This window comes from Paracoccus endophyticus, assembly GCF_003286075.1.
Classification (GTDB): Bacteria; Pseudomonadota; Alphaproteobacteria; order Rhodobacterales; family Rhodobacteraceae; genus Paracoccus; species Paracoccus endophyticus.
Window position 1 is genome coordinate 112,497 of record NZ_QLUV01000005.1, and the last position, 54,042, is coordinate 166,538.

Sequence of the window (54,042 nt, forward strand, 5' to 3'; positions counted from 1 at the left end):
CCAGAACTCGATCTGCACGGGCGTGATGCGGAACCCGCCCCAGAAGGGCGGGCGCGCGGGATGCAGCCCGTGGCGCAGGCCCTGGCGCGCCACCTCGGCCAGCAGGGTCGCGCGGCTGTCCAGCGGCTGGCTTTGCCGGCTGGACCATGCCCCGATCCGCGATTGCAGCGCCCGGCTGGCGTAATAGGCGTCCGCCTCGGGCCCCTCGGCCCGCATCACGGGACCGCGCACACGGATCTGCCGCCGCAGCGATTTCCAGTGCATGACGAAGGCCGCGGTGCCCGTGGCCGCGATCTGCTGCCCCTTGGCGCTGTCATAGTTCGTGTAGAAGACAAAGCCGTCGGCCTCGATGTCCTTGAGCAGCACCATGCGGACGTCGGGCAGGCCCGCCGCATCGACGGTCGCCAGTGCGATGGCGTTGGGATCGTTCGGCTCGGTCGTCTCGGCCTCGGCCAGCCAGGCACGGGCCAGCACGAACGGGTCGTCGCCCGCGAAGATCCCGTTTCGGTCAGTCATCTTGATGCCCCACTGGCTTTGGCCTAATCCTCACCAAAGGTTGAAGACGTGGGGAACATTGCATGTCAAGCGGGCGAGTGGACGGCGGGCTGATGGCCGGCAAACGCGGGCTCATCATGGGGCTGGCCAACGACAAGTCGCTTGCCTGGGGCATTGCCCGCACGCTGGCCGACCATGGCGCAGAGCTGGCCTTTTCCTATCAGGGCGACGCGCTGCGCAAGCGGGTCGAGCCGCTGGCACGCCAGCTGGGATCGGACATCGTCCTGCCCTGCGACGTGGCCGACATGACGTCGGTGGACGCGCTGTTCGCCGCCCTGCGCGACCGCTGGGGCCATCTGGACTTTCTGGTCCACGCCATCGGCTTTTCCGACAAGGAAGAACTGCGCGGCCGCTATGTGGACACGACGCGCGACAATTTCATGATGACCATGGACATCTCGGTCTATTCCTTCACGGCCGTCGCGCAGCGCGCCGCCGCCATGATGCCGGCGGGCGGCAGCCTGATGACGCTGACCTACTACGGCGCCGAACGGGTGATGCCGCATTACAACGTCATGGGCGTCGCCAAGGCCGCGCTCGAGGCGTCGGTCCGCTATCTGGCCGAGGATCTGGGCAAGGACGGCATCCGCGTGAACGCCATCAGCGCGGGGCCGATCAAGACCCTGGCGTCGTCGGGGATCGGGGATTTCCGGTACATCCTGAAATGGAACGAGCTCAACTCTCCGCTGCGGCGCAACGTCACGACCACCGAGGTGGGGAAATCGGCGCTGTATCTGCTGTCGGACCTGGGCAGCGGCGTCACGGGCGAGACGCATCACGTCGATGCCGGCTATCACATCGTCGGCATGAAGGCCGTCGATGCCCCCGACATCGAGGCCGTCACCAGCCGCAAGGCCGACTGAGGCCGCCCGCGCCGTTCCGCCCCGCGCCCTGCGCGCCCCCTCCGAAAGCCTTGCGATGGACGCGATCACCCTGCCGCAGCTGGCACTGTTCGTCACCACGCTGGGCCTGGCCATCCTGTCGCCCGGTCCCGCGATCATCGCCGCCAGCCAGTCGGCGGCGGCACGGGGGCGGCGCGCCTCGATGCCCTATGCGATGGGGCTGGCGTTCGGCGCCTCGCTGTGGTGCCTGTTCGCGCTGTTCGGCCTGACGGTGCTGTTTCGCTGGATGCCGTCGCTGTTCGTCGCGCTCAAGGTGCTGGGCGGCGTCTATCTGCTGTGGATCGCGGTCCAGATGTGGCGTCACGCGGCCGACCCGCTGGACATGGGGGCCGAGACGGTCACGGGTCCCGGCTTTGCGCGCGGGGTCGCGCTGAACCTGTCCAATCCTAAGCCCGCGCTGTTCTATTCGGCTGTCATCCTGTCGGTGTTTCCGTCGCTGCATGGCGTGGCCCCGGTGCTTGTCTATGCCGTGGCGCTGTCGGTCGAGCTGTGGTTTTACGCGGCCGTGACGACTCTGATGTCGACCGGACCCGTCCGGCGGCGCTATCACGGCGCCAAGACCTGGATCGACCGCATCGCCGGTGCCCTGATCGGCGCGCTGGGGCTGTCGCTGATCCTGCGCCACTGAAAGGAACGCTCATGGCCAAGACTCCGTCCGACCGCCTGCCCCATGAAAAGGGGTTCCACGTCAGCTGGGACCAGTTGCACCGCGACGCCCGCGCCCTCGCATGGCGGCTGGATGGGCACGGCCCGGACAATGGCGGCTGGAAGGCGGTGGTGGCGATCACCCGCGGCGGCATGGTGCCGGCGATGATCGTCGCGCGGGAACTGGACATCCGCACGATCGACACGATCAGCGTCCGCTCCTATCGCAAGGGCGAGCAGGGATCGCTGACCGTCCTGAAATCCCCCGACGCCGCGATGATGGGCGACGGAGAGGGAGTGCTGGTGGTCGACGACCTGGTCGATTCAGGGCGCACGCTGGAACTGGTGCGGTCCATGTTCCCGCGCGCCCATTTCGCCACCGTCTATGCCAAGCCCAAGGGCAAGCCCATGGTCCAGACCTATGTGACCGAGGTCAGCCAGGACACCTGGATCTTTTTCCCCTGGGACATGGCCCTGCAATACGTCGAGCCGTATCGCGGCACCGACTGACGGGGCGGGCCGGCGGAGTGACGGCCCCGCCGCTCAGCCGGTGGCCTTGTCGGTCTTGGCGGGCGGCGCGTCACCCGGGGTGGTCTGCGGGTTGCGGACGGCGGCCTCCTGCTCGGACTGCTGGCGCTTGTTGCGCTCGGCTTCCTCGGCGGTGACGTCCCGGGGCGGGGCATAGCCGTTGCGCTCGAATGGCTGGTTGGGCATCGCAATCTCCTGTGTCTCAGGCGCCGACGTCGTCGGGGCCGCGCGGCTGGGCGGGCGTGGTGCCGTTGGCCGGTATGCCGTCGCGTTCGGCCTCGCCGGTGTATTCGTTCTGCAGGATGGTGGCGTCCGTGTCGCCTTGCCCGCTCTTGTCATCGCTGATGGCGTGGCGCGGCTCGATGGGGTCGGGGTGCACGGTCATGGCGGTCTCCTGGTTCATGCAGGGGAAACCGGCGGGCGGGCTGCGGGTTCCCCCGGAACTCGCGCGACCGCTGCCGCGTTACCACCTATTCATGCGATTCGGGGAGGGATTCGCTTGGCCAAGGACATTCGCCGTTATGAGCTGGTCGAGGACACCAGCGACGAGGAAGCCGGCACGATGAAGGCGCAGATGCGCATCGAGGAAGCCCAGCGCATGCGCCGCGCCCGCGAAGAGCAGGCGACGCAGATGCAGGTCCGCCGCTGACCGCCGGGCCGTCCGGCACACCCTGCGCCGGGGCGCGGTCCCACGTCGCCCCGGCCCATCATCGTCCCGCCTCCTCCGCCGCTGGCTAGCCGTTCCCCCGCACGAAGCGCGCGGCGTCCTCGGCTGCGCGGATCATCGCCTTGGACTTGTGCACGCACTCCTGGTATTCCAGTTCGGGCACGCTGTCGAACACGACGCCGCCGCCCGCCTGGACATACAGCGTGCCGTCCTTGACCACCCCGGTCCGCAGGGCGATGCACATGTCCATCTCGCCGTTCGCGGCGAAATAGCCGACCGCGCCGCCATAGATGCCGCGCTTCTCCGGCTCCAGCTCGTCGATGATCTGCATGGCGCGGACCTTGGGGGCGCCGCTGACGGTGCCGGCCGGCAGCCCCGCCAGCAGCGCCGACAGCGCGTCCTCGCCCTCGCGCAGCTCGCCCACCACGTTCGACACGATGTGCATGACGTGGCTGTAGCGTTCGATGATGAACTGCTCGGTCGGGCGCACCGTCCCGATGCGCGCGACGCGGCCCACGTCGTTGCGGCCCAGGTCCAGCAGCATCAGATGCTCGGCCAGTTCCTTTTCGTCCGACAGCAGGTCGGCCTCGTTGGCGCGGTCCTCCTCGGGCGTGGCGCCGCGCGGACGAGTGCCGGCGATGGGGCGGATCGTCACCTCGCCCTGGCGCAGGCGCACCAGGATTTCGGGGCTGGCGCCCACGATCTGGAACCCACCCATGTTCAGGAAGAACATGAAGGGCGACGGATTCGTCCGCCGCAGGCTGCGATACAGCGCAAAGGGCGGCAGCGGAAAGTCGATGGCCCAGCGCTGCGACGGCACCACCTGGAAGATGTCGCCGGCCCGGATATAGTCCTTGGCCCGCTCGACCGCCGCCAGATACTCGGCATGGGCAAAGTTCGACCGGGGCTGTCCCACCGCGCCGCCGCTTCCGTGACCCAGCGCGCGGGGTTCCGGCACGGCGCGGTCCAGGCTTCGCAGCGCGTCCATCACCCGCTCGGCCGCCTGGGCATAGGCCGCGCGGGCGGGCAGCGCGGGGTCGTGCCAGGCGGGCGCGCACAACGTCACCTCGCCCTTGACGCCGTCCAGGACCGCCACCACCGACGGCCGCAGCAGCATCGCGTCGGGCACGCCGATGGGATCGGGGTTCACGTCGGGCAGATGCTCGACCAGCCGGATCATGTCATAGCCCAGATAGCCGAACAGGCCCGCAGCGACAGGCGGCACGCCGTCGGGCATCTCGATGCGGCTTTCGGCGATCAGCGCCCGCAGGCTGTCCAGCGCGGGGCGCGGATCGTCCTCGAACAGCTCGGCATAGCGGGCCTGGCGATTGATCCGGGCGCGACCGTCGCGGCAGTCCCAGATCAGGTCGGGCTTCATGCCGACGATGGAATAGCGGCCCCGCACCTCGCCTCCGGTGACGCTTTCCAGCACGAAGGACAACGGTTCGGCCTCGGCCAGCTTCAGCATCAGGCTGACCGGCGTGTCCAGGTCGGCGGCCAGGCGCAGCGTGACAAGCTGGTTGCGGCCTGCGGCCCATCCCGCCTCGAACGCGGCAAAGTCGGGCGACAGGTCCATCACTGGATGCGCGCGTTCGCGGCGTTCAGCGCCGACTGGTTCAGCGTGACCCCGTGCGAGGCCTGCAACGCGCGCGCATAGGCGTCGAACAGATCCGATTGCAGCGAATCCGTCAGCCGGTTTCCGACGCCGCTGATGACCTGCTGCGCCTCGTCGCCGGTCAGGTCGGCGGGAATGATCCGGTCCAGCCTGACCAGAAAGACCCGGTTCTCGGCCTCGACGACATCGACCTCGCCAGGGGCCGTCAGGCGGAACGCCTGCGTCACCACGTCCTGCGGCACCCCGTCGATGGCGCCGTCGCGTTCAAGTCCCGCCGCAGCGGCCAGCGGGTCCGTCGCCGCGGTGGATGCCGCGGGCGTGGCGGGGGCGGGCGTGGCCGTTGCGGGCGTGGCCGGCGCGGGCGTGGCGGTCGCGGGCGCCGATGTCTCAGCAGCGGGCGCGGGCGCGGCGGATTCCAGCGCCATCTTGCGCTCTTCTCCGACCGCCATCAGCATCCGGCGTGTCTCGGCCTGCGTCCAGTCGGCCAGCACGCGGTCGCGGACCTGATCCAGCGGGATCAGCGCCGGGGGAACCAGGCTGTCCAGCCGCAGCGCGAAGACGCCGCCATCGTCCAACTGGTAAAGCTGGGGGAAATCGGACGGGGTCAGGGCCCGGGCGCGTTCGCGGAACGCCTGATAGGCGGCGATCCCTTCGGACGGGGTGTCGGCGGAATACTCGATCGTCCCCAGCTGCATGGGCGTCGATTTCGGCATGTCCTCCAGCGTGGCGCCGCCGGCCAGCAGGTCCTCGAACTCGGGGGCCTGCTCCTCGATCAGCCGGCGGGCGCGGTCGACCGCGGCCTCGGCCCGCAGGTCGGGGGCGGCCTGCTCATAGCTGATGTCCACGGGGTCGAGGATCGCGTTCATCGAAAACAGCGCCGGACCCAGATCGGTCATGAAGGGGCCGACGATCCCGGGCTGGTCCAGCGCGAACACCGCCGCGCCCGCCGCGCCCAGATCGGCCTCGGCCACCTCGCCCAGGTCGATGTCGGTCAGCTGCAACCCGCGCTGGTTCGTCTCCTGCTCGAACGTGGACTGCCCCGCGTCGATGCGGGCCCTGGCGGCCTGCGCCGACGCCTCGTCCCCGAACACGAGCCGTTCGACCATGCGCCGCTCGGGCTGGCGGAATTCGTCGATGCGCTGCTGGTACAGGTCGCGCAACGCCGCTTCGTCCAGCGTCACGCTGTCTTCCAGCATCTCGGGGGTCAGCCAGACATAGGTGATCTTGCGCGTCTCGGGCGCGGTAAAGCGGTCGGCGTTCGCCTGATGCCAGGCGACCAGCGTGGGCTCGTCGGGGGTGGCGACCGGGCCGGGCAGGTCCTCGGCGGTCAGCTCGTCCCACGCCACGTCGCGGCGCTCGAGCAGCCAGGCGGCGGTGCGGTCGCGCATCGTCTCGGGCCCGGTGACGCCCGACACGACGGCGCGTTGCAGGATCAGCCGCGCCTCGTCCATGCGGACGTCGTCCTCGAACTCGGCTTCGCTCAGCCCCTCTCGGCGCAGCAGGTCGGTATAGCGGGCGCGGTCGAACTGGCCCGAGGGCGTCTGGAACCCGGGCGCCGCGGCGATCTGGCGGGCAACGGCCTCGTCGCCCACGGACAGGCCCAGCTGGCGGGCCTCGTCCTCCAGCGCGGCGGCGGCGAACAGGCGCGCCTGCACCGATTGCGGCACGCCCAGCGCACGCGCGGTTTCGGCCGTCACGGGCTGTCCGGTCTGGGCCGAGAACGCCTGCATCTCGGACTGCACGGCGCGCAGATAGTCGTCGGTTCCGACCGGGGTGTCGCCGACCGCCCCGATCGCGGCCGTCGAGCTGCCCGAAAAGCTGGTCACGCCAAAGCCGCCCAGGCCCAGCAGCAGCATCCCCATCAGCAGCCACACCACGGTCGATTTGCCCTTGGTCCGCAAGCTGCCCATGTCCGTCCCCTTGCCACGGCCGCGCGCGGCCCTTTTTCGTCGCGCCGTGTTTAGGGCGCGGCCTGCGGGGCGGCAAGGCCAAGCGCAGGCCGCCTCAGGCGCGAAAGGCCGCCAGCCGGCCGGCAAGCGCGCCGATGCCGTCGCGGTCGACATTGGCGAAGGCGATGCGGACGTGGCGTACGCCCTGGGGATCGTCCGGCGGCATGAACATCGTGCCGGGCAGCAGCAGGACGCCGGCCTCGGCCACCAGGCGGCGCGCCAGGTCGGGCGAGCCGATGTCGAACGGATGGCGCACCCACGCGAAATACGCCCCGCAGCCCTGCACCTGCCAGCCGGGCAACGCCGCCATGGCCTGGTCCATCGCCTGCCGGCGGGCGAGGATCTCGGCCCGCTCCCCGGCCAGCCAGTCGCCCAGGTGCTGCATCCCCCAGACCGCGCCGATCTGGCCCAGCTGGCTGGTCGAGATGGCGACGGTGTCCAGGAACTTCTCGACCTCGATCATCCGGGCCTCGCTGGCGATCAGCGCGCCGACGCGGTGCCCGGTCAGCCGATAGGCCTTGGAAAAGCTGTACAGCTGGATCAGCGTGTCGCCCCAGTCAGGATCGGCGAACAGGTCGTGCGGCGCGCCCTCGCGGCTGTCGAAATCGCGGTACGTCTCGTCCAGCACCAGTGCCAGACCGTGCGCCCGCGCCAGTTCGGCAAATCCGCGCACGACCTCGGGCGGGTACTCGGCGCCCGAGGGGTTGTTGGGGCTGACCAGCACGATCGCCCGCGTGCGCCCGGTGATCAGTGCCGCCGCGTCGGCCGGATCGGGGATCATGCCGGGACCGCAGGTCAGGGGCACGGCCTGCACGCCCTGCATGTCCAGCCACATCTTGTGATTGAAATACCACGGCACGGGCACGATCACCTCGTCCCCTGCCCGCGCCAGCGTCGCCAGCGCCGCGCAGAACGCCTGGTTGCAGCCCTGCGTGATGGCCACGTTGGCAGGCTCGACCCGCCCGCCATAGGCGCGCGACCAGTCCGCAGCGACCTGCGCGCGCAGGTCGGGGTTGCCCAGCACCGGGCCGTAAAGATGCGCATCCGCCCGGTCCAGCGCGGCCTGGGCGATGGCGCGGCGCAACGGCTCCGGCGGGGGATCGACCGGCGCGGCCTGGCTGACGTTGATCAGCGGCCGATCCGGCGGGAACGTCACGCCCTCAAGCCAGCGGCGCGCCTCCATCACCGGGGGGCGGAAGGTGGCGGCCAGTGCGGGGTTCAGGGGCAGCATGGGCGGGGCATCCGTGTCAGGGGCGAAGGTCGGACAGGTCGGGCCGCGCGGTCGAGGTCGCCGCGGGCGGCGGCAGGGCGGGTGCTGCCGCCGGCCCCCCACCCGCAGGCCGCGCCGCGACACCGGGCAGCGGCGAGGGCAGGCGCAGATCGGGCGCCGGCCGCGCGGCGCGTAGTGGTGCCGTGGTCGCGGGCGGGGCTGCGGGCGCGGCGGCCGCACGCGCGACCTGCGCCACGTCCCGGGGGGCGCGCGGAGTTGCGTCGGCTGGGTCCGCGTCGGTGCCCTGGGTCGCTGCGGCACGGGCGGTCACGTCTGCGGCGGGCACGACGGGCGTGCTGTCGGCGGCCCCGTCCAGCGCATCCGGCAGGGACGGTGCCGCGGATCCAAGCCGGGGTAAAAGGTCCGGCGCGGGTGCCGCCGCCCTGCCGGGCAGCGCGACTGCGACCGCCGCCGACGCGGGTGGCGTCGCGGCAACGTCCGGCGTCTGGGCACCCGGCGCGGGTGCGGCGGGCATGGCGGGCGGCGCGCCGGCTTCGGGGCGGCCCGGCCCGGCGGATTCCCGGACCGGCTGGGGCTCGGGCGCGGCGGGGGATGTGGCCGGCGTCCCCGCCTGCGGCCGGGCGTCCGCCGCCAGCGGGGCGGGCGCGCGAGGGTCGTCGTCGGCGGCGCGACGGAACTCGGACCCGACCGGCTCGGGCAGCCGCTCGGCCGCCGAGGCCGGTGACGCGGCCCCGGCGCCGGCCGTTTCCGGCTCGGCCGGCAGCGGGCCGGGCACGGACGCGGGTGCAGCGTCGGTCGCCAGGGCGGCCGGGGCGCTCTCGGCCAAGGGCGCCGGGCCGGCCGCGGGGTCCGGGCGCGCCGCGTCGGTGGGGGCTGCTGTCATGGAGGTGGTGCCCGAGGGCTGCGGAGCGGGCAGACCCTGATTGGGGACCTCGGCCATGGCAGGCGTTGCGCCGGTGTCGCCAGCCGTCACCGGGGCCGGCGAGAGGTCCGCGTTCACCGCGCCGGCGTTGCCGCGGGGCAGGTCATCGCCTGCCGTCCGGTCCGTCCCACTCAGGCCCGCTGTCAGGCCTGCCCCAACTTCAACGTCCGCCGTGCCTGCGGGCCGCTTCGCCAGAGCCGCGTCGCCCGCTCCGCCGAAAGAGACACTCGCCCCGTTCCTTTCGTGCGCCGCGCCCGCGTCCAGACTCGCCTCCCCTCCGTCGGCACCCCCATCCGGCCCTGGCATGCCCGCACCGTCCGTTGCGCGCGTGTTCCGCGGCACGCCGTCCGCGGACGCACCACCCGCCTCGGGCTGGCCTGCATCCGCCCCAGGCGGCGAACGGTCGCGGCCGGCGTTCGGCAGGGCCAGCGACAGGGCGGCCAGCGTCGCGCCGCACAACAGCGTTCCGTGAACCAGGCCGGTCCAGAATCCCATCGCTCGCGCCCCCGTCCGGCCGGGCGCCCGGCCCGTTCCCATCCGCGCCGGGGTTGACCCCCGGCGCCGCTTCGGCCCATCTATAGCCGACCGCAACCGGCGGTTCACCCCCCCTTGCAAGGCCCTGCCGATGACCTTTGCGCCGTTGTCGCCCTGTCTGGTTCCCGCATCCGGCACCCCGGACGGGCCATCGATCCTGATGATCGACAACTATGACAGCTTCACCTGGAACCTTGTCCACTATCTGGGCGAGGCCGGGGCGCGGGTCGAGGTCGCGCGCAACGACGCCCTGTCGGTCGAGCAGGCGCTGGCGCGTCGGGCGGCGGGGGTGCTGATCTCTCCGGGCCCATGCGCGCCGGCGCAGGCGGGCATCATCGTGCCGCTGATCCGCGCCGCGGCCGACGCGGGCCTGCCGGTCATGGGCGTCTGCCTTGGCCACCAGGCCATCGGCGAGGCGTTCGGCGGCGCCGTCGTGCCCGCGGTCCGCATCGTGCACGGCAAGGTCGATGACATCAGCCACGACGGCACCGGGCTGTTCGCGGGCCTGCCCTCGCCGCTGCGGGCCACGCGCTATCATTCGCTGACCGTTGATCCGGCAAGCCTGCCCGACACCCTGCGCGTCACGGCGACCGCCGCGGACGGCACGATCATGGGCCTGGCGCATCGGACCCTGCCGGTCGAGGGCGTGCAGTTCCACCCCGAAAGCATCCGGTCCGAACACGGGCACGCCATGATCCGCAATTTCCTGGCGCGCTGTTCCAACCGCATGGGGGCCGCGGCATGACCGCCACGCCCACCGACATCCGCCCGCTGATCGGACTGGCCGCGACACGGCCCCTGACCCCGGCCGAGGCCGAGGCCGCCTTCGGCGCGCTGTTCGACGGCGCCGCGACCCCCGCGCAGATCGGCGGGCTGCTGATGGCGATGCGGGTGCGGGGCGAGACGGTGGACGAGATCGCCGCCGCCGTCCGCGCCATGCGCGCCCGGATGAACCGCATCACCGCGCCGGCGGGCGCCATCGACATCGTGGGCACCGGGGGGGACGGCAAGGGCACGCTGAACATCTCGACCGCGACCGCCTTTGTCGTGGCGGGCGCAGGCGTGCCCGTGGCCAAGCACGGCAACCGCAACCTGTCGTCGAAATCCGGGTCCGCCGATGCGCTGTCGCATCTGGGCATCGACGTGCAGGGCGGCGTGGCCCGCGCGCAGGCCGCGCTGGACGCGATCGGGCTGTGCTTCATGATGGCGACCGTGCATCACCCCGCGATGCGCCATGTCGGCCCTGCCCGGGCCGAGCTGGGCACGCGCACCATCTTCAACCTGCTGGGGCCGCTGACCAATCCGGCCGATGTCCGCATCCAGCTGACCGGCGCGTTCTCGGCCGACTGGCTGTGCCCGATGGCCGAGACGTTGCAGGCGCTGGGCTCGCAGACCGCGTGGCTGGTCCACGGCGGCGACGGCACGGACGAGCTGTCGATCGCCGCGCCGTCGCGGGTGGTGCAGCTGCGCGATGGCGTCATCACCAGCTTCGAGATCGCCCCCGAGGATGCGGGCCTGCCCGTCCACCCGTTCGAGGCCATCGTGGGCGGCGAGCCGGCGCAGAACGCCACCGCGCTGCGGGCGCTGCTGGACGGATCGACCGGGGCCTATCGTGACGCGGTGCTGCTGAACGCGGCCGCGGCGCTGCTGATCGCGGGCCGCGCGCAGGACCTGCGCGAGGGGGCCGAGATGGCCCGCGCCTCGATCGATTCGGGGGCGGCGCGTGTCCGGCTGGACCGGCTGGCGGCGCTGTGCGCGGCCCCGGCATAGGCGGTGGGGCACAGGGCGACCTGCCGTTGACGGCCGTCGGCCCTCTCCCGGACCCGGTGCCCCCGGCGGCCTGGTCGCACCTGCCGTTCTTTGCCGAGGACTGGCCTGCGATCCGTGACCGGCTGGCACACGGCGACTGGCTGCCCGGCCCCGGCCGCGTCTTCGCCGCGCTGGAGGCGCTGACCCCTGCCACCACCCGCGTCGTCATCCTGGGACAGGACCCCTATCCGACGCCCGGCCACGCGAACGGCCTGGCGTTTTCCGTCAACCCGGGCGTCCGACCGCCGCGGTCGCTGGCCAACATCCTGGCCGAGCTTGCGGCCGACACCGGCGAGCGTCCGGCCTCGGGCGATTTGTCCCCCTGGGCGGCGCAGGGCGTGCTGCTGATGAACACTGCCCTGTCGGTGGCGCCGGGTGCGGCCGGGGCGCACGCCCGCTGGGGCTGGGACCGGCTGGCGCGGCAGGCCATTGCCGCCGCGCAGGCCTGCCGCCCGGTCGCCTTCGTCCTGTGGGGGGCGCAGGCACAGGCGGTGGCCCGCGGCCTGCCCCGCGACGCCGATCTGGTGATCGCCAGCCCGCACCCCTCGCCTCTGTCGGCGCGGCGCGGGTTCTTCGGCTCGCGGCCGTTTTCGCGCGTCAACGCCTGGCTGGCGGCGCGCGGCGAGGCGCCGGTGCGGTGGGGCTGATCCCGGTTGCACGGCGCGCCGCCGCGGGCCACAACCGGACCCATGGACATCCTGGACCGCATCAAGACCTACAAGCTGGCCGAGATCGCCAGCGCACGCGCCGCCCGCCCGCTGGCTGAGGTCGAGGCCGCAGCCCGCGCAGCCCCCCCGGTGCGCGGCTTTGCCGCCGCCCTGACCCGCGCCGCGGCGACCGGCCCCGCCCTGATCGCCGAGATCAAAAAGGCCAGCCCCTCCAGGGGCCTGATTCGTCCGGACTTCGATCCCCCGGCCCTGGCCCGCGCCTATCAGGCGGGGGGCGCGGCCTGCCTGTCGGTGCTGACCGACGGCCCCAGCTTTCAGGGGGCGCCGGACTACCTGACGGCCGCGCGCGCCGCCTGCGACCTGCCGGTGCTGCGCAAGGATTTTCTTCACGATCCCTATCAGGTGGCCGAGGCCCGGGCGTGGGGCGCCGATTGCGTCCTGATCATCATGGCGTCGGTCGATGACGCGCTTGCGGCCGAACTGGCGGACGCCGCACGCCACTGGGGCATGGACGCGCTGGTCGAGGTGCACGACGCCGCCGAGCTGGACCGCGCGTTGCGCATGGACGCGCCCTTGATCGGGATCAACAACCGCAATCTCAGGACCTTCGCGCTCGATCTTGAGACGACGCTTGATCTTGCGCCGCGCGTGACAGACCGCGACGTGGTCTGCGAAAGCGGTCTGTTCACCCACGACGATCTGGCGCGGATGATGGCGGCGGGGGTCCGGCGTTTCCTGATCGGGGAAAGCCTGATGCGGCAGCCCGATGTTGCGGCCGCGACCCGCGCCATCCTGGACGGTGGAAGGGACGCGCCATGTCGCTGACGCATTTCGACGCGGCCGGACAGGCGCACATGGTCGATGTGTCGGGCAAGCCCGAGACCGCGCGCGAAGCGGTGGCCGAGGCGCAGGTGGTGATGTCGTCCGCAACGCTGGCGCTGGCCCAGGGCGGCGCGACCAAGGGCGACGTCCTGGGCGTGGCGCGCCTAGCGGGCATCATGGGCGCCAAGCGCACTGCCGAGCTGATCCCGCTGTGCCATCCGCTGCCGCTGGACCGCGTGGCCGTGGACCTTGTGCCCGACCCCGCCCTGCCCGGCATCCGCATCACCGCGACGGCCCGCACCACCGGACGCACCGGGGTCGAGATGGAGGCGCTGACCGCCGCGACCGTCGCCGCGCTGACCGTCTATGACATGCTCAAGGCCGCGCAAAAGGACATGCGGATCGAAGGCGTCCGGCTGCTCAGCAAGACCGGCGGCAAGTCGGGCGCGTTCCGGGCCGATCCGGCCGGACCCGCGCCATGATCGGGGTGGACGAGGCGCTGGCGCTGGTGCTGGACCTCGCCCCCGCGCCGCAGGCCGAGGTCGTGCCGTTGGATGCCGCCGCCGGGCGCTGGCTTGTGCAGGATGCACGCTCGCGGATGACGCAGCCGCCGTTCGATGCCGCCGCGATGGACGGCTATGCCGTGCGCGCGGGCGACGGCGCGGGGCCGTTGACCCTGGTGGGCCAGTCGGCGGCGGGCGCGGGCTGGCCCGGCGTGCTGGCACCCGGTCAGGCGGTCCGCATCTTTACCGGCGCCTCGGTCCCACAGGGCGCCGACCGCGTCGTCATGCAGGAACACGTCCGCCGCGATGGCGACAGGATCATCCTGGAAACGACCGTCGAAAAGCCGCATATCCGGCCGCGCGGGAATGATTTTTCCGAAAACGACCGGGTTGCGGCGGGCCGTCGACTCGATGCGGCCGACATCGGCCTGCTGGCAGCGATGAACCTGCCGGCCGTGACGGTCGCCCGCGCGCCGCGGGTCGCGGTCCTGGCCGGCGGGGACGAGCTGGTGCGCCCCGGCGACACGCCCGCAGCCGGGCAGATCATCAGTTCGAACGACCTAGCCGTGGCCGCGCTGGCCCGGGCGGTGGGCGGGGCGACCACGATCCTGCCGCTGGCCCGCGACACTGAGGACAGCCTGCGCACGGCCTTTGCGGCGGCGGCCGGCCATGACGTGATCGTGACCATCGGCGGGGCCTCGGTCGGGGACCATGACCTTGTGAGCCGGGTGGCCGCCGCGATGGGGATCGAACGGGCCTTTCACCGCATCGCCATGCGTCCCGGCAAGCCGTTGATGGCCGGCCGGCTGGGATCGTCGGCGATGCTGGGCCTGCCGGGAAACCCGGTGTCGGCAATGGTCTGCGCCATCCTGTTCCTGCAGCCGCTGCTGCGGGCGATGCAGGGCGACCCGAACCCCGCCCCGCGGCTGCGCCACGCACGGCTGGGCTGCCCCCTGCCGCCCGAGGGCGACCGCCAGCATTACCTGCGGGCCACCCGGACCGAGGACGAGAGGGGCACCGTGATCACCCCGTTCGCCGATCAGGATTCGGCACGCCTGCGGCTGATGGCCGAAGCGGATTCGCTGCTGGTGCGCCCGGCGGGCGATCCTGCGCGCGAAGCCGGCGCGCCGGTCCGCTTCATCCCCTTGCGACATTAACCATTTATCAATCCGAATCAGCTTAGTCATTGACCTGCAAGGACGATTGCGCTAGAACAATCGCAGAACACAGCCGCCTTGCGGGGGAACGACCGGAATGCTGACGAAAAAACAGATCCAGTTGCTGGAATTCATCCAGGTGCGCATGGCCCGCGACGGGGTTCCGCCCTCGTTCGACGAAATGAAGCTGGCGCTCGATCTGCGCTCGAAATCGGGAATACATCGCTTGGTCACCGCTCTTGAGGAACGCGGCTTCATCCGCCGCCTGCCCCACCGTGCGCGGGCGCTGGAAATCGTGCGCCTGCCGGACGCCCTGATGCGCGGCCATGCGGCCCCGGCCGAGGGGACGGGCGGCTTCACGCCCCGCGTGATCACCAACGACCGTCCTGCCCCGGCCGCGCGGCCCCGCGGGGCGATGGCCGTCAGCGACAGCCCGGCGGTCGAGCTGCCCGTGATGGGGCGCATCGCGGCCGGTGTCCCGATCGAGGCGATCTCCGAGGTCTCGCACCACATCGCCGTGCCGGGGTCCATGCTGACCGGCCGCGACCATCATTACGCGCTGGAGGTGCGGGGCGATTCGATGATCGAGGCCGGGATCAACGACGGCGACGTGGTGGTGATCCGGGAACAGGATCACGCCGACAACGGCGATATCGTCGTGGCGCTGGTGGACGGGTCCGAGGCGACGCTGAAACGCTATCGCCGCCGCGCCGGCATGATCGCGCTTGAGGCGGCGAACCCTGCCTATGAAACCCGCGTGCTGCCCGAGGAGAAGGTTCGCGTCCAGGGCCGGCTGGTGGGGCTGATCCGCAGCTACTGACGCGCCCTTGCGACGTGGCCGGAGGGTCGCACCTCAAGCCACGGACGTCCTGACGTCGGACCGGCCCACCCTGTCCGGTCCGGGTTCCGGCCTGCGTCTCCGAACATCTTTGACCAGGGGCCGTGCCGGGGGGAAAGCATTGCCCTTTCGCCGGTGCCCACACCCGACCCGTCCCTGTGCCGGACAGGACCCTGGTTATTGCGGCCCGTCAGCGGACCGGCGGCGACCCGCGTTCGGCGCTGATGCCCATCAGGTCGAAGAAATCGGGCGGCGCGCGGCCCAGCAGTTCTTCGGCCAGGTCGCGGCCCATGTGGCGGCGATCGGCCACCGGCCCTTCGCGGTCGCCCCGGATGGACATCGACCCGTCGGGCAACAGGATCTCGCCCCGCAGCCGCAGTCGGTCGCCCGTCACCTCGGCCAGCCCGGCGATCGGGGTCTCGCACGACCCGTCCAGCCGCTCCAGAAAGGCCCGCTCCGCCTCGACCCGGAGGGTCGTGGTCAGGTCCGAGATCGCGGCCAGCAGGGACGCGGCGATGGAATCCGCTGCGCGCCGCTCGACCCCGATCGCGCCCTGCGCCACGGCGGGCAGCATCTCGTCGGTGTCGATCACGCCGCGCACGACATCCAGCATGCCCAGGCGCGTCAGCCCGGCCAGCGCAAGGAAGGTGGCCTCGGCCACCCCGTCCTCCAGCTTCTTCATCCGGGTCTGCACGTTGCCGCGGAACTCGACCAGTTGCAGATCCGGGCGGCGGTGCATCAGCTGCGCCCGGCGGCGCAGGCTGGACGAGCCGACCACGGTTCCGGCGGGCAGGTCGGCGATGGACGCCCAGCGCCCGCTGACGAACGCGTCGCGCACGTCCTGGCGCGGCAGATAGCAGTCGATCACCAGCCCGTCGGGTTGCAGAACGGGCATGTCCTTCATCGAATGGACGGCGATGTCGATGCGCCGGTCCAGCAAGGCGTCCTCGATCTCGCGGGTGAACAGGCCCTTGCCGCCGATCTCCTTCAGGGGACGGTCCAGCACGCGGTCGCCGGTGGTCTTGATGACGACGATCTCGAACGCGTCCTGCGGCAGCGCGTGGGCGGCCATCAGGCGGTCGCGGGTCTCGTGCGCCTGCGCCAGCGCCAGGGCCGAGCCACGGGTGCCGATGCGAAGCGGGCGGGAGGGGGTGGGAAGCGCGTCCATGCGCCCCGGTTAGCGCCGGGCGGGCGCGATGACAACCGTTCGGGTGCGGGCGCCCATGCGCGGGCTTGCGCCACGCCCGCTTGCAGCCGACGGGCAGCCTTGCCACAAGGGCGCATGACCCAGACAGCCATTGCCCCCCGACCGAAAAAGACCATCCTGCGCGCGCTGGCGGGCGAGACGCTGCCCGTGCCGCCCGTCTGGATGATGCGGCAGGCTGGTCGCTATCTGCCGGAATACCGTGCGACCCGCGCCCGGGCGGGCGACTTTCTGTCGCTGTGCTACAACCCCGACCTTGCGGCCGAGGTGACCCTGCAGCCGATCCGGCGCTATGGCTTCGACGCGGCGATCCTGTTTGCCGACATCCTGCTGGTGCCGCAGGCACTGGGGGCCGACCTGTGGTTCGTCACCGGCGAGGGGCCGCGGCTGTCCACCCTTACCGACGCCGCGGGCGTGCAGGCCCTGCGGCCCGCCGCCGCGATCCACGACACGCTGGCCCCGATCTACGAGACGGTGCGCATCCTGCGGCGCGAGTTGCCGGCCGACACGACGCTGATCGGCTTTGCGGGCGCTCCTTGGACGGTGGCGACCTACATGGTCGCGGGCCGCGGCACGCGCGACCAGGCGCCGGCCCATGCCATGATGGCCGCCGACCGTCAGGCGTTTGCGGCCCTGATCGACCGGATCGCCGACGCGACGGTGGAATACCTGTCGGCGCAGATCACGGCCGGGGCCGAGGTCGTCAAGCTGTTCGACAGCTGGGCCGGCAGCCTGCGCGGGCAGGACTTCGACGCGTTCGCGGTCGCCCCCACGGCCCGGATCGTCTCGGCCCTGAACGACCGCCATCCCGGCGTTCCGATCATCGCCTTCCCGCGCGAGGCGGGACCGCGCTATGTCGGGTTCGCCGCCGCCACCGGCGCCGACGCCGTGGCGCTGGACAACGGCGTCAGTGCCGAATGGGCCGCGCAGAACGTGCAGCGCCCCGGCCCCGGCGGCTGCGTCCAGGGCAACCTGGACCCCCGCCACATGGTGACGGGCGGCACGGCCCTGGTGGACGAGACCCGCCGCATTATCCGCGCCTTCGCGGGCGGGCCGCATATCTTCAACCTCGGCCATGGGATCACGCCCGACGCGGACCCCGACAACGTGGCGCTGATGGTCGAGACGGTGCGCAGCGGCGCGGCCTGACGCCGCGCCCGGATCAGACCCACTTGGCCAGCGGCGGCAGGCTCATCAGCACGGCGTCGGCATTGTGGCCGGTTTCCAGCCCGAAGCGGGTTCCCCGGTCATAGACAAGGTTGTATTCCGCATAAAGCCCGCGATGGATCAGCTGCGCCTCGCGGTCGGGATCAGACCAGGGCTGACCCATCCGCCGCTCGGCCAACGGCAGGAACGCGGGCAGGAAGGCCGCGCCGACATCGCGGGTAAAGGCGAAGTCCGCGTCCCAGTCGCCGCTGTTCAGGTCGTCATAGAAGATGCCGCCCACGCCGCGCGCACGCCCACGGTGGGGAATGAAGAAATACTCGTCCGCCCAGGCCTTGAAGCGGTCGTAGTAATCGGCCCCGTGCGGCGCGCAGGCCGCCCGCAGCGTGGCGTGGAAATGCGCGGTGTCCTCGGCATAGTCGATGCAGGGGTTCAGGTCCGACCCGCCCCCGAACCACCAGGCGCCCGGCGTCCAGAACATCCGCGTGTTCATGTGGACGGCGGGCGCATGCGGGTTCTGCATATGCGCGACCAGGCTGATGCCCGAGGCCCAGAACCGCGGATCGTCGCCAAGGCCGGGCACGCCGCGCGCGGTCATCGCGGCCTGCGCGCGCGGGGCCAGCGTGCCATGCACCTCGGACCAGTTGACCCCCACTTTCTCGAACACCCTGCCGCCGCGCATCACCGACATGATGCCGCCGCCCCCGCCCTGCTCGCGGGCCGTCGGTGTCACCTCGAACCGGCCCGGACGAGCGCTGCCCGGGCCCCGATCCTCCAGCGCCTCGAACGCCGCGGTGATCTCGTCGCGCAGGGCGCGGAACCAGTGGGCGGCGGCCTGGCGCTGCTCGGTCATCTCCATCGCGGGCTCTTTCGTGATTTGCGGGGCGCAGGGCGCGGCGCTAGGCTTGAGCGTCCCTGATTAAAGGCTGCCCCGATGACCCGCAACCTTGCCCTGACCGCGCTGGCCTGCGTGACCCTGGCCGCCTGCGGCACCCCCCAGCAGCAATGCATCGCACAGAACACCCGTGAATACCGCGTGGTCACGAACCTGCTGGATGAGGTGCAGGGAAATCTTGCCCGCGGCTATGCGTGGGAAGAGCGCGCGGTGACGCGCACCGTCTGGCGCGACTGCTCGACCGTGTGGCGCGACAAGGACGGAAACCGGCGCATCGTGGATCGGCCATGCCTGCGCGACGTGACCGATGTCGAACGCTACCGCGTGCCGATCGACCCGGCGTCCGAGATGCGCAAGCGCGACAACCTGCTGGCCCGGCAGACGGCGCTGCTGCCCGGCGCCGAGGCGGCCGTGCGCGCCTGCCGCGCGGCGCACCCGGACTAGCTCAGCGCCGTTTCGGGCGGCCCGCCCCGGTGGCCGTGATCACCTTGAACCGCCCGTCGCCCGCGATTTCCTGAACCTGCGCGAAATGCTCGGCCAGCACCGGCTCGTACGGCAGGTGCCGGTTGGCCACCATCCACAGCCGCCCTGCCCCGGTCAAAAGCCCCGCCGCCGCGCGGATGAAGCGCGCGCCCAGATGCGGGTCGGGGTTGCGGGTGTCGTGAAACGGCGGATTCATCACGACGCCGTTCACGGGGTCCGGCAGGCGAAAGCTTGTGGCGTCGGCCCAGTGAAACACCGCGCGCGGATCGGTCACGTTGCGGCGGGCGCACTCCAGTGCCGCGGCATCGGCCTCGACCAGGTGCAGCGTCTCGAGGCCGGGGCGCGCCAGCACCTGCGCGGCAAGCCAGCCCCAGCCCGCGCCCAGATCGACGACACGGGTGGGCATCCGGTCCGGCAGCGCCGCGGCCAGGGCCTGCGACGCAGGGTCGGGGCCGTCGGCCGAAAACACGCCGGGCGCCGTCACGAAGCCGCCCTCGACGGTTCGTTCGGCGCCGACCCAGTCCGCGGGCACCCACGCGCCCGCGGGCATCGCAAGATGCAGGATCTTGCCATGGGCGCGGGACTGGACGTCGTCCACAGGGGCGAGCGTCCGCAGCTCGCGCAGCATCGAATCGATGCCGTCGGTCTTTTGACCATCGACCCACAGGCTGGCCCCCGGCGCCAGCCGCGAGGCCGCAAGGGCGACGCGCGCGCGCGCCTCGGCCCGCGCACGGGGCAGGAACACGATCGCGGCCGCGACCTCGCCCTCCGGCAGCGCGGCGGGGGACGAGGCCACGCGAAAGCCGCGGGCGGCCAGCGCATCGTGATCGGGACGAAAGCCCTGAAGGATGATGGTGCGGTCGGGGGCGAATCCCGACAGATCCTCGGTGGCGCGGGGGCCGATCAGCAGCAGCGTGCCCGCCGGCGGGGCGATCAGGTCCAGCCGCGATCCGGCCATGTCATTCCTTTTCCATCGTGCATTGCAGCGGATGCTGCTGGCGGCGCGCCAGTTCCATGACCTGCGCCACCTTGGTTTCCGCCACCTCGTGCGAGAAGACGCCGACGACGGCAAGCCCCTTGCGATGCACGGTCAGCATGATCTCGATCGCCTGGGAATGGGTCATGCCGAACAGCCGTTCCAGGATGTGGACGACGAACTCCATGGGCGTGAAGTCGTCGTTCAGCAGCAGCACCTTGTACATCGGTGGCCGCTGCGTCTTCGGCTTGACCTTGGTGGCAAGGTCGGCGTCCCCGCCAGGACCCTGCGGCTTTCCAGGGTCGGTCATGCGGGGCTGCGTCGGGCGCGGCTGGTTCACGGTCGGATCCTGATCGGCGGTCGGGACGAGGGGCTTGGACGTTCGCAATATAGACACTCGGCGCGCCGAGGAAAGGGCGAGCAGGCCGGCTTCACTGACCCTGCGCATTGCAACCGCCCCGCAAAATGCCCGTTTCGGCAGGAAAGGACCCGTGCTATCCTCGGTCCATCAATGAAGGGCGTGCCATGATGAACGCGCCCTCGCAGGCAAAGAGACCGGGACAGTGCAACATATTCTCATGACCCTCGTTGCGGGGGTGATCGCCGTGCTGGGGGCGCTTGCGCCACCATCGGCCACCGCCGCGCCATTCGCCGCCTTCGTGATGGATGCGCGAACCGGCAAGGAAATCTATTCCCAGAACGCCGACGCGCGGCTGCATCCGGCGTCGCTGACCAAGATGATGACGCTGTACATGGCGTTCACGGCGGTCGAGCGCGGGCAGGTGCGGCTGGATTCGCGCTTTACCGTGTCGTCGCACGCGGCCTCGCAGCCACCCTCGCGCCTCGGCCTGCGGCCGGGGCAGAAGATCGAGCTGCGCTATCTGATCCGCGCCGCCGCGGTCAAGTCGGCCAACGACGCGGCGACCGTGATCGGCGAGGGGCTGGCCGGGTCCGAATCGCAGTTCGGCGCGCAGATGACCGCCATGGCGCGCGCCCTGGGGATGCGCAACAGCGCCTTCCGCAACGCCAACGGCCTGACCGCGTCGGGGCATTATTCCTCGGCCCGCGACATGACGATCCTGGGCCGGCGGCTGTTTTATGATTTCCCGCAGTACTACTCGATCTTCTCGCGCCGTTCGGCCGATGCCGGGATCGCGACCGTGTCCAGCACGAACAAGCGCTTTCTGGACAGCTACAAGGGCGCGGACGGCATCAAGACCGGCTATACGCGGGCGGCGGGGTTCAACCTGACCGCCTCGGCGCAGCGCGGCCCCAAGCGGATCATCGCGACCGTTCTGGGGGGGCAGTCCACCGCGCAGCGCAACGCGGTCATGGCGCAACTGCTGGACGCCGGGTTCGGAAGCGCGCCGACACGGGTGCGGGAAATAAGGCCCGAGGCGCCGGCCTACCTGGTCGAGAAGAAGCGCTCGGTCAAGGTCGCCCGGGCCGACGCGCCCCCTGTGGCGCCTGTCAAGCTGAAGACCGTGGCGGTCCGCAAGGCAACGCCCGGATCGGCCGTGCCGGCCCTGCCCCCGGTCCCGCGCGGCGATCGCCTGGCCGCCGCGGTGGCCGAGGCGCAGGCCGCGCCGCAACCCGTCCCCGAAGCTGCGGCCGCTCGGGACAAGCCTGCCCCGCGGATGACCGCCAGCGCCCGCCCGGCCCCCCGGCCGGGACGCACCAGCGCGCGCACGCAGCAGGCGGTGGCCGTCGCCGTGGCGGCCGCCCCGCCCGTCGCCGCCGAGCGTCCGAGCCGCGCCCCGCGGGGCAACGCGCCCCAGGTCGCGTCCAGGACGCCCGGATCGACGATCCCCACCACGGCCGAAGTCAGGACCCGCTCGACCCGGCTGGCCGAATCCGCCGCGCCGCGTCCCAAGTCGGACACGGTGATCCTGGCCGCGATGGACGAAGAGGGCGACCGGTCCGAGCCGGAGGCGACCGAGATCGTCTCGCGCCCCTCGACCAGGGGCAGCCGCCATTACGGCGTGTCGCTGGGCCACTACCCCTCCAAGCATGAGGCCGAGCAACTGCTGCTGCGCACCGCCCTGCAAGAGGCGTCCGTCCTGGACGACGCGCGGCGCAACGTGGGCAACACCAAGCGCGGCTTCGAGGCCCGGTTCACCGGGATGACACAGGCGTCGGCCCACCTGGTCTGCGGCAAGCTTGCGTCGAACGCGCAGGCCTGCACGGTGACGGGACCCTGACGTCGGGCGCCGCGCACAACCAGGGCGCTGTCCTCGCGGGCAGCGCCTTTTTTTCTTGCTGAGTGCGCCGAGGGGGGGGCGCGTTCAGGATAGCCAAGCCCACCCGAGCAGATGCGACCGGATCAGGCAGAGGCCGGGGACAAGCACGGCGCCGGCCGTCAGACTGGAAAGGGCGCGTGCAGCAAGGCCGGGTTCAGCACACCAGCCCTGGGCACTGTCCGCCCGGCCCCATCGGATGCCGCCCAGATGCCAACGCCGCGCGGCTGGCCCTCAGGAGCCGAAGCCGCCTGGCGGTCAGCGCTGATGGCCGAGCCGGGTGATTCTGACCGCCTCGCCCGGCCTCAGCGCGCAAGCCCACGGGATCGCGGCCGCCTTCACGCCCGCAGCTGGGATCGTCGCGGCTGAGCGACAGCCGGCGCCGCAGGCCGCAGGCGCTACTGCGGCCCGTCCGACCCGGGCTTGCCCGGGCGCGGGCGGTCGTCCCATTCGGTGCTGAGGATGCGTTCGGCGTCGCCCTTGGGGTCTTCGTACTGGCGGTTGCGCAGCGCCCACAGAAAAGCCAGCAGACCCAGCCCGCCCAGACCCAGCGACACGGGGATCAGGAAGACCAGAACCTCCATCACCGCACCCGCAGGGCATTCAGGGTCACGCTGACCGAGCTGAGCGACATCGCCAGCGCCGCCATCAGCGGTGTGGCCAGCCCCGCGACCGCGAAGGGCACGGCGACGATGTTGTAAAGGATCGACAGGGCAAAGTTCTCGCGGATGCGCCGGGCGGCGCTGCGCGCCACCCCGACGGCTTCGGCCACGGGGGCCAGGTCCACGCCCATCAGCACCATGTCCGAGGCGACCCGCGCCGCATCCAGCGCGCTTGCCGGCGAGATCGAGGCATGGGCCCCTGCCAGCGCCGCGGTGTCGTTCAACCCGTCGCCGACCATCAGCACGCGCGCGCCCTGCCCGGCCAGATCCGCCACGGCCGCGGCCTTGTCCTGCGGCGTCGCCTGGGCGCGCCATTCGGCGATGCCCAGCCGCCGGGCGATGTCGGCGACCGCGGCCGGGCCGTCGCCCGACAGCAGCATCACGCGCAGGCCCCGCGCCTTCAGCCCGGCGACGCAGGCGGCCGCGCCCGGCCGCAGGCGGTCGGTGAAATCGACCCGCAGCGCCGCGCCGTCCAGCCCCAGCCAGGTCGCCCCGCCCGGCGCTGCGGCCACGTCATCCGCCGCCGCCCCCGTCCAGTCCCCGCGGCCCAGACGCACGGGCCGGCCCTGCCAAGTGCCCTCGACCCCAAAGCCGGGAACCTCGCGCAGGTCCGAGACATCGGCCGGCGCGGTTCCGTCCAGGGCCGCGGCCAGGGCGCGCGACAGCGGATGGCCCGACGCGCGGGCCAGCGTCAGGGCCACCGCGCGCGCCCGGGCGTCCAGCCCGTCCAGCGTCACCACCTGGGGCGTGCCCATGGTCAGGGTGCCGGTCTTGTCGAACACCACCGTATCGCAATCGGCCAGCCGTTCTAGCGCGGTGCCGTCCTTGATCAGCAGGCCGCGGCGGAACAGCCGGCCCGAGGCCGCCGTCACCACGGCCGGAACCGCCAGCCCCAGGGCGCAGGGGCAGGTGATGATCAGGACCGCCGCCGCCACATTCAGCGCCAGCCGCGCATCGCCGGTCGTCAGCAGCCACCCGGCCAGGCTGGCCAGCGCCAGCAGGTGCACCACCGGCGCATAGGCCCGGCTGGCCCGGTCGGCCACCGAGGTATAGCGGCCGCGCGCCGATTCTGCCGCCGCCACCAGCGCCGTCAGCCGCGCCAGCGCGCTGTCGCGCCCCGCCGCCGTGACCCGCAACGTCAGCGGGCCGGTCAGGTTGACCTCGCCCGCCGACAGCATCTCGCCCGGCCCGACCGCCACCGGCACCGATTCCCCGGTCAGCAGCGAACGGTCGATGTCCGAACTGCCGGTTTCGATCACGCCATCGGCGGGGACCCGCGCGCCGGGGCGGATCAGGATCAGGTCGGCCGGCGCCAGATCGACCACCGCGACCGGCGTTTCCACCCCGTCCACCAGGGCGATGGCGCGGGGCACCTCCAGCGCCGTCAGCTCCTCGGCAGCCGAGCGGGCGACGGCGCGGGTGCGGTAATCCAGATAGCGCCCGACAAGCAGGAAAAAGCACAGCATCACCACGCCGTCGAAATAGGCGTGGGGGCCGCTGTGGACCGTCTCGAACACCGAGATCGCGCTGGTCAGGATCAGGGCCAGCGAGATCGGCACGTCCATGCCCAGCCGGCGCGCCCGCAACGCCCGCCAGGCGCTGGCAAAGAACGGCTGTCCCGCAAAGGCGACGGTGGGCAGCGCAATGGCCCCGGAAATCCAGTGGAACATATCCCGCGTGGCCGCGTCGGCGCCCGACCAGACGGCCACCGACAGGATCATGATGTTCATCATGGCGAACCCGCTGACCCCGATCCGCATCAGGATGTCACGGCCCTGCCGGTCGGCCGTGGTGGCGGTCAGGGCCGCCGGGTCCAGTTCATGCGCGGGATAGCCGATGCGGTCCAGCAGCGGGATCAGGTCGTCGGCGGACAGACCCGGCGCCTCGATCGCGACGCGGCGCAGCGACAGGTTGACCCGCGCCGCGCGCACGCCCGGATGGGCGATCAGCGCCCGTTCGACATCCGTGATGCAGGCGGCGCAATGCGCGGTCGGCAGCGACAGGATCACGTCCCCGCGGTCGGCCCCCGCGCGCCCCGCGATGCGTTCCGCCAGAGGGGCCGCGTCGCAGGCCGGGCAGGCGCTGAAGCGGGTGTCGAAATCTGCGCCGATGTCCGCCATCACTTCACCCTGTCGCCTGCGTAATGGTCGATGCGCTGGCGAAACGTGGTGCCATCGCGTGCGGTCGCGGTCAGGCGGATGTTCCACTGTCCCGGCGCCAGCGTCAGGGGCGCACGGAACAGCCCGTCGTGATAGGTGAAGGTGGGCCTCACATCCTCGCGCCCGTGGGTCGGCCGGCCCACGGTGACGGCCAGCGTGGAAAGCGGGGCCGGGTTTCCGGCCCGGTCGCGGATCATCAGCGTCAGGTCCCGCCCGTCATACGCGGGGGTCACGGTCCAGCCCAGCGCCGCCTGGGCCGTGCGCTCGCGGTCGAAGACCTGCGAGGCGACGTAGCTGTTGCTGACCTCGACCCCGGGAAAGGTGCCGACCGCCTTGACGGCCAGCAGCAGGTTGACCCCGATCACCACCCCGAAGGCCGCCAGCGTGATCGCCAGCACGTGCCGGCCGGTCAGTTCGCGCGCCATCCTAGCGGCCCTTTCCATGGAACACCGTCTCGACGGACGCCCGGCGACCATCGCTCGCATCCTCGATCCAGATGGTCAACGGCGTCTGCGCCCCCAGGGCCAGCGGCGAGTCCGGCTCGGCGGTCAGATAGACCCGCTGCTGATAGGTCTCGTCGGCATCGACCGCGACCACAGGAGCACCCCCTTCCAGGGCGATCGCCAGCGCCGGCGGCGCGCCGCCCTCGGCGTCGGCCACGCCCACGGTGAACTGCTTGTCCTCGCCCTGCTTGTTGCGCAGCCGCAGCTCATAGGTGTTGCGGATCGCGCCATCCGCCATCGTCACGAACTGAGGGTTGCGGATGGGCGAGACGTTCAGATCATAGGGCGAGCGCATGAACAGCGCCACGACCAGCGCGACCCCGATCGCCGACCACAGGGTAAAGTACATCAGCGTGCGCGGGCGCAGGACGTGCTTCATCAGCGGCTTGGGCGCAGAGCCCGTGCGTTCGGCCGCCTCGTCTTTCAGCGCCATGTAGTCGATCAGCCCGCGCGGCTTGCCGATCTTGTCCATCACCTCGTCGCAGGCGTCGATGCACAGCGCGCAGGTGATGCATTCAAGCTGCTGCCCTTCGCGGATGTCGATGCCCATCGGGCAGACGTTCACGCAGGCCAGGCAGTCGATGCAATCGCCCTTGGGTCCGGGCGGCACGTCCGATTTCGTCGCCTCGCCCTTGTGGATCTTGCCGCGCGGCTCGCCCCGCCACTCGCGATAGGCGACGGTCAGCGTGTCCTCGTCCATCATCGCGGCCTGGATGCGCGGCCAGGGGCAGGCATAGATGCAGATCTGCTCGCGCGCGAAGCCGCCGAAGAAGAAGGTCGTTCCCGTCATGATGGCGATCGTGATGTAGGCGACGGGATGGGCGTCGCCCCGGACCAGGTCCATGAACAGCGTCGGCGCGTCCGCGAAATAGAACACCCACGCACCGCCGGTCAGCAGCGCGATCAGCAGCCAGGCCGCCCATTTCTCGGCCCGCAGCCGGACCTTTCGCGCGTCCCAGGGGGCGTCGTAAAGACGCACGCGCGCGTTGCGGTCGCCCTCGATCCACCGTTCGACCAGGATGAACAGGTCGGTCCAGACGGTCTGCGGGCAGGCATAGCCGCACCAGACCCGTCCCAGCGCCGAGGTGAACAGGAACAGCCCCAGCCCCGCCATGACCAGAAGGCCCGCGACGAAATAGAACTCGTGCGGCCAGATCTCGATCCAGAAGAAGAAGAAGCGCCGGTTGGCCAGATCGACCAGCACGGCCTGGTCGGGCATTCCAGGGCCACGGTCCCAGCGGATCCAGGGCGTGATGTAGTAGATGCCCAGGGTGACCGCCATGATCACCCATTTCAAACTGCGGAACGTGCCGCGGACCCGACGGGGAAAGATCGGCTCACGCGCCGCGTAAAGACGCGTCGGCTCCGGCTCGGTCGTGGACATGAATCGGTCTCCTGTGGCGCGGTCTCGCGCTAGCCTAGCACGGGGCGGGCATCGTTGACCTGCATCAACCCTGCAGTGCGCGCCCGGCCCGGCGAACCCCGATCATATAGGAAGGGGTGGATGTGATCGGCATGGTCACGTTGTCGCACCCCGTAGGGTGCGGCAAGGCCGCCGGCGCGGCCACAAGGACCACGGCACGGCTGGCGCGCCCATTCGGGCGGTGTTTGCGTCCCCATCCCGCAAGGGTCAGGACCGATGCGCCGCCCGCGCCCGACGCCTGCTGACCAGGCAAGCGCCGGACCCGCACTTGCGGACCCGGCAAGCGTCGGTCGGGGCGCCCTTATTCGCCGCCGCCCAGGCCGTGCACATAGGTGGCCACAGCACGGATGTCGGCCTCGCTCAGCCGCTCCGACCAGGCCGGCATCACCCCGAACGGGCCGTCGTGGATGATGCGCTGGATGACCGCCGCATCGGCCTGGCCGTCGCGGTTGTACAGCCAGACGGCGTCGGTCAGGTTCGGGGCGCCCTGCGCCCGGTCGCCGGTCCCGTCCTCCATGTGGCAGGCCGTGCATTGCTCGGCAAAGATCGTCTGACCTGCCTGCGCCGCCGCCGCGTCATGCGGCTGGTCCGACAGCGACAGGACATACTGCGTGACCTGTGCGATCTGCGTGTCGTCCAGCAGCCCGTCCAGCCCGAACTTCGGCATCTCGGAATAGCGGGTGTCGGGGTCGTCCGGGCTGCGGATTCCGTGCAGCAGGGTCAGGTGGATGTCCTCGATCGTGCCGCCCCACAGCCAGTCGTTGTCCAGCAGGTTGGGATAGCCGGGGTTCCCGGCCGCGCCCGACCCGTGGCACTGGGCGCAATAGGTGCGGAACACCGATGCACCCGCGTTGCCGGCATAGTTCATCAGCTCGGGGTCGTCGCGGATCGCCGCAAGCTCGACCGAGGTCAGCCGCGCCTGGATCGGCGCGTTCGCCTCGTCGAAGCGCTGGATTTCGGCAGCCACCTCGTTGCGGGTGGTGCGACCCAGAAGCCCCTCGGTCGCCCTGTTCACAAGGGGAATGGCCGGGTAGGCCACGACATAGCCCAGCGCCCAAATGATCGTGGCATAGAACGTCCACAGCCACCAGCGCGGCAGGGGGTTGTCGTATTCCTCGATCCCGTCCCAGCTGTGGCCGGTCGAGCCGACCTCGGCCTGCTGCTTGCCGGGGCGGCGGCGCGCGGTCTTGGTCGCGCGGTGCCCCGGACGCGCGGGCATCAGCGCCCCCGGCACGTTCTGAACGATCTGCTCGGCATTCTCGGCGTCGGCCGCGCGGCGCCCGACCGAGATGCGGTTCTCGGGGTTGGCCGGGGTGGTGTGCGGGTCGGTCGCGCTGACCGCCATGTTGTCGGCGACCTCGGCCTCGCGCGGGGTGGGCTCGCGCGGGGGCTGCCCGGGCGTGTTCGGGCCTGTGTCGTCAGAGGTGGGATCGGCCATCACTTGACCTCCTTTTCGCCCGGATCGGCATCGTCGCCGGCTGCGGGTTTCGTCTCGTTGCGAAAGATGCTTTCGGCGGCGTCCCGGTGCACCCGGCGCGAGCCGGGGCGGAAGACGAACAGCACGACGCCCAGGAACACCAGCACCAGCACCAGCAGCACCCAGCTGTCGGCCAGCTGGCGCAGGAAGGAGTAACGGTCCATCCCACCCCCCTCAGCGCGTCGGATCGGGCTGGAAGGTCGTGAAATCGACCATCGTGCCCAGGACCTGCAGATAGGCGATCAGCGCGTCCATCTCGGACACCCCCGCCTGCCGGTCATAGTTGCGCTGCTGCGCGCCCGGATAACGGGCCTGCATCGCCTCGGCGTCCGCATCGGGGTCGGCCTGGGCCATGAAGTCGGCCCGCGCCTCGACGATCATCTCGTCGCTGTAGGGCACGCCGACCATGCGGTCCGCCTCCAGTCGGTCGGCGATGTGGGCCGGCTCGATCATCCGGTCCCGAAGGAAGCCATAGGCCGGCATGATCGATTCAGGCACCACCGCGCGCGGGTCGTTCAGGTGGTCGATGTGCCATTCGTCGGAATAGCGCCCGCCCACCCGCGCAAGGTCGGGTCCGGTCCGCTTGGAGCCCCACTGGAACGGATGGTCGTACATCGATTCCGCGGCAAGGCTGTAGTGGCCATAGCGTTCGACCTCGTCCCGCATGGGACGGATCATCTGGCTGTGGCAGACATAGCAGCCCTCGCGGACATAGACGTCGCGGCCGGTCAGCTCCAGCGGGGTGTAGGGGCGAACCCCCTCCACCTCCTCGATGGTGTTTTCCAGATAGAACAGCGGCGTGATCTGGACGATGCCGCCGATCGTGACGACAAGGAACGAAAAGATCAGCAGCAGCGTCGCGTTCTTTTCAAGGATCTTGTGGTGGTCGAGAATGCCCATGTCGGATCCCTTTCCTTATTCGGCCGGCACGGCGACGCGGGTTTCGGCGATGCGGGGCTGACGGGCCACCGTGGCCCACAGGTTCCAGCACATCACCAGCGCCCCGGCCAGGAAGAACACCCCGCCCAGCGTGCGCACGACCAGCATCGGATACTTGGCGATCACGGTGTCGGCGAAGGCGTTGACCAGGAAGCCCTGGCTGTCCACCTCGCGCCACATCAGGCCCTCCATGATGCCCGACACCCACATCGACGAGGCGTAGAGCACCAGCCCGATGGTCGCGAGCCAGAAGTGCCAGCTGACCGCGGACAGCGAATACAGCCGTTCACGCCCCCACAGCCGCGGGGTCAGGTAATACAGCGCGCCGAAGGTGATCATCCCGTTCCAGCCCAGCGCGCCGGAATGGACGTGGCCGATGGTCCAGTCGGTGTAGTGCGACAGCGAGTTCACGGCCTTGATCGACATCATCGGCCCCTCGAACGTGGCCATGCCGTAAAAGCCGACGGCGACGACCATCATCCGCAGGATCGGGTCGGTCCGCAGCTTGTCCCAGGCCCCCGACAGCGTCATCAGCCCGTTGATCATGCCGCCCCAGGACGGCATCCACAGCATGATCGAGAACACCATGCCCAGGGTCGCCGCCCATTCCGGCAGCGCGGTATAGTGCAGGTGGTGGGGACCCGCCCAGATGTACATGAAGATCAGCGCCCAGAAGTGGATGATCGACAGCTTGTAGCTGTAGACCGGACGCTCTGCCTGCTTGGGGATGAAGTAGTACATCATGCCCAGGAAGCCCGCGGTCAGGAAGAAGCCCACCGCGTTGTGGCCGTACCACCACTGGGTCATCGCGTCCTGCACGCCCGCGAACAGCACCACCGACTTGGACCCGAAGATGCTGACCGGCACCGCCAGGTTGTTGACGACGTGCAGCATCGCGATGGTGACGATGAAGGACAGATAGAACCAGTTGGCCACATAGATGTGGGGTTCGCGCCGGCGCATGACCGTGCCCAGATAGACCGCCAGATAGGCCACCCAGACGATCGTCAGCCACCAGTCGACGTACCATTCCGGCTCGGCGTATTCCTTGGAATGGGTGGCGCCCAGGATATAGCCGCTGGCCGCGAGCACGATGAACAGGTTGTAGCCCCAGAACACGAACCAGGCCAGGTTCCCGCCCCACAGCCGCGTCGCGCAGGATCGCTGCACGACATAGAACGACGTGGCGATCAGCGCGTTGCCGCCAAAGGCGAAGATCACGGCCGAGGTGTGCAGCGGCCGCAGCTTGCCGAAGTTCAGGTATCCCTGCGCCACGTCCGAAAAGTTCAGGACCGGCCAGGCCAGCTGCGCGGCGATGATAACGCCCACCAGAAAGCCGACGACGCCCCAGCCTGCCGTGGCGATCACGCCCGCGCGCACCACGCCATCGAGGTATTCGTTGCGGTTGGGGGCCAGGCGGACGCCCTCCATCCTCCGCAGCACCCACATGAAGGTGAGGCCGGCAGCCAGCATCACCGTCAGGGCATTGACCATATAGGCCAGATCGCGCGCATAGTTGGCGGCGATTGCGGCGAACACCGCAATCGCGCCCAGCGCGATCAGCTTCAAGCTATCCCACATCTGACTTGTCCTTATATCCTGACGGCCCCCGAATCGCGCAGGCGCGCCGCGTCGGCTGTCTCAGGCGCGTGCTTAGTCCGGCAACAGTTGACGATACATTGATCTGGGTCAACAAATCTGGCGCGACCTGCGGCGTAAGGTCATACCTGCGGCACCCGCGCGGATGCTGCCCCTGAGGAGAGTGCAGACATGGGCTACAAGACCATCCTGACCGTCGTCACCCAACCGGGTCAGACCGAGCAGATCGACGCCGCGGTGGCGTTGGCGCGGCGCGAGGACGCGCATCTGGAGGTCTTCCTTCTGGGCGTCGATCACACCCAGACCGGCTATTACTATGCCGGCGCATCGGCCTATGTCTTTCAGGAATCGATCGATCGCGCGATGGCAGCCGCCGGGGCACTGGAAACCGAGGTGCGCGAGCGCCTGGCCCGCGAGGAGATCCGCTGGTCGGCCGAAAGCGCCGTGGCGCAGATGGGGGGCGTGTCGGGCCTGATCGGGTCGCGCGCGCGCTTTGCCGACATCGCGGTGCAGGGCCGCCCTTACGGCGAAGGCGCGGCGGCGGACGCCGAGGCGGTGGTCGAGGCCGAGATGTTCGAGGGCTGCTGCCCGGTCCTGATCCTGCCCGGCAAGTCCGATGCGATCAAGACCATGGGCCGGCACATCCTGATCGCCTGGAACCAGGCCGACGAGGCGATGGCCGCCGTGCGCCGCGCCCTGCCGATGCTGAAGGCCGCCGAGCGGGTCGAGATCGCGGTCGTGGACCCCTCGCCCCACTCCAGCGAAGGTTCGGACCCGGGCGGCGCGCTGTGCCAGATGCTGACGCGCCACGGGGTCAGGGCGGAAATCGCGGTGCTGGCCAAGACCCTGCCCACCGTGACCGAGGTGCTGAACCGCCGCGCGACCGAGATCGGCGCCGACATGATCGTGATGGGCGCCTACGGCCATTCCCGCTTCCGCGAGGCGATCCTGGGGGGCGCCACCCGCTATATGCTGGAACGGGCGACGCTGCCGGTCCTGATGGCGCGCTGAGCGTGCGGCCGATGGCCGCAGGCCCCCTGGGCGTCAGCTCAGCGGGCCGCCATCGGCGTCGTCGCCGCTTTCGGCCACCAGCCGGCTGAAATCCGGGACGATGACATGGCGCTTGCCCTCAAGCTCGATCACGCCGTCGCGCTTGAGGGCCGAGATCTGCCGGCTGACGGTTTCCAGCGTCAGCCCCAGGTAATCGGCCATCGCCTCACGGGTCAGCGGCAGGGTGATCGCCGTGCGGCCGGAGGGCGCGTCCTGCCGCAGCGCCGTCTCGCGCCGGACCAGGATCGCCAGGAACGAGGCGATCTTCTCGCGCGCCGACTTGCGGCCCAGCAGCAGCAGCCACTCGCGCGCCGCGTCCAGTTCGTCCAGCGTCATGTCCAGCAGCCGCGCGGCGATGCGCGGGGTGCGCGCCATCAGCGCCTCGAACGGGCGACGGCGGAAACAGCACAGCAGCAGGTCGGACGTGGCCGTCACGGTATACGCGGCCGTCCCCCGGCCCGGGCGGCCGAGGAAGTCCGACGGCAGCAGCAGGCCCACCATCTGGGTGCGCCCGTCCTCCATCGTCTGGGTCAGGCTGGCCACGCCCGACACGACCGAGGCGACGAAATCCATCCGCTCGCCCGACAGCACCACCGTCTGTCCCGCGTCATAGCGACGATAGTATTTCGTGGATTCCAGCTGGTCGAGGTCGTCGGCCTCGCATGTGGCGCAGACCGCCCGATAGCGGATCGGGCAGGCTGCGCACGCGACCTGCAACGGGTGCGCGGCGCAGTCGTGCTGGATTGTCTTGATCAAGGTCAATGTGGGTCCGCGCCTTTCGGTGTCCAAGCTAGGGCCATGGAACAGGAATCGCAACTCACCCGGCTGGGGCTGTTTGACGCGCGCGTGCCGCGATACACCAGCTATCCCACCGCCCCGCATTTCAAGCCCGTCGTCACGAGCGCCGATTTTACCCGCTGGGTGCAGGCGGTGCCCGCGGGGGGCGCCATCTCGCTGTACATGCACGTGCCGTTCTGCCGACGGCTGTGCTGGTTCTGCGCCTGCCGCACGCAGGGCACGCAGTCGGACGCGCCCGTGCGCGCCTATGCCGACATCCTGCTGGCGGAACTCGAGCTGCTGAAGGCGAACCTTGCCCCCGGCGTGCGCCTGTCGCGGCTGCACTGGGGCGGCGGCACGCCCACGCTGATGCCGCCCGACATGATGCGGCGCGTGGCGGGGGCGGTCTTCGACGCCTTTCCGCTGGCCGAGGGCGCCGAGTTCTCGGTCGAGATCGACCCCAACGAGATCGACGAGGCGCGCATGGACGCGCTGGCCGAATCGGGGCTGACCCGCGCCAGCATCGGGGTGCAGGACTTCGACCCCGAGATCCAGAAGACCATCGGCCGCGACCAGAGCTTCGAGATCACGGCCGAGGCGGTGCGCATGATCCGCGCCCGCGGCATCGCCAGCCTGAACGCCGATATCCTGTATGGCCTGCCCCACCAGACGCCGCAGCGGATCGCCGAGTCGATCCAGAAGCTGATGGCGCTGTCGCCCGACCGGATCGCGCTTTACGGCTATGCCCATGTGCCGTGGATGGCCAAGCGCCAGGTGATGATCCCCGACGCGGCGCTGCCCGACGCGCAAGCCCGCCTGCGGCTGTTCGAGGTGGCCCGCGACCTGCTGGTCGCCGACGGCTATGACGAGATCGGCATCGACCATTTCGCCCGCCCCGGCGACGGGCTGGCCGTGGCGCAAAAGGCCGGGCTGCTGCGGCGCAATTTCCAGGGCTATACCGACGACCAGGCGCAGGTGCTGGTCGGCATGGGGGCCTCGTCGATCTCTCGCTTTCCGCAGGGCTATGCCCAGAACGCCCCCGCGACCGGCGCCCATGTCAAGGCGATCCGCGAGGGCCGCTTCTCGACCACGCGCGGCCATGTGTTCACGCCCGAGGACATCTGGCGGGCGCGCATGATCGAGGCGCTGATGTGCGACTTCGAGATCAGGGCCGACGAGTTCATCCGCGACCATGGCTTCACGCCCGCCACGCTGGCGGCGGTGTTCGCCCCCGTCCAGGCGCAGTTCGGCGACATGGTGGCGGTGGGCCCCGGCGGTCTGTCGATCCCGGAACGCGGCCGGCCGCTGACCCGGATGATCGCGCGGATGTTCGACGGCTACGAGATGGAGGCGAAGGGCCACTCTCCGGCGATCTGACCGCCGGGCAGACGGGCTACGATTCACGCTTTACTCGGCAAATCGTTTTTGTCAGGAAAGCGGGGAAGGGGGAGATCCCATGGCGCGCACGACTCGACTGGTTCCCGCTCGGCCCGCTGCCCTGCGCCTGACCGCCGCGCGAGCTGAAGACCGCCGTGGATCCCCTGGTGGCCGGCCCGTCCGGGGCCGGCAGACGCAATCCATCGAGCGCGCGGTCGAGGCGCTGGGGCTGAAGGCCATCGCCTTCGGGGGGTCCGACAACCCCGACGCGGTTTTTCAGTAAGGGCACCGCCATGATCGTTTGCCACTGCACCCAGATCACGGATGTCGAGATCCGCGCCGCCGTCGGCTGGATGCGGGCCGCCGATCCTGATACGATCGTGACACCCGGCAAGATCTATCACGCCCTTGGCAGGCGTGCGGATTGCGGCGGGTGCATGAAACTTTTTGTCGCGACGATGCGGACCGCGGACGGGTTCGCGGTCGAGGCGGACCCGCGGGCGGTGCCGGCGGTGCTGCGTGGCCTTCGCCATCGGGCGGCGAGCTGAACGAAAGGGCGACCATGAAGGGTGATTCCAAGGTCATTGAGTATCTGAATGCCGCGCTGCGGTCGGAACTGACGGCGGTCAGCCAGTACTGGCTGCACTATCGCCTGCAGGAAGACTGGGGATACGGCCGCATCGCCGACAAGTCGCGCGCCGAGTCCATCGAGGAGATGAACCACGCCGACCGGCTGATCCAGCGGATCATCTTCCTGGAAGGTCATCCGAACCTGCAAAAGCTGGATCCGCTGCGCATCGGCCAGACCATCCGCGAGACGATGGAGGCCGACCTGGCCGGCGAGCACGATGCCCGCACCCTGTACCTGGAGGCGCGCCAATACTGCGCGTCGGTCAACGACCAGGTGTCCAAGGCGCTGTTCGATGACCTGATCGCCGACGAGGAAGGCCACATCGATTTCCTGGAAACCCAGCTGTCCCTGCACGACCAGCTTGGCGCGCAGAACTATGGCCTGCTGAACGCAAAGCCGTCCGACAAGGCCGAATGACGGCCCACCCGGTCGCGTCCTGGCGCGACCGGGGGTGCAAGTCCTGTCCGGCCGGCTGCCCCGGTCTGCGACCTGACCCGTTGTAACGGTGTGCCCTGCCGCCACGACTGTCACGGTGCCATGAGCGCCCTTCCCCGTCCTGCCGCCAGCCTGCTGGCCCTCTGCCTCGGCACGGCCGATCCGGTGCCGCTGAGGGGCCTTGCGTCCGGGCAAAGACCGCCAAGCCTGTGCCCCTGCCTCGACGAGGACGCCTTCGCCATGCAGGGCTATGCCGGGTCGATTGCCGCGGGCGCGGACAGGCGCATCGTCGTGACCTCGCCGGGCGGCGGGGTGGCAATCATTTTGCCGCGGACGGCGCCCACCACGCGACGCTGCGCCGCCCCGACCTGTGCGGAGCCTACGGGCGCGTCACGACACGGCGTGGGACAGCCACCGGGTCGCACTGGAGCGCCCTGCGCGACCGTCAGCGGCCCAGCTTGGCGTGCACCTCGTCCAGGTCGACCGGACCCTTGGGCATCTTGTTGTCGGGGTCGTCGAAATCATAGCGGAACAGCTGGAAATCCTTCTTGTAGATTTCCCAGATCAGATGCCGCGACAGGTCGTCGAAATACTCGCTGACCTTGTGGGCGCGCCTGGGGCCGTGACCCTCGGATTCGTTGAACCGGGGCACCGCGCTCACGTCCACGGTGACGGGCGTGTCGGCGGCATCCAGCACCGCCTGCATCCCCTCGTTGAACCTTTCGGTGAAAAAGATCTGGTCGTACCGCCCGCCGTTCGCGATGAAGGTCGCGACATGGCCCGACATGGCCGACCAGTGGATGTCCGGCTCCATCGGGCGGCGCCAGCGGATGGTGTCGCGCGCAAACAGCAGGAACCGCCGGAACGAGGCGATCTGGTCGAAGTCGAAGCCGTTTTCGGGGCTGCCCACGTCCACGCCGTAGCGCTGCATCAGCTGCGGCACCATGTTGCCGCGATAGCGCTTGCCGTTGCGCTGCACGCCCGCGATCTTGTCGAAGAACGACGACAGGATGCGCGCATACGGGTTGCGGACGCAGGTGAAGGTCACGGGCCTGCCGGCACGGACGGCCTGCTCGATCAGGGGCTGGCTGCTGTCCTGGTTCCACTTGTGCAGGCCTTCGGTGGCATCGTGGATGTCGCCGTCGAAATACCGCCCGTGATCGGCATAGAACATGATCTGCCCGATGGTCGAGCAGGCGCATTTGGGCACGACCCGATAGGCCAGGCTTTCGCTTTCGGTCATCCAGGTGCCGGGAAATCCCATGCATCGCCCCTCTGTGCGGGGCGCGCGTCCCTGGCTTGCCCCTCCGGTGAAAATCGTTATGGACACAAATCAAATCGCCGGCCGGGATTCAACGGGGCCACGCAAGATAATGCGCCGCGATGGCGTTCGGCGACCTGAGAGGGACGATGGCCCGGATCGCGTTCATCCTTCTGTGTCACAAGGACCCAAAGGGCGTGATCGCCCAGGCCCGGCGGCTGACGGAATCGGGCGATTACGTCGCGATCCATTTCGACGCCCGCGCGCGTCAGGCCGACTTCGACGCGATCCGCCGGGCGCTGGACAGCAACCCCGGCGTCACCTTTGCGGCGCGTCGGGTGAAATGCGGCTGGGGGGAGTGGTCGCTGGTCGCCGCCACGCTGGAGGCGGTGCGCGCCGCGGTGCAGGCGTTTCCCGCGGCCACGCATTTCTATATGCTGTCGGGCGACTGCATGCCGATCAAGTCCGCGGCCTATGCCCATGATTTCCTTGACGCGAATGACTTGGACTATATCGAGACCTTCGACTTTTTCGAAAGCGACTGGATCAAGACCGGTTTCAAGGAAGAACGGCTGACCTATCGCCACTGGTTCAACGAACGCACCCGCAAGTGGCTGTTCTACACGACCTATGAACTGCAACGGCGGCTGCGGCTGACCCGCCGCGTGCCCGACGACATCCAGGTGATGATCGGGTCGCAGTGGTGGTGCCTGCGCCGCCAGACCATCGAGAAGGTTCTGGCGTTCTGCGACGAGCGGCGCGACGTGATGCGGTTCTTTGCCACGACGTGGATTCCCGACGAGACGTTCTTCCAGACGGTCGTGCCCCATGTCGTGCCGCGCCGGCAGATCCGGTCGCGGACGCTGACGCTGCTGATGTTCACCGACTATGGGATGCCGGTGACGTTCTACAACGATCATTACGACCTGCTGCTGGGGCAGGATTACCTGTTCGCCCGCAAGATCAGCGCCGAGGCGATCGCCCTGCGCCAGCGGCTGGGCGCGCTGTGGCAGAACGACGAGACGGTGTTCTCGATCTCGAACGAGGCGGGCGGATTGTTCCGCTTCCTGACCCAGCGCGGCCGGGTGGGGCGCCGGTTCGGTCAACGCTTCTGGGAAACCGAGGGCAGCCTGGGGCGAGGCCGCACGCTGCTGATGATCGTGGCCAAGAAATGGCACGTCGCCAAGCGGCTGACCGCGGCGATCCGGGCCCAGACGGACGTTCCCGCCGTGGACTATCTGTTCAACGAACGCGATGCGGCGCTGCCCGACATGGGCGGCATCGAGACGACGCTGGAAAAGCGCGAACGCCACCGTCGCGCGCTGGTCAAGATGCTGTTCGACCAGTTCCAGACGGATTGCGTGGCGATCTGCCTCGATCCCGCCGCGCTGGGGCTGATCCAGGACTTCGTGGACGACAAGGCCGAGGCGCGGGTGCTGCTGATCGAATCCGCCTTCGACGACGACTATGTCCGCGGCCACATCGGGCGCGTGGGCCTTGCCGGGGCGGGCAGCCCGCCCGGCGTCGTGGACCGGCTTGTTCCTGCCGTGCGCAGCGACCTGGAACACGAGGCCGACCGCCTGCGCGACCTGGACCTGCCCGGGATGGAGACGATCGCCCCCTGGGCCGGGGTCGAGCGGAACGCCGCCGCCCTGCAGCGTTTCCTCGGCCTGATCGACGGCGACACCGCCCGCCGACTGGCCGAGACTCCGCATCTGTTCGCCGACTGAAAGGACCCGCCATGACCTATGACGACACCAACGTCTTCGCCCGGATGCTGCGGGGCGAGATCCCGACCGACACGGTCGCGGAAAGCGACCACGCGCTGGCCTTTCGCGACATCCGCCCGCAGGCGCCGGTGCATGTGCTGGTGATCCCGCGCGGGCGCTATGTCAGCTATGACGATTTCGCCGCCAACGCCACCGATGCCGAGATCGTGGATTTCAACCGGCTGGTCGCGCGCGTCTGCCAGGCCGAGGGGCTGACACTGGCCGCAGGCGGCAAGGGCTTTCGCGCCATCACCAACGCGGGCGAGCATGGCGTGCAGGAGGTGCCGCATTTCCACCTGCACCTGCTGGGCGGCCGCACCATCGGCCGGATGGTCGCCCGCGACTGAACCGCGCGGGCAAGGGGCACCGCCCGATCAGGCAGCGCCGCATGATCCTTGCCCCGAGGGGGCACACCCGGCGGCGGTCCGGTCATCACGGCTGGGTGGCAGCCGGGTGCCCTGCCCTCAATCCAGGCTGACGTTGGCCTTGGTGACGACGGGCGCCCATTTCTCCATCTCGGCCTTGACATGCGCGCCCAGCTCCTCGGGGGTCGAGGCGACGATGGTGGCCGAGAACTCGGCCATGCGCGCGGCCACGGCGGGATCGGCCATGGCGGCCCGTGCGGCGGCGGCCAGCGCCTCGATCGCCTCGGGCGGGGTGGCCGCGGGCGCAAACAGCGCGTTCCAGCTGTAGGTCTCGTAGCCCGGCAGCGTGTCCGCGATGGCCGGCACGTCGGGGAAGGACGGCGCGCGCTCGGTCGTGGTCACGCCCAGCGCCCGCAGCTTGCCGCTGGCGATGTGCCCCGAGGCCGAGGGCAGGTTGTCGAAGATGATCGGCACCTGGTTGCCCAGAACATCCGTCAGCGCCGGACCCGACCCCTTGTAGGGGATATGCGTGATGTCCACGCCCGCCATCGACTTGAACAGCTCGCCCGACAGATGCAGCGGCGTTCCGTTCCCCGACGAGGCATAGGCCAGCGGTTCCTTTTTCGCCAGGTCGATCAGCTCCTGCACGGTGGTGACCGGCAGTTCGGGGTTCACCGCCAGCACGTTGGGCACCAGCACCAGCAGCGAGACGGGCGCAAAGTCGGCGACGGGGTCATAGGGCTTCTGTTTCAGGATCAGGGGGTTCAGCGCGTGGGTGGCGACAGTGCCCATCAGGATCGTATACCCGTCAGGCTCGGCCTGCGCGACCTGCTGGGCGCCCAGGCTGCCGCCCGCGCCGCCCACGTTCTGAACCACGACCTGCTGGCCCAGCGCCTGCGCCATCCGCTCGGCCACGATGCGGCCGACGACATCGGTGGACCCGCCGGCGGCAAAGGGGATCACCAGGGTGACGGCGCGGTCCGGAAACGCGGCCGCGGCCGCGCCGGCCAGGCCCAGGCTGAACGCGGCGCCCAGCAGGATGCGGCGGGTAAGGGTCATCGTCATTCGGTATCCTCCGGTCGGTTTCGTCGGTGCGGCGGGGGTGGCGCGTGTCACGCGTCGGTTTCGGTGAAGACCTCGTCCCGGCGCTTGCGGATCTGCGGCAGGAAGACCAGCGCCAGAACGGCCAGCGAGGCCAGCAGCAGCCCCAGGCTGATCGGGCGGGTGACGAAGGTGGTGGGATCGCCCCGCGACAGGATCATGGCGCGGCGCAGGTTCTCCTCGAGCAGCGGCCCGAGGACAAAGCCCAGCAGCAGGGGCGCAGGCTCGCAGCGCAGCTTGGACAGGACGTATCCCAGCAGCCCGAAGAACGCGACGGCGAACAGGTCATAGGGGTTCGAGGCGACCGAATAGACCCCGATCGAACACATCGCCATGATGATCGGGAACAGCACGAAATAGGGCACGGTCAGCAATTTGACCCACAAGCCGATCAGCGGCAGGTTCAGCACGACCAGCATCAGGTTGCCGATCCACATCGACGCCACGATGCCCCAGAACAGTTCGGGCTGCTCGGTGACGACATTCGGACCCGGCACGATCCCCTGGATGATCATCGCGCCGATCATCAGCGCCATGACAGGGTTCGCCGGGATGCCCAGCGTCAGCAGCGGGATGAAGCTGGTCTGCGCGCCGGCGTTGTTGGCGCTTTCGGGGCCGGCCACGCCCGCCAGGGCGCCATGCCCGAACTCCTCGGGGGTGCGCGACAGCTTCTTCTCGACCGTATAGGACGCAAAGCTGGCCAGGATCGCGCCGCCGCCCGGCAGGATGCCCAGCACCGACCCGATGCCGGTGCCGCGCAGGATCGGACCGATCATCGCGCGCAGTTCCTCGCGCGTGGGGAACAGGCGGTTGATGGTGCGGGTCATCACCTCGCGGTCGTGCTCGTCCTCGAGGTTGCGAAGGATCTCGGCGATGCCGAAGACGCCGACCGCCACCGCGACAAAGTTCAGCCCGTCCGAGAACTGGGTGATCCCCATCGTGAAGCGCGGCGCCCCGGTGTAGATGTCGGTGCCCACAAGGCCCAGCAGCAGGCCCAGGACGACCATGCCCAGCGCCTTCAGCACCGATCCATGGGCCAGCGCCACCGACATCACCAGGCCCATGACCATCAGGCTGAAATACTCGGCCGCGCCGAATTTCAGTGCGACGGCGGTCAGCGGCGGGGCGAAGATCGCCACCAGAAAGGTCGCCACCGTGCCGGCAAAGAACGACCCGATCGCGGCCGTCGCCAGCGCCGTGCCCGCCCGGCCCTTGCGCGCCATCTGATAGCCGTCGATGGCGGTCACGGCCGACGAGCTTTCGCCCGGCATGTTGATCAGGATCGCCGTGGTCGAGCCGCCATACTGCGCGCCATAGTAGATGCCCGCCAGCATGATCAGCGAGCTGACGGGTTCCAGCTGGAAGGTGATCGGCAGCAGCATGGCGATGGTGGCCGTCGCGCCGATGCCCGGCAGCACGCCGATCAGCGTGCCCAGGATGACGCCGATCAGGCAGAACGCAAGGTTCGCCAGCGACGTGGCGACGCCGAAGCCCAGGGCAAGGTTGCTCAGCAGGTCCATGTCATCCCCTCAGAACGGCAGCCACGGGCCAAAGCGGCGGAACGGCAGGCCCAGCCCATAGCTGAAGACCAGCGTGGCCAGGATCGTCACCGCCACCGACAGCGCCAGGGCCGGCAGCGGGCGCATGCGGACCGACGCCTGCGACGCGATCAGCGTGGTGACGAACAGCGCCGGCACGAACCCCAGGCCGCGCACGGTCAGGCCGAAAAACACCGGGGCGGGCAGGATGAACATCATGCCCCGCCATGCGATCTGCCCCAGGGGTTCGCCCTCGCGCCCGAAGGCCTTGATCAGGACCACCAGCCCGATCACGACCAGCAGGGCCGACAGCACCAGGGGGAAATAGCCGGGCCCCATCCGCAGCGATGTGCCCAGCTCCAGCCCCAGGGCCTGCCAGCCGAAGAAGACCCCGGTCGCCATCAGGAAAAGGCCGGCGATCAGGTCGGTGTTGTCCCGCGGTGGAGTGGACATGGGCTTCCCTTTGCTCGGAACGGTCCCGCCGCCCCCTTGGACGGCGGGACGGGGTCGGTCAGTCGGCGTAGACGCCAGCGGCCTCGATCACCGGCTTCCAGCGGGCGATCTCGGATTCCAGCTTGGCCTTCAGCGCCTCGGGCGTGGCGCTGTCGGCCGGGACGGGGGTGGTGCCCAGTTCCGCCATCGCCGTTACGACGCCCTCGTCGGCCAGCGCCTTCTGCAGGGATTGCGACAGGCGCTGGTTGATCTCGGCGGGTGTGCCGCGCGGGGTATAGATGCCGTGCCAGATGCCGAACTGCATCGTGTCCACACCCGCCTCCTTGGCGGTGGGCAGGTCCGGGAACAGCGCCAGCCTTTCCGGCGAGGTGACGGCATAGGCCTTGATCGTGCCGGCCTTGATCTGCTGGGCGGTGTTGGTCGTCTGGTCGCACATGATGTCCACCTGCCCGCCCAGCAGGTCGGTCATCGCGGGTCCGGTGCCCTTGTAGGGCACGGTGACAAGCGGCGCCTCGAGCGCCTGCATCAGCAGCATGCCGCACAGGTGCGACGCCGCCCCGATGCCGGCGTTGGCCATCGTCAGCTTGTCGGCGTTGGCCTTGACGTAGGTGACGAAGGCGGGGAAATCCGACGGCTCGAAGTCCTTGCGCGCGGTCACCACCATCGGAACCTCGGTGACGAGGCCCACATAGTCGAAGGCGTCCAGCGTCTCGTAGGCCAGGTTGCGATACAGCGTCTCGGCCGTCGCCATGCCGATGTGATGCAGCAGCAGCGTATAGCCGTCTGCCTCGGCCTTGGCGACGTTGCCGGCGCCCAGCGTGCCCCCTGCCCCGCCGATGTTCTCGACGGTGATCTGCTGGCCCAGGTCGGCCGACATGCGTTCGGCCACCAGCCGCGCGACGGTGTCCGTCGGCCCGCCCGCCGAGAACGGCACGACCATCGTGATCGCGCGTTCGGGATAGTCCTGCGCGAAAGCGGGCGCGGTCAGCATCGATGCGGCGCACAGGGCGCCGAGCAGTCGGGAAATAGGCATGTCTCCTCCGAATCTTGCCAGCACGGCAGACCGCGTTCGACGCACCGCCGTGACATGACGGTAAAGCGAGGCCGGCCCGTCACACAAACGCATTCTGCCATTCGTGCGCATCGGCGGTTCGGTGGCGGCTGTCCGGGGGGATGGCAAACCGCGCGCCTGCAAGCCGCCCTGGCGACCCGTGTCCCGACCGACGCCGGGATCGAGCGCACCGACATGCGGATCATGCCCCTATCCTCAGGACCCCGCGGCCGCCGCCCCGGCGTCACCGCACGGCCCATGCGCAACCGGATCGCAGGGCGCGAGAGACATCCCGCACCGCCCTGCCGATCCTACGACACCCTTGCGCTGCCCGTCGAAAACCTTGCCTCGAACCCGTCTGCCTGCCCGCTCGCGGGCGAGATCAGGTCGAGCCGCCCGCCCGCGCCCGCAGCGATCGCCTTGACGATGGCCAGCCCCAGCCCGCTGCCCTCGGCGTCGGTCGGACCGCGCTCGAACGGGCGCGACAGCCGCCCCAGCAGGTCGGGGGGCACCGCCGGGCCGGCGTTCACCATGCGCAGCACGCCCCCGGCCGACAGCGAAACCCGGACCGGCGTGCCCCTGTCGCCGTGGCGCAGCGCATTCTCGATCAGGTTGCGGGCGGCGATCGCAAAGGCGTCGGGGTCGATCAGGGCGGGCACGCCTGTTCCCGGCAGCGTCAGGTCGATCCGGTCGGCCTCGCTGCGGTTCATGTCGGCCACCAGCATGCGCAGGATGGGGACAAGATCGACCGAGGCCTCGGCCTGCACCCGCCCGCCCTCGGCGCGGGCAAGCTGCATCAGCTTTTCCGACAGCCGCGCCAGCCGCTGCAAGGCCGCCTCGACCTCGCGGGCGCGGGCGCGGGTGGCGTCGTCCGGGGCCTCGAGGATCAGGCGCTGCACCTGCGCCAGCGCGCCCGCGACCGGCGTGCGCAGCTCATGGGCGGAGTTGGCGGTAAAGCTGCGCTCGGCCTGAAGCGTCCGGCGCAGGCGGTCGAGCAGGTGGTTCACCGCCTGCGCGTTCGGGCGGAACTCGGACGGCAGGCCGCCTGCGGGGATCGGGGACAGATCGCCCCCGCCGCGCGCCTCGATGCCGTGCCGGAATTGCCGGATGGGCGCCATGGCGGCGCGCACCGCGGCCCAGACGCCCAGCAGGCTGGCGGGGACGATCAGCGCCAGTGGCAGCACCAGCCCGATCAGCGCGCCGCGCGCCACATGCCGGCGATGGGCCAGCGGCTCGGCCACCGAAACAGTGATCGTGCCCCGAAGGGCCGCGTCGGAATAGATGCGGTGCGTCGGGGTGCTGGCGAACCCCAGGCCCGAAAAGGGGGGAAAGACCGCCGGATCCGCGCGATGGGAATGCAGCAGCACCTCGCCTTGCGCATTTCGCACGACATAGGTGAAGTGCTCGTCATGCTCGCGCAGCGTGGGCACGCCCTGGCTGGGGCTGTCGTCCTGGTCGCGGCCAAGGATGTCGCGCACCGCCAGGGGCAGCAGGCGCTGGCCGGCCTCCTCAAGCGCGCTGTCGAAGACCTTGTTCATCTCGGCGCTCAGATGCCCGGCCGTCAGCGCCGCGGCCAGCGTCCACAGCAGCACGGCCCCGATCGTCAGCCACAGCGACAGCCGCCCCTGAAGGCTCCCCGGCCCCCTCATCCCCCGTCGCCCAGGCGATAGCCCAGTCCGCGCACGGTCTCGAGCACGCCGGCGCCCAGCTTCTTGCGCAGGCGGCTGACGTGGACCTCGATCGTGTTGCTCTCGACCTCGGCGCCAAAGGCATAGAGCCGGTCTTCCAGCTGCGCCTTCGAGATCACCTGGCCGGGGCGCTGCACGAAGGCCTCGAACAGCGCCCATTCCCGGGCCGTCAGGTCCACCCGCCGGCCCGCGCGCAGCACGGTTCGGGCGGCCAGGTCGATTTGCAGATCGCCCAGGTCCACCAGCGGATTGGGGTTGCCGCTGTAGCGCCGGGCGACGGCCGCGAGCCGCGCCGACAGTTCGGCCAGGTCGAAGGGCTTGGTCAGATAGTCGTCGGCGCCCGCGTTCAACCCCTCGATCCGGTCCGAGATCTGGTCGAGCGCGGTCAGGATGATCACCGGCGTCACGTCGCCGCGCCGGCGCAGCGTGCGCAGAAAGGCGATGCCGCGCCCGTCGGGCAGCATCAGGTCCAGCAGGACCAGGTCATAGGCCGCCGCATCCAGGTGCTCGGCCGCACGGTCGAGCCGGCCCACCCAGTCGGCCGAATGCCCCTCGGCGGCGATGTGGTCGCGCACCGCCGCGCCCAGGATGGTGTCGTCCTCGATCAGAAGGATCCGCATGAAGTCCCCGCCCCGATGCCGCTGCCTGTCCTGGACCTGTCGCCGCCCACCCTGTCGGCAGCCTGACGGCCGGATGCCGCGCCCTTCAGCTTGCCGTCAGGAACGGGTGCCATCCATCGGGGCAGAGGATGCCTGAACGATGACAGGGGGCAAATGCGATGAAAAGGCACATGCTGCTGGGGGTTCTGCTTGCCGCCCTTGGGGCGGCGGGCGTGGCCCATGCCGACGAGGATGACTGCCAGGTGCCGATGGAACGCTGGCAGCCGCGCGAGGCGGTGCAGCGGGCGATCGAGGCGCGCGGCTGGCAGGTCGGCCGGATCAGGATCGACGATGGCTGCTACGAGATCCGCGGGACCGACGCGCAGGGGGCCGGGTTCAGGGCCACGCTCGACCCCGGGACGCTGGAGGTCGTCGAGATCAGGCGCAGGGATCGCGAAGGCGACGACCGCCGCGACGAGGATGATGACGACGATGACGACGACGGGCGCGAGGGCGGGCGCCAGCGCCAGGACGGGCAGGACGCCCCCCGCGCGCCCCTGCCCCCCGGATCGGCCCCGCCCCCCGGATCGGCCCCGCCCGTGGCACTGCCGCCGCCCGGCGGCCTGATGGGCGCCCCGCCCGCCGCCGTCGTGAGATGAGCCCGCGGGCCTTGCCGCCCGCGACCCGGACCCTTCAGTCAAGCAGGAACCTGCACCATGCCGCAAACGATCGCCCGCCATCCGAAAGCCCTCGTCGCCATCCACTGGGTCACGGCCGCCGCCGTGCTGGGCGCCTGGGCCAGTGCCGAGGGCGGCCGCGCAGTCGTCCAGAACCCGCCGCTTGTGCATTTCACCCTCGGCCTCGCGGTGCTGGTCCTCGTGCTGCCGCGCCTCGTCTTGCGCCTGAGGGGCGGCGGAGCGCAGGCGGATTCCCAGTTCCGCCCGCTGGCGGCGGCGACCGCGGCGGGGCACGGGTTGCTTTATGCCCTGCTGATCGCGCTGCCCCTTACCGGCTGGTATGCCGCCTCGCAGATGGGGGTGGGGGTGCAGGTCCTCGGCCTCGACCTGCCCGCCCTGGCCGCACCCGTGCAGGGGCGGCCGGGCGCGATCGCCGAGTTCCACGAAAGCGCCGGCAGCCTGATCCTGGTCCTGGCCGGGCTGCATGCGCTGATGGCGCTGTGGCACCAGTTCGTCCTGCGCGACGGCACCCTGCGCCGCATGAGCCTGCGCTGAGGTCCGCGCGCCCGCCCCCGCCACTGGCCCGGCCCGCGACGGCCGGGCCTTTTTCGTTGCGGGCGGCACGCTGACGCAGCCGTGCCGGCCGGTTCAGCCCCCGTCAGCGACAGCGCGCGCAGTCGCCTCATCCGAGTCTGGACGATCTCGTCCATGGAAAGGGACGACGGCTGCTGCGAGTTCACCGTGACCGACACGGGCGGCGATGCCAGCGAGGCCATGCCGTCGCCGTTCATCACCACAAGGGTCAGATTGTGGTAGACTGCGCTTCAAGGGCCGAAAGACGGCCTGTGCACGCAGGAGGTTCGATCATGGCACGAACAGCGGCAGACATGGTGGCCGATGCCAAGGGCAAGGTGCGCTCGATCACGCCCGAAGAGGTCGCGCGGATGGACGACGTTCTCGTGGTGGACGTCCGGGACGAGCCGGAGGTCGCCGCCAGCGGCAAGGTGCGCGGCGCGGTGCATGTCCCTAGGGGCATGCTGGAGTTTCGGGCAGACCCGTCCAGCACCTACCACGACCCGCGCTTCGATCCGGCGAAGACCGTCGTTCTCTACTGTGCCTCCGGGGGGCGCTCGGCCCTCGCGGGGGTCGCCCTTCAGGAGCTGGGCTACAGCGAGGTGCGGAACATGGGCGGGTTCAAGGACTGGGCCGACAAGGGCCTGCCCCTCGACACCTGAGGCCGACGGCGCGGGCCGGGTCGCCCGCTGCCCGGCTTGAGGCCGGTCGGTCACGCCTGGGCAGGACCGCCCATCGGACGAGGGGCTTGGCAACGGGGGGTGCGCCGCGGGCAGCGTGGGACAGGCCCGGTCGGCCGGGATCATATACGCGCCTCGCCCGTTATCGGGAGGGCCTTGCGGGTCAAGTCCAATGAGCAAAGCCCTGCGGGCCCCTTGGCCCTGGGTCATGCGGCACCGGGGGTTGAATTCGCCCCCTGTCCCGCGTCCGTCCTTGCCGCCGGGACCGCCCGCCTGCGCTGGCCGTGGTTCCTGCACACCCGCAACGCTGGGAGGATGGGCGCCCCGCGACAAGGCAGAGGGCGTTGGCCAGCCGCGCCGCCGCGAAACTTGCCTGTCGGTCAGAAAAAAGCCCGGATCGGCGCTCAGCCTGCCCCGTGTCGGCCCCGCCGATGCAGCGCGCTTCTGCGAATTATGCCCGCAGTGAAGCTCCGAGCATCCCCGGCAGCCGGGGCGATCCTGTTCCGCATGAACAAGGGACGAAGCGGACGGCAAGACCGACAGCGCCCATCATTCTGACTGACAACGAGTTATAATGGTGCCCGGAGGCGGATTCGAACCACCGACACGCGGATTTTCAATCCGCTGCTCTACCAACTGAGCTATCCGGGCGCCGTCGCGGCGTTTCGCCGGCGGGTGTGGGGTGATTAGACAAGCGCGCGGGGACTGTCCAGACCGAAAATCGCCGCACCGCCCTGGGGCGGCAGGGGCGCGCGCAAGGCCCCGACCTCAACGCTCCTCAGTCGGGGCCTCGGGGGCGGGGTCGCCGGGGATGGCATAGTCGCCGCGCAGCCAGCGGGCCAGGTCCACGTCGGCGCAGCGGCGCGAACAGAACGGGCGGTACTGCGGGTCCCTGGGCTTGCCGCAGATGGGGCAGCTCATGCGTCCTCCTCCAGCGATGCGGCCAGGCGCGCGATGGCCCCCAGGGGCGCGCGGTCGCGCTTGCGGCTCAACTCGTAAAGCCCCATCGCCGTCCAGCCGACCAGCGTGGTCTCGGTCCCGTCGGCGCGGAAGGCGGCGCGCAGCGCCTGATCCAGCGTGCCGCGGTCGCGTTTGGGAATCGGGGCGAAATCGACCACCACCTGCCCGCCCAGTCCCCGCAAGCGAAGCTGGCGCGGCAGGTCGCGGGCCAGCGTGATGTTGGCCTTCAGGGCGGCCGCCGCCGAAGTGTCGCGGCCGGTGTTCACATCCACCGCAACCATCGCCCGCGTCGGCTCGATCACGGCAAAGCCGCCATCGGGCAGGGCGAACTCGGGGTCCAGCAGCGCCTCGACCGCGTCGGTGACGCCGTGGCTGTCGAACGCGCCCGGCGTCTCGTCGATGTCGTCGGGGGCCGGGTCGGCCCAGTCGATCCACGCGGCCCGCCAGGGCATCTCGGCATCGACGAGCAGCTCTGGCCGGCCGGCGCGGTCGCCCATGACCTGCACGGCCATCTCGGCCAGCGAGATCAGCTCGTCGCGGACCAGCCCGTCCTCGTCATGCTCGGCGGCCGTGCGGATCACCAGCCCCAGATCGTCGGGCGCCCCGGCCGTGGCCAGGGCCTCGGTCCCCAGCGCGATCAGCCGCTCGCGGCTGCCCTCGTCGCGGATGCGGCGCGAGACGTTGACGCCGGGCGCACCCGGGGTCGCGATGCCGGTCTGGCCGCGGAACAGCACGCGCTGGGTCACGGGGATGGCCTTGCCGTCCTCGGCCACGCCGCTCACCTGGACGATCAGGCTCGCGCCTTCGGACAGGCCGCGGGCCTCGCGCAGGAACCCGCGCTCGCCCTCGGGCAGGCGCAGGAAGACGCCCCCCTGCCCCTTGACCAGCCGGTCCACGACCGCCCGGCAGATCGCGCCCGGCGGCAGCGGCGTCAGCGCGGTCAGGTCCAGCAGCAGATCCTCGATCCGGCCGTCCACCATCAGCGCGGCGGCCTCGCGGCCCCACAGGTGGCCCAGGATGACCTGTCGTCCCTTCATGGCGTTCCCCCGATGCCGCCCCTGATCCCGGCGGCGGCCAGCAGCGTGGCGGTTTCGGCCAGCGGCAGGCCGACGACGGCGGTGAACGAGCCCTGCATCCACGGCGCGAACGCCGCAGCAGGCCCCTGGATGCCATAGCCGCCGGCCTTGCCGCGCCAGTCGCCGCCGGCCACATAGGCGGCGATCTCGGCCCCTGTCAGGGGGCGGAACCGCACGACGGTCTCGACCAGCCGGTGCCGGGCGACGGCGCCCTGCGCGACAGTGACGGCGGTCATCACGCGGTGGCGGCGCCCCGACAACAGGCGCAGGAAGGCCGTGGCCTCGGCGTGGTCCGCAGGCTTGCCCAGGATGCGGCGACCGGCCACGACGACCGTATCGGCCGCCAGCACCACGCCCGGCTGCGACGCGGCCACGGCCGCGGCCTTTTCGGCGGCCATGCGGCGGGCGTAATCGCGCGCGTCCTCGGCCCGGCGGGGGGTTTCGTCGATGTCTGCGGCATGCACGGCGTCGGGGACGATCCCGATCTGCGCCAGCAGCTCCAGCCGCCGCGGGCTGGCCGAGGCCAGCACAAGCCGCGGCCGTCCGACCTTACTTGAAGCGGTAATTGATCCGCCCCTTGGACAGGTCATAGGTGTTCATCTCGACCTGCACCTTGTCGCCGGCCAGAACCCGGATGCGGTTCTTGCGCATCTTGCCTGCCATATGCGCGATGATCTCATGGCCGTTTTCGAGCTCGACCCTGAACGTCGCATTGGGCAAGAGTTCCTTCACGACGCCGGGGAATTCGAGCATCTCTTCCTTGGCCATGGTCTCTCCTGATTGCGGCCCGCCAGACACGGGCGGATGCCATATGCGGCGGATCGCGGCCATTTTCAAGGGCCAAGTCGCCGGGGCGGGCGCGTCGCCCGCCCGGCCCGGACAGGCGGGGTCGGTCAATAGAAGGCCTGCAACCCGGTGATCGCGCGCCCGATGATCAGGGCGTGGACGTCATGCGTCCCCTCATAGGTGTTCACCGTCTCCAGGTTGGCGGCGTGGCGCATGACCTGATACTCCTCGCTGATGCCGTTGCCGCCGTGCATGTCGCGGGCCCAGCGCGCGATCTCCAGCGCCTTGCCGCAGTTGTTGCGCTTGATGATCGAGATCATCTCGGGCGCGGCCTGCGCCTCGTCCATCAGCCGCCCGACCCGCAGGCTGGCCTGGAGCCCCAGCGAAATCTCTGTGACCATGTTGGCCAGCTTCAGCTGGAACAACTGGGTCTGGGCCAGCGGGCGGCGGAACTGATGGCGGTCCAGCCCGTACTGGCGCGCCGCGTGCAGGCAGAACTCGGCCGCCCCCATGACGCCCCACGAGATGCCATAGCGGGCGCGGTTGAGGCAGCCGAAAGGACCCTTCAGCCCCTCGACGTTCGGCAGCAGCGCGTCCTCGCCCACCGCGACGTCCTGCATCACGATCTCGCCGGTGATCGAGGCGCGCAGGGACAGCTTGCCCTCGATCTTCGGCGCCGACAGGCCGGGCGTGCCCTTGTCCAGCACGAAGCCCCGGATCTTGCCCCCGTGCGCGTCCGATTTCGCCCAGACGACGAACACATCCGCGATCGGGCTGTTCGAGATCCACATCTTGGACCCGTTCAGCACATAGCCGTCGGCCGTCTTGCGCGCGGTCGTCTTCATGCCCGCCGGGTCGGACCCCGCGTCGGGTTCCGTCAGGCCAAAGCAGCCGATCCATTCGCCGGACGCCAGCCGGGGCAGATACTTGCGCCGCTGGTCTTCGGACCCGTAGGCGTGGATGGGATACATCACCAGGCTGGACTGCACCGACATCATCGAGCGATAGCCCGAATCCACCCGCTCGACCTCGCGCGCGATCAGGCCATAGGCCACATAGGAGCCGCCCAAGCCCCCGTATTCCTCGGGGATGGTGACGCCCAGAAGGCCCATCTCGCCCATCTCGCGAAAGATCGCGGGGTCGGTGCGCTCGTCGCGATAGGCGGCGATCACGCGGGGGGCCAGCCGGTCCTGGGCATAGCTGCGGGCGCCGTCGCGCAGCATCCGTTCGTCCTCGGACAGCTGGTCGTCCAGCCGGAACGGGTCTTCCCAGTCGAAGCGGTTCAGATCGGGGGCATCCTTGGGTTTCAGCGCCATGCGCGCGTCCTTTCGCCGGTGTCCCGACTGCATACGACCCTGGGGGGCGCGTGACAATGCGGGCAGGGTTGGCACCGCGGCAACCGCGTCAGGGCCGTGCGATCACGCGCCGCTCACAAGGGTTTGGGGAACGTCCCGGCCGTTTTGTGGTTCTGTGACGATGATCCCCGCGCCGCCGCCGTGGCCGGACCGATGACGCAACGAACGCGGACGGCCTGAACGGGCCCGCCCCGCGACCACGCAAGGAGCCACCATGCGCCGCATCCTGACCCAGACGACCGCCATTGTCCTGTGCCTCGGCCTTGGCATGCCGCAGGTCGCGACCGCCCAGACGCTGCTGCCGGCCGACAAGGCGGCCCAGCTGGCCGGGCAGCGCGCCAAGACCATGCCGCGACTGGCCAGGGCGCTGGCGGCCGAACTGGAGGGCGGGCTGACGACGGACGATCTGCGCTGCGAAGGGAGCGCGCCCCGTCCCTGCCCGGATGGCACGTCGCTGTTCACCCCCGGTGGCCTGGCGGTCGATGTCGGCGAGGACGGCACGATCCTGCTGGCGCCCAGGGCACGGCAGGCGGGGGGCCGCGGGCAACAGGCGGACATCGTGCTGGCACAGGCAGGGGGCGAGCCCGTTGTCGTGCCTGATGCGGCCGAAGCCGGGGCCGAGGCTGCCGCAGCCTCCGAGGCCGAGGCGGGGAATGCCGGCGGCGGGGACGGAAAGGCAGCCCAAGCCGAACGGCGCGCCGCCAAGGAGGCTGAGCGGGCCGAGCGAAAGGCGGCCAAGCAGGCCGAACGGCAGGCCGCGAAAGAGGCCGCCGCCAAGGACGACCGCCGCGCGGCCGAGCAGGCGGCCGATGCCGAACGTGCGGCCGCCGAGCAGGCAGCAGCCAAGCAAGCGGCCGAGCAGGCGGACGCCGACCGCCGCGCGGCACGGCAGGCGGCGCGGGCCGAACGGCAGGCCGCCGCCCAAGCCGAGGCCGAGGCCGAGGCCGCGAAAGCCGAAGCCGCTGCCCGGGACGGCGCGGACGATGGCGCGCGCGCGGCGGACCTTCCGCCGCCCGCCGATCCGCAGCGGGACGCGCCGTCCGCCGCGCGTTCCGACGAGATCCCGCCCCCCGCGGGCGATGCGCCTGTGGTCGGCCGTTCGGCCGATCTGCCCCCGCCCGCAGAGGACAAGGGCCGCGCCAAGGACAAGGACCGCGCCCAGGACAAGGGCCGGGCCGCAGAGGCTGCCGACCGGCCCGCGGACGATGCGACGCCGGATGCCGCGGCGCTGGCCGAGGCGCTGGGCCGCCAGGACGACGCGGCCCCGCCGACCAAGGCGCCGGTCGTCGTCACCCCCGAGCGGGCGCGTGCCGCCAAGGCCCCGCCCGAGGCCGCGCCGGGCCAGGACCCTGTCGTCGCAGACCCCGAGGGCCGCGCCGACCGGGCCAAGCCCCCGCGGGGCGGGCGTGAAACCCCCGACCGTGACGCGCCGGTCGTGACCGCCGCCCCCGAGGGCGGGAACGGCGACCAGTCCGCCGACGCGCTGGCCCGGGCCCTTGAGGACGCGCAGGCCGCCCCCGAGGCGAGGGCCCGGGAAACCGAGGCCTCGCGCGAGGCCGCTGCGGCCCGGCCGGGCCCCGCGGCGGCGGCACTGGCCGAGGCGGCCGCCCCGGTCGCCTCGTCCGAAAAGCGGACCGTCACCAAGGAAACCAGCCGCCAGGCGACCGAGGATTTCGCCACCGACCTCAGCGGCAAGGTGCGGCCCGGGGTGCAGGCAAGGGACGTTCCCGCGACCCCGGACGCGCCGCCCGGCGCGGTCGTGGTCGAGGGCGGGCAGGACCGCCCCGGTGGCGTGGTGGTGACCCCGTCAGTCCGCGGCGAGGCCCCCGTCGTCGCGGGCGAGAACGCCGTGGCCGACAACGGGGACGACGACGACGATCTGGTCCGCGACATCGCCCGCATCGGCCTGCCGATCCTGGCGGGCCTGGTCGCCGGGCAGATGCTGTCCAACAACCGCGAGGTGGCGCTGAACACCGGCGACCGCGTCGTGGTGGAACGCTCCGACGGCAGCTATGAGCTGATCAAGGACGACAACGCGCTGCTGGCCCGCCCCGGATCGACGGTGCAGACCGAGGAATACGCCGACGGCTCGACCCGCACCATCGTCACGCGCGAGGATGGCAGCCAGGTCGTCACCATCCGCGACGCCGACCTGCGGATCCTGCGCCGCACGCTGGTCTATCCCGACGGCAGCACGACGGCGCTGATCGACGACACCGCGCAGGTGCAGCCGGTGGTCGTGTCGGACCTGCCCGCCCCCGCGCGGCCGATCGCCGTCACGCCGGGCGAGACCCTGTCCGAGGAGGCCCTGCGCGAGGCGCTGCGCCGAGAGGTCGAGGTGGACCGCAGCTTTACCCTCGGCCAGATCCGCGCCATCCCCGAGGTGCGTGCGCTGGTGGCCCCCGTGGACATCCAGGCCATCACCTTCGAGACGGGGTCGGCCGCGATCAAGCCCGACCAGGCGCAGCAACTGGCGACGCTGGGCCGCGTCATCGCCGACAGCGTCCGCCAGAACCCGCGCGAGATGTTCCTGATCGAGGGGCACACCGACGCGGTCGGCTCGGCCGTGTCGAACCTGGCGCTGTCGGACCGGCGCGCGGAGTCGGTGGCGCTTGCGCTGACCGAGTTCTTCGACGTGCCGCCCGAGAACATGGTCGTGCAGGGCTATGGCGAGCAGTTCCTGAAGATCCCGCAAGAGGGCGACATCCGCGCCAACCGCCGCGCGGCGGTGCGCCGGATCACGGATCTGCTGGCGCGCAACTGACGCCTGCCCG

At 70.6% G+C, this 54,042-nt stretch carries 56 protein-coding genes and 1 tRNA gene (1 of these 57 cut by a window edge); 24 read left to right on the forward strand and 33 right to left on the reverse strand.

Features of this window, described 5'->3' with window-relative positions; genetic code table 11:
- A protein-coding gene (gene pdxH / locus DPQ23_RS08165; RefSeq protein ID WP_112874208.1) for a pyridoxamine 5'-phosphate oxidase crosses the window boundary here: on the reverse strand, window positions 1-516 show its 5' portion. It extends 90 nt beyond the left edge of the window; 516 of the gene's 606 nt are visible here — the first part of the coding sequence; it begins with the start codon at window positions 514-516; the stop codon falls past the left edge of the window.
- A gap of 92 nt (window positions 517-608) precedes the next feature.
- On the opposite strand from pdxH, the gene fabI reads away from it, so the two are divergent.
- From fabI to gpt, 3 genes are read left to right on the forward strand one after another with little or no spacing between them, the layout of a single operon-like run.
- Window positions 609-1,418, forward strand: a complete 810-nt coding sequence (gene fabI / locus DPQ23_RS08170) for an enoyl-ACP reductase FabI (RefSeq protein ID WP_420818573.1) — start codon at window positions 609-611, stop codon at window positions 1,416-1,418.
- Window positions 1,419-1,473: 55 nt separating this feature from the next.
- Entirely contained in the window at window positions 1,474-2,085 is a 612-nt protein-coding gene (locus tag DPQ23_RS08175) for a LysE family translocator (RefSeq protein ID WP_112874210.1), read from the forward strand.
- Window positions 2,086-2,096: 11 nt separating this feature from the next.
- Window positions 2,097-2,612, forward strand: coding sequence for a xanthine phosphoribosyltransferase (gpt, locus tag DPQ23_RS08180; RefSeq protein WP_112874211.1), 516 nt, complete (start codon window positions 2,097-2,099; stop codon window positions 2,610-2,612).
- Window positions 2,613-2,645: 33 nt separating this feature from the next.
- On the opposite strand, the gene DPQ23_RS15400 is transcribed toward gpt, so the two are convergent.
- A complete protein-coding gene (locus DPQ23_RS15400) occupies window positions 2,646-2,816 on the reverse strand; it encodes a hypothetical protein (RefSeq protein ID WP_162630686.1) in 171 nt (56 codons plus the stop codon).
- 16 nt (window positions 2,817-2,832) lie between these two features.
- A complete protein-coding gene (locus tag DPQ23_RS08185) occupies window positions 2,833-3,015 on the reverse strand; it encodes a hypothetical protein (protein WP_162630687.1) in 183 nt (60 codons plus the stop codon).
- 114 nt (window positions 3,016-3,129) lie between these two features.
- Between DPQ23_RS08185 and DPQ23_RS15405 the strand changes: the two genes are divergently transcribed.
- Window positions 3,130-3,279, forward strand: coding sequence for an oxysterol-binding protein (locus tag DPQ23_RS15405; RefSeq protein ID WP_162630688.1), 150 nt, complete (start codon window positions 3,130-3,132; stop codon window positions 3,277-3,279).
- 85 nt (window positions 3,280-3,364) lie between these two features.
- Here DPQ23_RS15405 and trpE read toward each other — a convergent pair whose 3' ends face one another.
- From trpE to DPQ23_RS08205, 4 genes are all read right to left on the reverse strand, one after another.
- The gene (gene trpE / locus DPQ23_RS08190) at window positions 3,365-4,873 is read right to left on the reverse strand and encodes an anthranilate synthase component I (protein WP_112874213.1); all 1,509 of its coding nucleotides are present in this window, start codon (window positions 4,871-4,873) and stop codon (window positions 3,365-3,367) included.
- Window positions 4,873-6,822: a peptidylprolyl isomerase gene (locus DPQ23_RS08195; RefSeq protein WP_240602580.1), complete on the reverse strand. Its 1,950-nt coding sequence runs from the start codon at window positions 6,820-6,822 to the stop codon at window positions 4,873-4,875. The genes trpE and DPQ23_RS08195 overlap by 1 nt, the downstream gene beginning before the upstream one ends.
- Before the next feature lie 94 nt (window positions 6,823-6,916).
- A complete protein-coding gene (locus DPQ23_RS08200) occupies window positions 6,917-8,092 on the reverse strand; it encodes an aminotransferase (RefSeq protein WP_112874214.1) in 1,176 nt (391 codons plus the stop codon).
- A gap of 16 nt (window positions 8,093-8,108) precedes the next feature.
- Window positions 8,109-8,975 (reverse strand): hypothetical protein, encoded by an 867-nt coding sequence (locus DPQ23_RS08205; RefSeq protein ID WP_162630689.1) that lies wholly within the window; start codon window positions 8,973-8,975, stop codon window positions 8,109-8,111.
- A gap of 733 nt (window positions 8,976-9,708) precedes the next feature.
- Between DPQ23_RS08205 and DPQ23_RS08210 the strand changes: the two genes are divergently transcribed.
- From DPQ23_RS08210 to lexA, 7 genes are all read left to right on the forward strand, one after another.
- A complete protein-coding gene (locus tag DPQ23_RS08210) occupies window positions 9,709-10,293 on the forward strand; it encodes an anthranilate synthase component II (RefSeq protein ID WP_240602589.1) in 585 nt (194 codons plus the stop codon).
- Window positions 10,290-11,318 carry an anthranilate phosphoribosyltransferase gene (trpD, locus tag DPQ23_RS08215; protein ID WP_112874217.1) on the forward strand — a complete coding sequence of 343 codons (1,029 nt, stop codon included), beginning with the start codon at window positions 10,290-10,292 and terminating at the stop codon, window positions 11,316-11,318. The genes DPQ23_RS08210 and trpD overlap by 4 nt, the downstream gene beginning before the upstream one ends.
- Window positions 11,319-11,344: 26 nt before the next feature.
- The gene (locus DPQ23_RS08220; protein WP_112874218.1) at window positions 11,345-12,004 is read left to right on the forward strand and encodes a uracil-DNA glycosylase; all 660 of its coding nucleotides are present in this window, start codon (window positions 11,345-11,347) and stop codon (window positions 12,002-12,004) included.
- 42 nt (window positions 12,005-12,046) lie between these two features.
- A complete protein-coding gene (gene trpC, locus DPQ23_RS08225; RefSeq protein ID WP_112874219.1) occupies window positions 12,047-12,850 on the forward strand; it encodes an indole-3-glycerol phosphate synthase TrpC in 804 nt (267 codons plus the stop codon).
- Window positions 12,841-13,329 (forward strand): cyclic pyranopterin monophosphate synthase MoaC, encoded by a 489-nt coding sequence (moaC, locus tag DPQ23_RS08230; protein ID WP_112874220.1) that lies wholly within the window; start codon window positions 12,841-12,843, stop codon window positions 13,327-13,329. Before trpC ends, moaC begins: the two co-directional genes overlap by 10 nt.
- Complete coding sequence (locus DPQ23_RS08235) at window positions 13,326-14,507, forward strand: molybdopterin molybdotransferase MoeA (protein ID WP_112874221.1); 1,182 nt, start codon at window positions 13,326-13,328, stop codon at window positions 14,505-14,507. The genes moaC and DPQ23_RS08235 overlap by 4 nt, the downstream gene beginning before the upstream one ends.
- A gap of 97 nt (window positions 14,508-14,604) precedes the next feature.
- Window positions 14,605-15,327 (forward strand): transcriptional repressor LexA, encoded by a 723-nt coding sequence (lexA, locus tag DPQ23_RS08240; protein ID WP_112874222.1) that lies wholly within the window; start codon window positions 14,605-14,607, stop codon window positions 15,325-15,327.
- A 208-nt stretch (window positions 15,328-15,535) separates the two neighbouring features.
- Here lexA and hemC read toward each other — a convergent pair whose 3' ends face one another.
- Window positions 15,536-16,513 (reverse strand): hydroxymethylbilane synthase, encoded by a 978-nt coding sequence (gene hemC / locus DPQ23_RS08245; protein ID WP_112874223.1) that lies wholly within the window; start codon window positions 16,511-16,513, stop codon window positions 15,536-15,538.
- Window positions 16,514-16,627: 114 nt separating this feature from the next.
- Here hemC and hemE point away from each other — a divergent pair, with 114 nt between their 5' ends.
- A complete protein-coding gene (hemE, locus tag DPQ23_RS08250; protein WP_112874224.1) occupies window positions 16,628-17,698 on the forward strand; it encodes a uroporphyrinogen decarboxylase in 1,071 nt (356 codons plus the stop codon).
- A 13-nt stretch (window positions 17,699-17,711) separates the two neighbouring features.
- Here hemE and hemF read toward each other — a convergent pair whose 3' ends face one another.
- Entirely contained in the window at window positions 17,712-18,572 is an 861-nt protein-coding gene (hemF, locus tag DPQ23_RS08255; RefSeq protein ID WP_112874225.1) for an oxygen-dependent coproporphyrinogen oxidase, read from the reverse strand.
- A gap of 75 nt (window positions 18,573-18,647) precedes the next feature.
- Here hemF and DPQ23_RS08260 point away from each other — a divergent pair, with 75 nt between their 5' ends.
- Entirely contained in the window at window positions 18,648-19,052 is a 405-nt protein-coding gene (locus DPQ23_RS08260; protein WP_112874226.1) for a hypothetical protein, read from the forward strand.
- 1 nt (window position 19,053) lies between these two features.
- On the opposite strand, the gene DPQ23_RS08265 is transcribed toward DPQ23_RS08260, so the two are convergent.
- Both DPQ23_RS08265 and clpS read right to left on the reverse strand, forming a co-directional pair.
- Window positions 19,054-20,049, reverse strand: a complete 996-nt coding sequence (locus tag DPQ23_RS08265) for a class I SAM-dependent methyltransferase (protein WP_112874227.1) — start codon at window positions 20,047-20,049, stop codon at window positions 19,054-19,056.
- Between the two features lies 1 nt (window position 20,050).
- A complete protein-coding gene (gene clpS / locus DPQ23_RS08270) occupies window positions 20,051-20,377 on the reverse strand; it encodes an ATP-dependent Clp protease adapter ClpS (protein WP_112874301.1) in 327 nt (108 codons plus the stop codon).
- A gap of 268 nt (window positions 20,378-20,645) precedes the next feature.
- Here clpS and DPQ23_RS08275 point away from each other — a divergent pair, with 268 nt between their 5' ends.
- Window positions 20,646-22,268, forward strand: a complete 1,623-nt coding sequence (locus tag DPQ23_RS08275) for a D-alanyl-D-alanine carboxypeptidase family protein (protein ID WP_112874228.1) — start codon at window positions 20,646-20,648, stop codon at window positions 22,266-22,268.
- Between the two features lie 434 nt (window positions 22,269-22,702).
- Here the strand turns inward: DPQ23_RS08275 and ccoS are convergent, their stop codons facing one another.
- The 8 genes from ccoS to ccoN form a co-directional block, all read right to left on the reverse strand.
- On the reverse strand, window positions 22,703-22,888 hold the full coding sequence (ccoS, locus tag DPQ23_RS08280) for a cbb3-type cytochrome oxidase assembly protein CcoS (protein WP_112874229.1): 186 nt from the start codon (window positions 22,886-22,888) through the stop codon (window positions 22,703-22,705).
- Window positions 22,888-25,086 (reverse strand): heavy metal translocating P-type ATPase, encoded by a 2,199-nt coding sequence (locus DPQ23_RS08285; RefSeq protein ID WP_112874230.1) that lies wholly within the window; start codon window positions 25,084-25,086, stop codon window positions 22,888-22,890. Before DPQ23_RS08285 ends, ccoS begins: the two co-directional genes overlap by 1 nt.
- On the reverse strand, window positions 25,086-25,550 hold the full coding sequence (locus tag DPQ23_RS08290; protein ID WP_112874231.1) for a FixH family protein: 465 nt from the start codon (window positions 25,548-25,550) through the stop codon (window positions 25,086-25,088). Before DPQ23_RS08290 ends, DPQ23_RS08285 begins: the two co-directional genes overlap by 1 nt.
- Before the next feature lies 1 nt (window position 25,551).
- Window positions 25,552-27,012 carry a cytochrome c oxidase accessory protein CcoG gene (gene ccoG, locus DPQ23_RS08295; RefSeq protein ID WP_112874232.1) on the reverse strand — a complete coding sequence of 487 codons (1,461 nt, stop codon included), beginning with the start codon at window positions 27,010-27,012 and terminating at the stop codon, window positions 25,552-25,554.
- A gap of 340 nt (window positions 27,013-27,352) precedes the next feature.
- Complete coding sequence (gene ccoP, locus DPQ23_RS08300) at window positions 27,353-28,270, reverse strand: cytochrome-c oxidase, cbb3-type subunit III (RefSeq protein WP_240602590.1); 918 nt, start codon at window positions 28,268-28,270, stop codon at window positions 27,353-27,355.
- A gap of 218 nt (window positions 28,271-28,488) precedes the next feature.
- A complete protein-coding gene (locus DPQ23_RS08305) occupies window positions 28,489-28,692 on the reverse strand; it encodes a CcoQ/FixQ family Cbb3-type cytochrome c oxidase assembly chaperone (RefSeq protein ID WP_112874233.1) in 204 nt (67 codons plus the stop codon).
- Between the two features lie 10 nt (window positions 28,693-28,702).
- Window positions 28,703-29,428, reverse strand: a complete 726-nt coding sequence (ccoO, locus tag DPQ23_RS08310) for a cytochrome-c oxidase, cbb3-type subunit II (protein ID WP_112874234.1) — start codon at window positions 29,426-29,428, stop codon at window positions 28,703-28,705.
- A 15-nt stretch (window positions 29,429-29,443) separates the two neighbouring features.
- Window positions 29,444-31,048, reverse strand: coding sequence for a cytochrome-c oxidase, cbb3-type subunit I (ccoN, locus tag DPQ23_RS08315; protein ID WP_112874235.1), 1,605 nt, complete (start codon window positions 31,046-31,048; stop codon window positions 29,444-29,446).
- A gap of 189 nt (window positions 31,049-31,237) precedes the next feature.
- On the opposite strand from ccoN, the gene DPQ23_RS08320 reads away from it, so the two are divergent.
- On the forward strand, window positions 31,238-32,077 hold the full coding sequence (locus tag DPQ23_RS08320) for a universal stress protein (protein ID WP_112874236.1): 840 nt from the start codon (window positions 31,238-31,240) through the stop codon (window positions 32,075-32,077).
- A gap of 33 nt (window positions 32,078-32,110) precedes the next feature.
- Here DPQ23_RS08320 and fnrL read toward each other — a convergent pair whose 3' ends face one another.
- On the reverse strand, window positions 32,111-32,833 hold the full coding sequence (gene fnrL / locus DPQ23_RS08325; protein ID WP_240602591.1) for a transcriptional regulator FnrL: 723 nt from the start codon (window positions 32,831-32,833) through the stop codon (window positions 32,111-32,113).
- Window positions 32,834-32,914: 81 nt separating this feature from the next.
- On the opposite strand from fnrL, the gene hemN reads away from it, so the two are divergent.
- From hemN to bfr, 3 genes are all read left to right on the forward strand, one after another.
- Window positions 32,915-34,270, forward strand: a complete 1,356-nt coding sequence (gene hemN / locus DPQ23_RS08330; protein ID WP_112874237.1) for an oxygen-independent coproporphyrinogen III oxidase — start codon at window positions 32,915-32,917, stop codon at window positions 34,268-34,270.
- A gap of 293 nt (window positions 34,271-34,563) precedes the next feature.
- Window positions 34,564-34,818, forward strand: coding sequence for a (2Fe-2S)-binding protein (locus DPQ23_RS08340; RefSeq protein WP_112874239.1), 255 nt, complete (start codon window positions 34,564-34,566; stop codon window positions 34,816-34,818).
- A 14-nt stretch (window positions 34,819-34,832) separates the two neighbouring features.
- The gene (gene bfr, locus DPQ23_RS08345) at window positions 34,833-35,318 is read left to right on the forward strand and encodes a bacterioferritin (protein WP_112874240.1); all 486 of its coding nucleotides are present in this window, start codon (window positions 34,833-34,835) and stop codon (window positions 35,316-35,318) included.
- Between the two features lie 463 nt (window positions 35,319-35,781).
- Here the strand turns inward: bfr and DPQ23_RS08355 are convergent, their stop codons facing one another.
- Entirely contained in the window at window positions 35,782-36,600 is an 819-nt protein-coding gene (locus tag DPQ23_RS08355) for a sulfotransferase family protein (RefSeq protein WP_112874241.1), read from the reverse strand.
- Window positions 36,601-36,746: 146 nt separating this feature from the next.
- Here DPQ23_RS08355 and DPQ23_RS08360 point away from each other — a divergent pair, with 146 nt between their 5' ends.
- Together DPQ23_RS08360 and DPQ23_RS08365 are read left to right on the forward strand one after the other, a co-directional pair.
- On the forward strand, window positions 36,747-38,327 hold the full coding sequence (locus tag DPQ23_RS08360) for a DUF5928 domain-containing protein (protein WP_112874304.1): 1,581 nt from the start codon (window positions 36,747-36,749) through the stop codon (window positions 38,325-38,327).
- 11 nt (window positions 38,328-38,338) lie between these two features.
- Window positions 38,339-38,713, forward strand: a complete 375-nt coding sequence (locus DPQ23_RS08365; protein ID WP_112874242.1) for an HIT domain-containing protein — start codon at window positions 38,339-38,341, stop codon at window positions 38,711-38,713.
- A gap of 117 nt (window positions 38,714-38,830) precedes the next feature.
- Here the strand turns inward: DPQ23_RS08365 and DPQ23_RS08370 are convergent, their stop codons facing one another.
- The 6 genes from DPQ23_RS08370 to DPQ23_RS08395 form a co-directional block, all read right to left on the reverse strand.
- Window positions 38,831-39,796 (reverse strand): Bug family tripartite tricarboxylate transporter substrate binding protein, encoded by a 966-nt coding sequence (locus DPQ23_RS08370; RefSeq protein ID WP_112874243.1) that lies wholly within the window; start codon window positions 39,794-39,796, stop codon window positions 38,831-38,833.
- A gap of 47 nt (window positions 39,797-39,843) precedes the next feature.
- Complete coding sequence (locus DPQ23_RS08375) at window positions 39,844-41,352, reverse strand: tripartite tricarboxylate transporter permease (protein ID WP_112874244.1); 1,509 nt, start codon at window positions 41,350-41,352, stop codon at window positions 39,844-39,846.
- Between the two features lie 9 nt (window positions 41,353-41,361).
- The gene (locus DPQ23_RS08380) at window positions 41,362-41,823 is read right to left on the reverse strand and encodes a tripartite tricarboxylate transporter TctB family protein (RefSeq protein WP_112874245.1); all 462 of its coding nucleotides are present in this window, start codon (window positions 41,821-41,823) and stop codon (window positions 41,362-41,364) included.
- Between the two features lie 58 nt (window positions 41,824-41,881).
- Entirely contained in the window at window positions 41,882-42,856 is a 975-nt protein-coding gene (locus DPQ23_RS08385; protein WP_112874246.1) for a tripartite tricarboxylate transporter substrate-binding protein, read from the reverse strand.
- Window positions 42,857-43,185: 329 nt separating this feature from the next.
- Window positions 43,186-44,523, reverse strand: a complete 1,338-nt coding sequence (locus DPQ23_RS08390; protein WP_112874247.1) for a sensor histidine kinase — start codon at window positions 44,521-44,523, stop codon at window positions 43,186-43,188.
- The gene (locus DPQ23_RS08395) at window positions 44,520-45,182 is read right to left on the reverse strand and encodes a response regulator transcription factor (RefSeq protein ID WP_112874248.1); all 663 of its coding nucleotides are present in this window, start codon (window positions 45,180-45,182) and stop codon (window positions 44,520-44,522) included. The genes DPQ23_RS08390 and DPQ23_RS08395 overlap by 4 nt, the downstream gene beginning before the upstream one ends.
- 158 nt (window positions 45,183-45,340) lie before the next feature.
- On the opposite strand from DPQ23_RS08395, the gene DPQ23_RS15410 reads away from it, so the two are divergent.
- The 3 genes from DPQ23_RS15410 (at window position 45,341) to DPQ23_RS08410 (ending at window position 47,073) form a co-directional block, all read left to right on the forward strand.
- Window positions 45,341-45,820, forward strand: a complete 480-nt coding sequence (locus tag DPQ23_RS15410) for a PepSY domain-containing protein (RefSeq protein ID WP_162630690.1) — start codon at window positions 45,341-45,343, stop codon at window positions 45,818-45,820.
- A gap of 57 nt (window positions 45,821-45,877) precedes the next feature.
- Complete coding sequence (locus tag DPQ23_RS08405) at window positions 45,878-46,393, forward strand: cytochrome b (RefSeq protein WP_112874249.1); 516 nt, start codon at window positions 45,878-45,880, stop codon at window positions 46,391-46,393.
- 311 nt (window positions 46,394-46,704) lie between these two features.
- Window positions 46,705-47,073, forward strand: coding sequence for a rhodanese-like domain-containing protein (locus DPQ23_RS08410; RefSeq protein WP_112874250.1), 369 nt, complete (start codon window positions 46,705-46,707; stop codon window positions 47,071-47,073).
- A gap of 593 nt (window positions 47,074-47,666) precedes the next feature.
- Here DPQ23_RS08410 and DPQ23_RS08415 read toward each other — a convergent pair.
- The 6 genes from DPQ23_RS08415 to DPQ23_RS08440 all read right to left on the reverse strand — a co-directional run bounded on the left by DPQ23_RS08415 (window position 47,667) and on the right by DPQ23_RS08440 (window position 51,229).
- Window positions 47,667-47,742: transfer RNA gene (locus DPQ23_RS08415), tRNA-Phe, on the reverse strand.
- A 117-nt stretch (window positions 47,743-47,859) separates the two neighbouring features.
- Window positions 47,860-48,012 (reverse strand): DNA gyrase inhibitor YacG, encoded by a 153-nt coding sequence (locus DPQ23_RS08420; protein WP_112874251.1) that lies wholly within the window; start codon window positions 48,010-48,012, stop codon window positions 47,860-47,862.
- A complete protein-coding gene (locus tag DPQ23_RS08425; protein ID WP_112874252.1) occupies window positions 48,009-49,088 on the reverse strand; it encodes a ribonuclease E/G in 1,080 nt (359 codons plus the stop codon). The genes DPQ23_RS08420 and DPQ23_RS08425 overlap by 4 nt, the downstream gene beginning before the upstream one ends.
- On the reverse strand, window positions 49,085-49,657 hold the full coding sequence (locus DPQ23_RS08430) for a Maf family protein (protein ID WP_420818574.1): 573 nt from the start codon (window positions 49,655-49,657) through the stop codon (window positions 49,085-49,087). Before DPQ23_RS08430 ends, DPQ23_RS08425 begins: the two co-directional genes overlap by 4 nt.
- Before the next feature lie 19 nt (window positions 49,658-49,676).
- On the reverse strand, window positions 49,677-49,895 hold the full coding sequence (gene infA / locus DPQ23_RS08435; protein ID WP_036636451.1) for a translation initiation factor IF-1: 219 nt from the start codon (window positions 49,893-49,895) through the stop codon (window positions 49,677-49,679).
- A gap of 125 nt (window positions 49,896-50,020) precedes the next feature.
- On the reverse strand, window positions 50,021-51,229 hold the full coding sequence (locus DPQ23_RS08440; protein ID WP_112874254.1) for an acyl-CoA dehydrogenase: 1,209 nt from the start codon (window positions 51,227-51,229) through the stop codon (window positions 50,021-50,023).
- Window positions 51,230-51,482: 253 nt separating this feature from the next.
- On the opposite strand from DPQ23_RS08440, the gene DPQ23_RS08445 reads away from it, so the two are divergent.
- Window positions 51,483-54,032: an OmpA family protein gene (locus tag DPQ23_RS08445; protein WP_112874255.1), complete on the forward strand. Its 2,550-nt coding sequence runs from the start codon at window positions 51,483-51,485 to the stop codon at window positions 54,030-54,032.
- The last annotated feature ends 10 nt before the right edge of the window (window positions 54,033-54,042 follow it).

What these genes read in the sequence shown, in the direction of transcription:
- fabI (WP_420818573.1), top strand. Translation starts at nt 609, where the DNA reads ATGGCCGGCAAACGCGGGCTCATCATGGGGCTGGCCAACGACAAGTCG.
- DPQ23_RS08175 (WP_112874210.1), top strand. Translation starts at nt 1,474, where the DNA reads ATGGACGCGATCACCCTGCCGCAGCTGGCACTGTTCGTCACCACGCTG.
- gpt (WP_112874211.1), top strand. Translation starts at nt 2,097, where the DNA reads ATGGCCAAGACTCCGTCCGACCGCCTGCCCCATGAAAAGGGGTTCCAC.
- DPQ23_RS15400 (WP_162630686.1), bottom strand. Translation starts at nt 2,816, where the DNA reads ATGCCCAACCAGCCATTCGAGCGCAACGGCTATGCCCCGCCCCGGGAC.
- DPQ23_RS08185 (WP_162630687.1), bottom strand. Translation starts at nt 3,015, where the DNA reads ATGACCGTGCACCCCGACCCCATCGAGCCGCGCCACGCCATCAGCGAT.
- trpE (WP_112874213.1), bottom strand. Translation starts at nt 4,873, where the DNA reads ATGGACCTGTCGCCCGACTTTGCCGCGTTCGAGGCGGGATGGGCCGCA.
- DPQ23_RS08195 (WP_240602580.1), bottom strand. Translation starts at nt 6,822, where the DNA reads ATGGGCAGCTTGCGGACCAAGGGCAAATCGACCGTGGTGTGGCTGCTG.
- DPQ23_RS08200 (WP_112874214.1), bottom strand. Translation starts at nt 8,092, where the DNA reads ATGCTGCCCCTGAACCCCGCACTGGCCGCCACCTTCCGCCCCCCGGTG.
- DPQ23_RS08205 (WP_162630689.1), bottom strand. Translation starts at nt 8,975, where the DNA reads ATGACAGCAGCCCCCACCGACGCGGCGCGCCCGGACCCCGCGGCCGGC.
- DPQ23_RS08210 (WP_240602589.1), top strand. Translation starts at nt 9,709, where the DNA reads ATGATCGACAACTATGACAGCTTCACCTGGAACCTTGTCCACTATCTG.
- trpD (WP_112874217.1), top strand. Translation starts at nt 10,290, where the DNA reads ATGACCGCCACGCCCACCGACATCCGCCCGCTGATCGGACTGGCCGCG.
- trpC (WP_112874219.1), top strand. Translation starts at nt 12,047, where the DNA reads ATGGACATCCTGGACCGCATCAAGACCTACAAGCTGGCCGAGATCGCC.
- moaC (WP_112874220.1), top strand. Translation starts at nt 12,841, where the DNA reads ATGTCGCTGACGCATTTCGACGCGGCCGGACAGGCGCACATGGTCGAT.
- DPQ23_RS08235 (WP_112874221.1), top strand. Translation starts at nt 13,326, where the DNA reads ATGATCGGGGTGGACGAGGCGCTGGCGCTGGTGCTGGACCTCGCCCCC.
- lexA (WP_112874222.1), top strand. Translation starts at nt 14,605, where the DNA reads ATGCTGACGAAAAAACAGATCCAGTTGCTGGAATTCATCCAGGTGCGC.
- hemC (WP_112874223.1), bottom strand. Translation starts at nt 16,513, where the DNA reads ATGGACGCGCTTCCCACCCCCTCCCGCCCGCTTCGCATCGGCACCCGT.
- hemE (WP_112874224.1), top strand. Translation starts at nt 16,628, where the DNA reads ATGACCCAGACAGCCATTGCCCCCCGACCGAAAAAGACCATCCTGCGC.
- hemF (WP_112874225.1), bottom strand. Translation starts at nt 18,572, where the DNA reads ATGGAGATGACCGAGCAGCGCCAGGCCGCCGCCCACTGGTTCCGCGCC.
- DPQ23_RS08260 (WP_112874226.1), top strand. Translation starts at nt 18,648, where the DNA reads ATGACCCGCAACCTTGCCCTGACCGCGCTGGCCTGCGTGACCCTGGCC.
- DPQ23_RS08265 (WP_112874227.1), bottom strand. Translation starts at nt 20,049, where the DNA reads ATGGCCGGATCGCGGCTGGACCTGATCGCCCCGCCGGCGGGCACGCTG.
- clpS (WP_112874301.1), bottom strand. Translation starts at nt 20,377, where the DNA reads ATGACCGACCCTGGAAAGCCGCAGGGTCCTGGCGGGGACGCCGACCTT.
- DPQ23_RS08275 (WP_112874228.1), top strand. Translation starts at nt 20,646, where the DNA reads ATGACCCTCGTTGCGGGGGTGATCGCCGTGCTGGGGGCGCTTGCGCCA.
- ccoS (WP_112874229.1), bottom strand. Translation starts at nt 22,888, where the DNA reads ATGGAGGTTCTGGTCTTCCTGATCCCCGTGTCGCTGGGTCTGGGCGGG.
- DPQ23_RS08285 (WP_112874230.1), bottom strand. Translation starts at nt 25,086, where the DNA reads ATGGCGGACATCGGCGCAGATTTCGACACCCGCTTCAGCGCCTGCCCG.
- DPQ23_RS08290 (WP_112874231.1), bottom strand. Translation starts at nt 25,550, where the DNA reads ATGGCGCGCGAACTGACCGGCCGGCACGTGCTGGCGATCACGCTGGCG.
- ccoG (WP_112874232.1), bottom strand. Translation starts at nt 27,012, where the DNA reads ATGTCCACGACCGAGCCGGAGCCGACGCGTCTTTACGCGGCGCGTGAG.
- ccoP (WP_240602590.1), bottom strand. Translation starts at nt 28,270, where the DNA reads ATGCCCGCGCGTCCGGGGCACCGCGCGACCAAGACCGCGCGCCGCCGC.
- DPQ23_RS08305 (WP_112874233.1), bottom strand. Translation starts at nt 28,692, where the DNA reads ATGGACCGTTACTCCTTCCTGCGCCAGCTGGCCGACAGCTGGGTGCTG.
- ccoO (WP_112874234.1), bottom strand. Translation starts at nt 29,428, where the DNA reads ATGGGCATTCTCGACCACCACAAGATCCTTGAAAAGAACGCGACGCTG.
- ccoN (WP_112874235.1), bottom strand. Translation starts at nt 31,048, where the DNA reads ATGTGGGATAGCTTGAAGCTGATCGCGCTGGGCGCGATTGCGGTGTTC.
- DPQ23_RS08320 (WP_112874236.1), top strand. Translation starts at nt 31,238, where the DNA reads ATGGGCTACAAGACCATCCTGACCGTCGTCACCCAACCGGGTCAGACC.
- hemN (WP_112874237.1), top strand. Translation starts at nt 32,915, where the DNA reads ATGGAACAGGAATCGCAACTCACCCGGCTGGGGCTGTTTGACGCGCGC.
- DPQ23_RS08340 (WP_112874239.1), top strand. Translation starts at nt 34,564, where the DNA reads ATGATCGTTTGCCACTGCACCCAGATCACGGATGTCGAGATCCGCGCC.
- bfr (WP_112874240.1), top strand. Translation starts at nt 34,833, where the DNA reads ATGAAGGGTGATTCCAAGGTCATTGAGTATCTGAATGCCGCGCTGCGG.
- DPQ23_RS08355 (WP_112874241.1), bottom strand. Translation starts at nt 36,600, where the DNA reads ATGGGATTTCCCGGCACCTGGATGACCGAAAGCGAAAGCCTGGCCTAT.
- DPQ23_RS08360 (WP_112874304.1), top strand. Translation starts at nt 36,747, where the DNA reads ATGGCCCGGATCGCGTTCATCCTTCTGTGTCACAAGGACCCAAAGGGC.
- DPQ23_RS08365 (WP_112874242.1), top strand. Translation starts at nt 38,339, where the DNA reads ATGACCTATGACGACACCAACGTCTTCGCCCGGATGCTGCGGGGCGAG.
- DPQ23_RS08370 (WP_112874243.1), bottom strand. Translation starts at nt 39,796, where the DNA reads ATGACGATGACCCTTACCCGCCGCATCCTGCTGGGCGCCGCGTTCAGC.
- DPQ23_RS08375 (WP_112874244.1), bottom strand. Translation starts at nt 41,352, where the DNA reads ATGGACCTGCTGAGCAACCTTGCCCTGGGCTTCGGCGTCGCCACGTCG.
- DPQ23_RS08380 (WP_112874245.1), bottom strand. Translation starts at nt 41,823, where the DNA reads ATGTCCACTCCACCGCGGGACAACACCGACCTGATCGCCGGCCTTTTC.
- DPQ23_RS08385 (WP_112874246.1), bottom strand. Translation starts at nt 42,856, where the DNA reads ATGCCTATTTCCCGACTGCTCGGCGCCCTGTGCGCCGCATCGATGCTG.
- DPQ23_RS08390 (WP_112874247.1), bottom strand. Translation starts at nt 44,523, where the DNA reads ATGAGGGGGCCGGGGAGCCTTCAGGGGCGGCTGTCGCTGTGGCTGACG.
- DPQ23_RS08395 (WP_112874248.1), bottom strand. Translation starts at nt 45,182, where the DNA reads ATGCGGATCCTTCTGATCGAGGACGACACCATCCTGGGCGCGGCGGTG.
- DPQ23_RS15410 (WP_162630690.1), top strand. Translation starts at nt 45,341, where the DNA reads ATGAAAAGGCACATGCTGCTGGGGGTTCTGCTTGCCGCCCTTGGGGCG.
- DPQ23_RS08405 (WP_112874249.1), top strand. Translation starts at nt 45,878, where the DNA reads ATGCCGCAAACGATCGCCCGCCATCCGAAAGCCCTCGTCGCCATCCAC.
- DPQ23_RS08410 (WP_112874250.1), top strand. Translation starts at nt 46,705, where the DNA reads ATGGCACGAACAGCGGCAGACATGGTGGCCGATGCCAAGGGCAAGGTG.
- DPQ23_RS08420 (WP_112874251.1), bottom strand. Translation starts at nt 48,012, where the DNA reads ATGAGCTGCCCCATCTGCGGCAAGCCCAGGGACCCGCAGTACCGCCCG.
- DPQ23_RS08425 (WP_112874252.1), bottom strand. Translation starts at nt 49,088, where the DNA reads ATGAAGGGACGACAGGTCATCCTGGGCCACCTGTGGGGCCGCGAGGCC.
- infA (WP_036636451.1), bottom strand. Translation starts at nt 49,895, where the DNA reads ATGGCCAAGGAAGAGATGCTCGAATTCCCCGGCGTCGTGAAGGAACTC.
- DPQ23_RS08440 (WP_112874254.1), bottom strand. Translation starts at nt 51,229, where the DNA reads ATGGCGCTGAAACCCAAGGATGCCCCCGATCTGAACCGCTTCGACTGG.
- DPQ23_RS08445 (WP_112874255.1), top strand. Translation starts at nt 51,483, where the DNA reads ATGCGCCGCATCCTGACCCAGACGACCGCCATTGTCCTGTGCCTCGGC.